Annotated in this window: 39 protein-coding genes (1 of these 39 running past the window's edge); 11 read left to right on the forward strand and 28 right to left on the reverse strand. The window is 63.8% G+C overall.

Features of this window, described 5'->3' with window-relative positions; genetic code table 11:
• The 9 genes from BW38_RS22190 to BW38_RS11535 form a co-directional block, all read right to left on the reverse strand.
• Positions 1–56, reverse strand: partial view of an amino acid ABC transporter permease/ATP-binding protein gene (locus BW38_RS22190; RefSeq protein ID WP_081323698.1) — the start only. It extends 1,684 nt beyond the left edge of the window; 56 of the gene's 1,740 nt are visible here — the first part of the coding sequence; it begins with the start codon at positions 54–56; its stop codon lies off the left edge, out of view.
• On the reverse strand, positions 53–619 hold the full coding sequence (locus BW38_RS11570; RefSeq protein ID WP_032976116.1) for a GNAT family N-acetyltransferase: 567 nt from the start codon (positions 617–619) through the stop codon (positions 53–55). The genes BW38_RS22190 and BW38_RS11570 overlap by 4 nt, the downstream gene beginning before the upstream one ends.
• Positions 616–1,773 (reverse strand): M20 aminoacylase family protein, encoded by a 1,158-nt coding sequence (locus tag BW38_RS11565; protein ID WP_051584987.1) that lies wholly within the window; start codon positions 1,771–1,773, stop codon positions 616–618. The genes BW38_RS11570 and BW38_RS11565 overlap by 4 nt, the downstream gene beginning before the upstream one ends.
• A gap of 103 nt (positions 1,774–1,876) precedes the next feature.
• Positions 1,877–3,220 (reverse strand): LLM class flavin-dependent oxidoreductase, encoded by a 1,344-nt coding sequence (locus BW38_RS11560; RefSeq protein WP_032976119.1) that lies wholly within the window; start codon positions 3,218–3,220, stop codon positions 1,877–1,879.
• 16 nt (positions 3,221–3,236) lie between these two features.
• On the reverse strand, positions 3,237–4,214 hold the full coding sequence (locus tag BW38_RS11555) for an MsnO8 family LLM class oxidoreductase (RefSeq protein WP_032976120.1): 978 nt from the start codon (positions 4,212–4,214) through the stop codon (positions 3,237–3,239).
• Between the two features lie 14 nt (positions 4,215–4,228).
• Positions 4,229–4,591, reverse strand: coding sequence for a DUF3088 family protein (locus BW38_RS11550; RefSeq protein WP_025874933.1), 363 nt, complete (start codon positions 4,589–4,591; stop codon positions 4,229–4,231).
• Between the two features lie 166 nt (positions 4,592–4,757).
• The gene (locus BW38_RS11545) at positions 4,758–5,777 is read right to left on the reverse strand and encodes an LLM class flavin-dependent oxidoreductase (RefSeq protein WP_051584989.1); all 1,020 of its coding nucleotides are present in this window, start codon (positions 5,775–5,777) and stop codon (positions 4,758–4,760) included.
• Between the two features lie 9 nt (positions 5,778–5,786).
• Positions 5,787–6,368 carry an FMN reductase gene (msuE, locus tag BW38_RS11540; RefSeq protein WP_032976122.1) on the reverse strand — a complete coding sequence of 194 codons (582 nt, stop codon included), beginning with the start codon at positions 6,366–6,368 and terminating at the stop codon, positions 5,787–5,789.
• A gap of 51 nt (positions 6,369–6,419) precedes the next feature.
• Entirely contained in the window at positions 6,420–8,996 is a 2,577-nt protein-coding gene (locus BW38_RS11535) for a TonB-dependent receptor (protein WP_032976125.1), read from the reverse strand.
• A 248-nt stretch (positions 8,997–9,244) separates the two neighbouring features.
• Here BW38_RS11535 and BW38_RS11530 point away from each other — a divergent pair, with 248 nt between their 5' ends.
• Positions 9,245–10,246: a helix-turn-helix domain-containing protein gene (locus BW38_RS11530; protein ID WP_032976126.1), complete on the forward strand. Its 1,002-nt coding sequence runs from the start codon at positions 9,245–9,247 to the stop codon at positions 10,244–10,246.
• 75 nt (positions 10,247–10,321) lie between these two features.
• Positions 10,322–11,563 (forward strand): hypothetical protein, encoded by a 1,242-nt coding sequence (locus BW38_RS11525; RefSeq protein ID WP_032976127.1) that lies wholly within the window; start codon positions 10,322–10,324, stop codon positions 11,561–11,563.
• A 24-nt stretch (positions 11,564–11,587) separates the two neighbouring features.
• Here the strand turns inward: BW38_RS11525 and BW38_RS11520 are convergent, their stop codons facing one another.
• The 3 genes from BW38_RS11520 to BW38_RS11510 all read right to left on the reverse strand — a co-directional run bounded on the left by BW38_RS11520 (position 11,588) and on the right by BW38_RS11510 (position 13,841).
• Positions 11,588–12,088, reverse strand: coding sequence for a hypothetical protein (locus BW38_RS11520; protein WP_032976128.1), 501 nt, complete (start codon positions 12,086–12,088; stop codon positions 11,588–11,590).
• Between the two features lie 91 nt (positions 12,089–12,179).
• Complete coding sequence (locus BW38_RS11515) at positions 12,180–12,767, reverse strand: TetR/AcrR family transcriptional regulator (RefSeq protein ID WP_032976129.1); 588 nt, start codon at positions 12,765–12,767, stop codon at positions 12,180–12,182.
• Positions 12,768–12,887: 120 nt separating this feature from the next.
• On the reverse strand, positions 12,888–13,841 hold the full coding sequence (locus BW38_RS11510) for an AraC family transcriptional regulator (protein ID WP_032976130.1): 954 nt from the start codon (positions 13,839–13,841) through the stop codon (positions 12,888–12,890).
• A gap of 101 nt (positions 13,842–13,942) precedes the next feature.
• On the opposite strand from BW38_RS11510, the gene BW38_RS11505 reads away from it, so the two are divergent.
• Complete coding sequence (locus tag BW38_RS11505) at positions 13,943–14,788, forward strand: oxidoreductase (RefSeq protein WP_032976131.1); 846 nt, start codon at positions 13,943–13,945, stop codon at positions 14,786–14,788.
• Positions 14,789–14,872: 84 nt separating this feature from the next.
• Here the strand turns inward: BW38_RS11505 and BW38_RS11500 are convergent, their stop codons facing one another.
• Together BW38_RS11500 and BW38_RS11495 are read right to left on the reverse strand one after the other, a co-directional pair.
• A complete protein-coding gene (locus BW38_RS11500) occupies positions 14,873–16,642 on the reverse strand; it encodes an oleate hydratase (RefSeq protein WP_032976132.1) in 1,770 nt (589 codons plus the stop codon).
• Positions 16,643–16,762: 120 nt separating this feature from the next.
• The gene (locus BW38_RS11495) at positions 16,763–17,857 is read right to left on the reverse strand and encodes an NAD(P)/FAD-dependent oxidoreductase (protein WP_032976133.1); all 1,095 of its coding nucleotides are present in this window, start codon (positions 17,855–17,857) and stop codon (positions 16,763–16,765) included.
• Between the two features lie 82 nt (positions 17,858–17,939).
• On the opposite strand from BW38_RS11495, the gene BW38_RS11490 reads away from it, so the two are divergent.
• The 5 genes from BW38_RS11490 (at position 17,940) to BW38_RS11470 (ending at position 20,766) form a co-directional block, all read left to right on the forward strand.
• Entirely contained in the window at positions 17,940–18,395 is a 456-nt protein-coding gene (locus BW38_RS11490; RefSeq protein ID WP_032976135.1) for a MarR family winged helix-turn-helix transcriptional regulator, read from the forward strand.
• A 516-nt stretch (positions 18,396–18,911) separates the two neighbouring features.
• Positions 18,912–19,367 carry an SRPBCC domain-containing protein gene (locus tag BW38_RS11485; RefSeq protein ID WP_032976137.1) on the forward strand — a complete coding sequence of 152 codons (456 nt, stop codon included), beginning with the start codon at positions 18,912–18,914 and terminating at the stop codon, positions 19,365–19,367.
• Between the two features lie 8 nt (positions 19,368–19,375).
• Positions 19,376–19,690, forward strand: coding sequence for a metalloregulator ArsR/SmtB family transcription factor (locus tag BW38_RS11480; protein WP_032976138.1), 315 nt, complete (start codon positions 19,376–19,378; stop codon positions 19,688–19,690).
• A 2-nt stretch (positions 19,691–19,692) separates the two neighbouring features.
• The gene (locus tag BW38_RS11475) at positions 19,693–20,151 is read left to right on the forward strand and encodes an SRPBCC family protein (RefSeq protein WP_032976139.1); all 459 of its coding nucleotides are present in this window, start codon (positions 19,693–19,695) and stop codon (positions 20,149–20,151) included.
• A gap of 75 nt (positions 20,152–20,226) precedes the next feature.
• Complete coding sequence (locus tag BW38_RS11470; RefSeq protein WP_081794555.1) at positions 20,227–20,766, forward strand: chemotaxis protein CheW; 540 nt, start codon at positions 20,227–20,229, stop codon at positions 20,764–20,766.
• A gap of 61 nt (positions 20,767–20,827) precedes the next feature.
• Here BW38_RS11470 and BW38_RS11465 read toward each other — a convergent pair whose 3' ends face one another.
• The 4 genes from BW38_RS11465 to BW38_RS11450 all read right to left on the reverse strand — a co-directional run bounded on the left by BW38_RS11465 (position 20,828) and on the right by BW38_RS11450 (position 23,352).
• Positions 20,828–21,610: a 3-hydroxybutyrate dehydrogenase gene (locus BW38_RS11465; protein WP_032976140.1), complete on the reverse strand. Its 783-nt coding sequence runs from the start codon at positions 21,608–21,610 to the stop codon at positions 20,828–20,830.
• Between the two features lie 86 nt (positions 21,611–21,696).
• Positions 21,697–22,008 carry a hypothetical protein gene (locus BW38_RS11460; RefSeq protein ID WP_032976142.1) on the reverse strand — a complete coding sequence of 104 codons (312 nt, stop codon included), beginning with the start codon at positions 22,006–22,008 and terminating at the stop codon, positions 21,697–21,699.
• A gap of 318 nt (positions 22,009–22,326) precedes the next feature.
• A complete protein-coding gene (locus BW38_RS21110; RefSeq protein WP_235189938.1) occupies positions 22,327–22,998 on the reverse strand; it encodes a hypothetical protein in 672 nt (223 codons plus the stop codon).
• 33 nt (positions 22,999–23,031) lie between these two features.
• Positions 23,032–23,352, reverse strand: a complete 321-nt coding sequence (locus BW38_RS11450; protein WP_032976143.1) for a DUF1963 domain-containing protein — start codon at positions 23,350–23,352, stop codon at positions 23,032–23,034.
• 548 nt (positions 23,353–23,900) lie between these two features.
• Between BW38_RS11450 and BW38_RS11445 the strand changes: the two genes are divergently transcribed.
• Positions 23,901–24,476 carry a hypothetical protein gene (locus tag BW38_RS11445; RefSeq protein WP_025874965.1) on the forward strand — a complete coding sequence of 192 codons (576 nt, stop codon included), beginning with the start codon at positions 23,901–23,903 and terminating at the stop codon, positions 24,474–24,476.
• A 95-nt stretch (positions 24,477–24,571) separates the two neighbouring features.
• Here the strand turns inward: BW38_RS11445 and BW38_RS11440 are convergent, their stop codons facing one another.
• Positions 24,572–25,411 (reverse strand): type 1 glutamine amidotransferase domain-containing protein, encoded by an 840-nt coding sequence (locus BW38_RS11440; RefSeq protein WP_032976145.1) that lies wholly within the window; start codon positions 25,409–25,411, stop codon positions 24,572–24,574.
• A 96-nt stretch (positions 25,412–25,507) separates the two neighbouring features.
• Between BW38_RS11440 and BW38_RS11435 the strand changes: the two genes are divergently transcribed.
• The gene (locus BW38_RS11435; protein ID WP_032976146.1) at positions 25,508–26,431 is read left to right on the forward strand and encodes a LysR family transcriptional regulator; all 924 of its coding nucleotides are present in this window, start codon (positions 25,508–25,510) and stop codon (positions 26,429–26,431) included.
• 551 nt (positions 26,432–26,982) lie between these two features.
• Positions 26,983–27,339, forward strand: a complete 357-nt coding sequence (locus BW38_RS0120640) for a hypothetical protein (protein ID WP_032976147.1) — start codon at positions 26,983–26,985, stop codon at positions 27,337–27,339.
• Positions 27,340–27,402: 63 nt separating this feature from the next.
• Here the strand turns inward: BW38_RS0120640 and BW38_RS11430 are convergent, their stop codons facing one another.
• The 9 genes from BW38_RS11430 to BW38_RS11395 all read right to left on the reverse strand — a co-directional run bounded on the left by BW38_RS11430 (position 27,403) and on the right by BW38_RS11395 (position 42,736).
• The gene (locus BW38_RS11430; RefSeq protein WP_235189940.1) at positions 27,403–30,579 is read right to left on the reverse strand and encodes a type I restriction endonuclease subunit R; all 3,177 of its coding nucleotides are present in this window, start codon (positions 30,577–30,579) and stop codon (positions 27,403–27,405) included.
• On the reverse strand, positions 30,576–31,736 hold the full coding sequence (locus tag BW38_RS11425; RefSeq protein ID WP_032976149.1) for an SIR2 family protein: 1,161 nt from the start codon (positions 31,734–31,736) through the stop codon (positions 30,576–30,578). Before BW38_RS11425 ends, BW38_RS11430 begins: the two co-directional genes overlap by 4 nt.
• Positions 31,736–33,172 (reverse strand): restriction endonuclease subunit S, encoded by a 1,437-nt coding sequence (locus tag BW38_RS21220; protein WP_051584986.1) that lies wholly within the window; start codon positions 33,170–33,172, stop codon positions 31,736–31,738. Before BW38_RS21220 ends, BW38_RS11425 begins: the two co-directional genes overlap by 1 nt.
• Positions 33,162–35,081, reverse strand: coding sequence for a class I SAM-dependent DNA methyltransferase (locus BW38_RS11420; RefSeq protein ID WP_327083156.1), 1,920 nt, complete (start codon positions 35,079–35,081; stop codon positions 33,162–33,164). Before BW38_RS11420 ends, BW38_RS21220 begins: the two co-directional genes overlap by 11 nt.
• 95 nt (positions 35,082–35,176) lie before the next feature.
• Positions 35,177–36,169 (reverse strand): restriction endonuclease, encoded by a 993-nt coding sequence (locus BW38_RS11415; RefSeq protein ID WP_032976152.1) that lies wholly within the window; start codon positions 36,167–36,169, stop codon positions 35,177–35,179.
• A 246-nt stretch (positions 36,170–36,415) separates the two neighbouring features.
• Complete coding sequence (gene guaA / locus BW38_RS11410) at positions 36,416–37,981, reverse strand: glutamine-hydrolyzing GMP synthase (RefSeq protein ID WP_012479957.1); 1,566 nt, start codon at positions 37,979–37,981, stop codon at positions 36,416–36,418.
• Between the two features lie 108 nt (positions 37,982–38,089).
• Positions 38,090–39,547, reverse strand: coding sequence for an IMP dehydrogenase (gene guaB, locus BW38_RS11405; protein WP_032976170.1), 1,458 nt, complete (start codon positions 39,545–39,547; stop codon positions 38,090–38,092).
• Positions 39,548–39,767: 220 nt separating this feature from the next.
• Positions 39,768–40,646 carry a bifunctional methylenetetrahydrofolate dehydrogenase/methenyltetrahydrofolate cyclohydrolase FolD gene (folD, locus tag BW38_RS11400; protein WP_032976153.1) on the reverse strand — a complete coding sequence of 293 codons (879 nt, stop codon included), beginning with the start codon at positions 40,644–40,646 and terminating at the stop codon, positions 39,768–39,770.
• A gap of 254 nt (positions 40,647–40,900) precedes the next feature.
• Positions 40,901–42,736 carry a monovalent cation:proton antiporter-2 (CPA2) family protein gene (locus tag BW38_RS11395; protein WP_032976154.1) on the reverse strand — a complete coding sequence of 612 codons (1,836 nt, stop codon included), beginning with the start codon at positions 42,734–42,736 and terminating at the stop codon, positions 40,901–40,903.
• Positions 42,737–42,974: the final 238 nt, after the last annotated feature.

Genomic DNA, 42,974 nt, shown 5'->3' on the forward strand with positions numbered 1-42,974 from the left:
AGCGCCGTGGCCGGCTGGCGGACAATGCCCTCGATGGCAGTGGAAGGCGTACTCATGCCGCCGCTCCATGCAGTGCGAGGGCGGCTGCGTCGCCCGCCTGTGGCTGTGGCTGTGGAACCAGGTGTTTCTCGAACGGCAGATGCGCGATGGTTTCCGGGTCCGCATGCAGATCGAACAACGCGGTGTAGCCGTGGCTGAGGTACAGGCCGACCGCCTCGGGCTGGCGGAAGCCGGTGGTCAGGAACACGCGCCGATAGCCCTGCCGTGCAGCCTGGTCTTCCAGTTCCTGCAGCACGCGCCGGGCGATGCCCTGCCGACGCAGGCCAGGCAGCGTCCAGATGCGTTTGAACTCTGCGGTGTCCTCATCGCGATGCGGCATGAACGCGCCGCCGGAAATCGCCACGCCGTCGCGCAGCAGCAGCACGAACGCACCGACCGGGGCAGCGAAGGCTTCGGCCGGATAGCGCTGCAGTTCCTCGCGCGCACTGCCACCGATACGCCGGCGCACGTCCGCATAGCGGTGGTCGTACTCCTGCTCCAGGCCGTCGAACAACGGGCGCGCCATCGGGTCGTCCACCGAGGTGTACAGGAAGCGATCGTTGTCGTACCGCACGCTCATGCCACGTCCTCCACCAGATAGTGCTCGGCCAGACGCGCCCACAGGCTGGCCGCCGGGGCGATGGCCGCGTCGTTGAACACATAGCGCGGGCTGTGCAGCGGCGCGCTGTCACCGTTGCCGACGAACACGAAACTGCCCGGCCGCGCCTGCAGCAGGAAGGCGAAGTCCTCGCTGGCGGTACGCGGTGCGAAGGCCTCCACCACCTGCCCTGCACCGAACCCCTGTACCGCCACCTCGCGGACGTAGGCCGTCTGCTCGGGGTGGTTGATCACGCTGGGGAAGCCGCGCGGGAATTCGATCTCGGCACGCGCACCGAAGGCAGCGGCGGTCTGCTCGGCAAGTTCGGTCACCCGCCGGCGCAGCGTATCGCGCACCGCCGGCAGGTAGGCGCGCACGGTCAGCTTCAGCTCCACCACATCGGGGATGACATTGGCCGCCTGCCCACCATGGATCGAGCCGACGGTGACCACGCCCATCTGCCGCGGATCGACATTGCGCGACACCACGCTCTGCAGCGCGGTGATGATGTGCGCGGCAGCCAGGATCGGATCGACGCTGCCCTGCGGCTCGGCGCCGTGGCCGCCCTTGCCGATCACCCGCAGACGCGCCCAGTCCACCGAGGCCATCGCCGGTCCGTCGACGAAGCCGAAGTGCCCCACCGGCACGCCCGGCCAGTTGTGCAGGCCATAGATGGCATCGACCGGAAAGCGCTCGAACAGGCCATCGGCGATCATCTTCGAAGCACCCGAGCCGGTTTCCTCGGCCGGCTGGAACACCAGCTGCAAGGTGCCATCGAAACGTCCGTGGTGCGCAAGGTAGTGGGCAGCCGAGAGCAGGATGGCGGTGTGGCCATCGTGGCCGCAGGCGTGCATCAGGCCTTCGCGCTGGCTGGCATAGGCCAGCCCGGATTCTTCATGGATCGGCAGCGCATCGATGTCGGCGCGCAGACCCAGCCGGCGACGGCCCTGCCCGCGCTGCAGCGTACCGACCACGCCGGTGCCACCGATGCCGGTGCTGACCGCGTAGCCCCATTGCTGCAGCAGCTCGGCCACGCGGGCGCTGGTGCGGTGCTCTTCGAAGGCCAGTTCCGGGTGCTGGTGCAGGTCGTGGCGGATCGCGATGGCCTGTTCGGCACGTGCCGCGATTTCGGGCAACACGCCCGCCACAGGCTCGCGCCGGGCTTCCGGGACCAGTAGCGCCGGGCCATGCCCGGCGGGGGTCCCATCCAACAACGGCCGATGCAGGACATTCATCGCCTTATCCCACCTTCCGCGCCGGCTCGGCGTCGGTGCTGTAACGGCTTGCCTTGCGTGGCAGGCCCAGGTGGTCGCGCAGGGTCTGTCCTTCCAGCGCACTGCGGTGGTAACCGCGTGCTTCCAGCAGGGGCAGCACCAGCGTTACGAAATCATCCAGGCCTTCGCGCTGCGCGGCGAAGCCGAGGATGAAGCCATCGCTGGCGCCGGCGTCGAACCAGCGGATCAGTTCGTCGGCCACATGTTCCGGCGTGCCGATGAAGTTCGGCCGCGGGCTCACCGCCTGCAGTGCCACCTGGCGCAGGCTCAGGCCCTGCTCGCGCGCGTCCTGCTTGATGCGGTCGGTGGTGGAGCGGAAGGAATTGGCGCCGATGTCACCCAGCTCCGGGAACGGTGCATCCGGGTCGTACTGGCTGAAATCATGGTGGTCGAAGAAGCGGCCGAGATACGCCAGGGCATCGTCCAGCCCGGCCAGCGCGGCAATCGCCTGGTACTTGGCCTCGGCGTCTTCCGCCGTACGGCCAACGATCGGGCCAATGCCCGGGAAGATCTTGACGTCACCGGCGCTGCGGCCATGGGCGATCGCCGAGTTCTTCACCTTTTGGGTAAACGCGCGGGTCTCCTCCAGCGACGGCGCGTGGGTGAATACTGCATCGGCGTACTTGCCGGCCAGCGCAATGCCATCGTCCGACGATCCGGCCTGGAAGATCACCGGCTGCCCCTGCGGCGAGCGCTGGATGTTGAGCGGGCCTTCCACCTGGAAGAAGCGGCCCTTGTGGTCGAGGCGGCGGAACTTCTCCGGCGCGAAGAACGTGCCGCTGTCGCGGTCACGCACGAACGCATCGTCATCCCACGAATCCCACAGGCCCTGCACCACCTCCAGGTACTCATCGGCAATCTGGTAACGCAGCGCGTGTTCCGGATGCGGACGCCCGTAGTTTCGTCCCGAGCCTTCCAGCGGCGAGGTCACCACGTTCCACCCTGCACGGCCACCGCTGAGCAGATCCAGCGAGGCGAACTGGCGCGCCACGGTGAACGGATCGCTGTACGAGGTGGAGAGCGTGCCGGCCAGGCCGATCTTCTTCGTCGCCGTCGCCAGCGCCGACAGCAGCGAGATCGGCTCGAAGCGGTTGAGGAAATGCGGGATCGACTTCTCGTTGATGTACAGCCCGTCGGCAACGAAGCCGAAGGCAATGCCGTTGTCCTCGGCGGTACGCGCGATGTCGATGTAGTAGCCCAGGTTGACGCTGGCATCGGGCACGTTGGACGGGTGCTTCCACGCATGCATGTGGCTGCCGGGGCCCTGCAGCATGATGCCGAAGGGGATGGGACGCGGGGTCGTGCTCATGGAGTGGCTCCAGCAGTCAGGCCACCGCCGCGCGGGGCGCGGGCGACAGCAGTTCAAGGGACGTCAGGCGTGCGTCGAGGTCGGCCACCGGCGCGTCGAGGATGAATTCACCGACGCCGAAGCGGCGGTGCAGCGCATCCAGCTCGCTGCGTACATGCTGCCCATCGCCAGAGAGCACGCTGGGGCGTGTCTCTTCGATGCGGAAATCAGCAACCCCCACCTGCCGCGCGTATTCGGCAGCGGCCTCGGGACTGGGCAGGTTCACCGTCTGCCCTGGGGCCAGGTGCAGCTTGTAGACACGCAACGCGCCAATGTGGCGGGCGGCGGCCTCGCTGGTGGGCGCGGCGAAGGCCACAGTCGCCAGCAGCGGTGCATGCGCGGACACCGCGCGATAAGCCTCGAAGGCGGCCTCGATGTGCTTCGGGTCACCATCGAAGTGCGCGGCATACACGAAGCGCCAGCCAAGTTCCGCAGCCTGCCGCGCGCTCTGCGGGCTTGCACCCAGAAGGAAGCGCTCCGGCGCCGTCTGCGGAATCGGCCGCGCCTTCGCATCAGCCTGCGTATCAGACAGATATCCTTCCAAGTCGCGCAGCTGCTGGTCGAAATCGGCGAACGGCGGGCGACCGGCGGCCAGTGCGGCAGTCGATGCCGGCAGACCACCCGGCGCCTTGCCCACGCCAAGATCCACGCGTCCGGGCGCAAGGGCGGCCAGCAGATTGAAATTCTCGGCCACCTTGTAGGGGGCGTAGTGGCGCAGCATCACCCCGCCACTGCCGATGCGGATGCGCCGGGTCTGCGCCAGCACCCACGCCGCCAGTACTTCCGGTGCCGGGCTCGCCAGCGCCGGCGCGGCATGGTGTTCGGCAAACCAGTAGCGGTGGTAACCCAGTTGCTCGGCGCGCTGCGCCAATTGCAGGCTGTTGCGCAGCGCCTGTTCGGGCGTGCTGCCGTCGGCCACTGGGCTCTTGTCCAACACGCTGGTGAGGTAGCTCATCGTCACGTCCTCGCTCAGGGATGGGCCACGGGAATGCCGAGCAGGCCATTCAGTGCCGCCAGGATCGGCTCGGCACCGGAGATGTACTGGCGTTGCTGGTACTCGCCACTGGCGTGCTCGTTGACCACGCCCTGCGGCAGCACCAGCTTCGGCAGCGACTGGTCCTGCTCACCGATCTCGGCGATCACCTCGCGGCGCGGCCGGCTGAAGCCGATGCGGCGCACATCCAGCTGTGCGTCCAGGCCCTCGATGCTCGACAGCGCACCTTCCAGCAGCAGGCTGTGCCGGCAGAAGAAGCGTTGGCCGGGCAGCTGGCCGTCCTCGAACTCGCGGTCCAGCAGGAACAGGATGGGTTTGTGGGTTGCGTCTACAGCCACGGGATCGTCCTCGTAGGGGCCGGCAATGCACTGCCGCTTCGATATCGATGCTAGAGAAGGACGGCCCGATGCCAGCGCCGGAACTCGACAATCCACGGTCGGATCCGGCCATGCAGATGCAGGTTGGCAATAAGCAGACTGCCGGCCGTTATGGGCGCGGGCGGCATCACGCCGCTTGCGCAGGTGCGCGCCAGCCCAGCGCCGGCGCGATGTCCTCGATCACCGTGGTGAGGATGCGCCGGTAGTCCTGCTCGGGCAGTTCATATGGCAGCTCCACCCGCAGCTCGTCCACCTGCTGCAGCAGCGGATCGGCCTGCAACCGCGCGATGATCTGCGCCGTGCTGCCGACCACGTCGGGTGCGAACATCGTGCGTCGCGGCCCTTGCGGGGCCAGGGTGCGCGCATGCCGCTGCGTACTGAAGGCCTCGATCCGCTGCCGCGTGGCCGCATCCACACCCTCGGTGGGCACCAGCACCCGCCCCACCGCCACCCGGCGCAGACTGCCCACTGGCAATGCCGCACGATAGGCCTGCAGGTGCTGCAGCTGGGCGCCAAAGAAGTCATCACTCAGCTCGGCACGGTTGACGTTGCCCAGCAGCAGATGCAGCCCCTGCTCACCCGCAGAACGCGCCGACTGCAGAGAGCCGGCGCCATACCAGACCCGGTCCACCAGCCCCGGCGCATGTGGCTGCAGACGCGGGCGATAGCGCGTGGCGGCGTTGCCGACTTCGGCATCGGCGGCGCCTAACGGTTCACCACGCAGCGCTTCCAGCAACCGCGCCACCCGGCCATGGGAAAAGTCGATGCGCGCAGGGTCGCTGTCGTACAGCAAAGGCCCTACCAGCTCCCCGTGCGGCGGCGCGCCAGTACTGACGCCTACCTGCAGCCGGCCACCGGCCAGCGCATCCAGCAATGACAGATCCTCGGCCAGGCGGAACGGTGTTTCGTAGCCCAGCTGGATGACCGCACTGCCCAGTTCGATGCGCGTTGTGTGCTGGCTGGCCGCCGCCAGGAACACCGCTGCCGAGCTGATGCCCGGTTCCAGGTGCCGATGGCGCACCCACGCGCCGTCATAGCCCAGCTGTTCGGCAAACGCGATCAGCGCCAACGTCGCGTCCAGGCCCGCGCGTGGTTGTTCCGGCAGATAGCTCCCGGGCGTGAGGAACGCCAGGTGCCGCAGCTGCACCGCCACGTCCTAGGCGATCCTGCGCAGCGGCGCAGGCAGCGCCGCCGCCACGTGCGCCACGTGTCCCGCCGCACGCTCGGCCGCCAATTGGATGCGTGCCTGCAGTGCAGCGCTGTTGATCCGGTCGCCGTCGAAGTCGGCCGGCGTGGCATACACCCCGATCGGCAACGTATGCGCCTGCAGGAAGCTGAAGAGTGGACGCAGCTGATGATCGATCACCAGCGCGTGGCGCTCACTGCCACCAGTAGCCGCCAGCAGCACTGGCGTATCCACCAGCGCGTCCAGCCCGATGAAGTCGATCAGGTGCTTGAACAGGCCCGGATAGGACCCGCGATACACCGGCGCGGCCGCCACCAGCAGCTGTGCAGATTCAATCGTGGCCAGCGCGCGCTCCACCTGCGGCTCCACTTCACTACGCTGCAGCGCCTGCCCCAGCGAGCGCGCGATCGGCGCCAGCTCGACCAGCTCCACGCTGATGTTGATCCGCTCACGCAGTTCTTCCAGCAGATGCCGCACCAGCAGCAACGTGCGCGACGTCGCCGAACTAGTCGGCGACCCCACCAATGCAACCACCTTCAATACAGAAGACATGACCCCTCCTCGGTAGCGCCGGGCCATGCCCGGCGACGTTTCACATGAACCTCAGAACCGGTAATTGACGCGCCCGTACCAGAACGTCCCGACGTTGCTCAGCACATCACCGCTGTCCCAGGTGGTCTCGATGCTTGCCACATCGGTGGCGCTGCGTGCGTACGCGGGCACCTTGCGGGTGCGCTTGTCGAACAGATTGTTGATGCCCAGCGCCGCGCTCCAGCCCGCGCCCAGCTCTACGCCACCGGACAGGTTGGTCACCAGCACCGGCGGCTGCTTGTACTCCACGCCGTTGTTCAGGCGCTTGATCGGGCCGTAGTAGGTGAAGTCCACGTTCGAACGCCAGCGCCCGTTCTGCCAGCCAAGCCCCGCCACCTGCGTGTACGACGGCGTGCGGAAGCGCAGCGCGTACTCACTGGATTTGGTCAGCAGGTTGATGTTCGGCAGTCCCTGCAACACCTGCGGAATCGCGCTCACCTTCTGGATGGTGGTGCGACCCACGTTGGCCGCGTAGCTCCAGCGCAGCTTGCCCCACTGCGTTTCCTGGTTGGCTTCCAGGGTCAGCTCCACGCCGCGCGTGCGGGTGTCGCCCACGTTGGTGAAGTAGCTGGCATAGAACGCATCACCGGGCAGGATGCTGATGCCGGCCGTGCCCAGCAGCGCGTCGATGGTGTTCTTCTGCGCGGCGGTCAGCACGGTGCCACTGTTGTCGGTCACCCGCGCCGGGTCCTGCGCGTTGTAGCCGATCTGGCTGGACTGGCCCAGCTGGCCACGGATGTCGATCTGGTACGCATCCACCGCCAGATGGAATGCCGGACTCGGGTCCCAGGTCACGCCGAGGCTGTAGTTGGTGGCCTTCTCCGGCTTCAGTGGCGTAGCGCCCAGCGCCACTGCTGCCGGCGAAGCGACCTGCGCCACCAGCGTGGTACCGCACGGGCAGCTGCCGGTGGCCTGGTAGAACTGCGCGCCCAGGCTCGGCGCGTGGAAGCCATTGCTGACCGTGGCACGTACGCCCAGCGCATCGGTGACGTCGAAGCGCGTGGTCAACCGACCGGTCGACACCGTGCCGAAGTCCGAGTGGTCTTCCCAGCGCGCGGCGGCGTCCAGGTACCAGCGCGACGTGATGTTGGTCGCTGCACCGGCGTACACCGCCTTGCTGTTGCGGGTGGCCTTCACCGCATCGGCAGTGGAGTAGCCAACAAAGGCAGCCGCACCAAAGCCAGTGTACGACTCCCACTGCCCTGCCCCGCGTTCGTACTGTTCGTGCTGGTACTCGGCACCGGCGCTCACTTCCAGTGGCGATGCGAAGGCCGCCACCTCGAAGCCGCGACGCAGATCAAGGTTGGCGATGCCCTGCTGGTAATCCAGCTTGCCGTCATAGAAGTCGGTCGGCGAGCCCGGGTACGGCAGCGAGTAGTTCACCGAATTGCGGGTGTAGGTGCGCACCGTGTTGCGGTTGCCGGTCAGGCTGAAGTCGTAGTCCCACCCCGCAACCTGGCCCTTCACCCCAGCCGTGCCGGTGTACTGCTTCTCCTTGGTTTCCAGCACCGGCAGGAAGCCATCGGGAAACACGCTCAGCACGCCCGGCGCCTTGTAGGTGGTGAAGATCGTTGCCGGCAGGCGGAAGTTCTGGATCGCCTGCGCGGTGCGGTCGCTGGCGGTCGCATTGGCGTAGAACTGGGCGTTCTCGCCCAGGCCATGGCCCACGTTCACCGCGAAGGCCTTCAGCGCATACGACGGCGAGCTGAGGATGATGTTGGCCTCGGCATCGCGCCCGGCCTCGGCCGGGTTCGGCGTCGCTCCAGCCGGCAAGCGGTTGTTTGGACGCAGCGCCACCAGGTTGCCGTTGCCATCCACGGCGGGATAACTCAGGTAGCCGTCGATGTAGCGTCGCGTACGGATCGCATGGTGCTGGCGCGTGCTCTCGCCGGACAGGTTGATGAAGCCGTCCTCACCCCACGGCAGGCCGATGTTGGCGCGCACGCTGGTGCGGCTGCCGTCGCCATCGGTGCTCTGCCCGCTCTCCACCGACACATCGCCACCGTGCGCCTGCGATTTCAGGATCACGTTGATCACTCCGGTGATCGCGTCCGAACCATAAATGGCCGAAGCGCCGTCGCGCAGCACCTCCACATGGTCGATGGCCGACACCGGAATCAGCGCCAGATCGGCCCAGGCGTGGCCGGGATAGCCGCCACCGTTGGCGCCACTGACATACGCGCTGGCGTTGCGGCGCTTGCCGTTCACCAGCACCAGCGTGTAACCCGGCGACAGGTTGCGCAGCTGGTAACCGCGGATCAGGCTTTCCTGGTCGCTCTGGTAACCGCCGATCTGGCTGAGCGATGGCAGGCTGCGCTGCAGCGCTTCCAGCAGGTTGGCCTGGCCGGTCGCGGCCAGGTCCTCGGCGGAAATCACGTCGATCGGTGTCGAGCTGTTCTTCACCGTGCGCGTGCTGGTGCGTGAACCGGTCACCACCACCGCATCCAGCGTGGACGCGGCAAGGTTGGCAGAAGTAGCAGTGGCCGCCGACGGTGCATCGGCCTCAGCCGCATACGCCGGGGCAGCGGCAAGAGTGGCGGCAATCAGCAGGGAGAGCGTGGACAGCGCAGGAATGTGGGCAGCAGGCATGGGGGCTCGTGGGGGTGGGCCGGAGACACGCCTCCATTCAAGAGCCCACGCCCAACACGCAACAGCGGATATCGCGTCATGTGACCGTCACATCGCGCCAGCCACATGACTGCTGGTAATGACCTTACGCAGCAACGTGCGCGCGTCCGGCGCCAACGGAAACCCGCCACCGGCCATATGCCGCACTGGCATCACCTCATGCCGCCACGACACGCTGGCGCAGGCACCTTCATCGGTAGCATCAAGCCATGCCCACCCTGCCTGCCGATCCGACCGCGCCCACCGTCGCCATCGTGGCCTGCCACGGCCAGGGCCTGTTCGAATTCGGCTGCGCGGTCGGCCTGTTCGCACCCATCCGCCCTGAACTGGGCGTGGCCTGGTACCGCACCCAGCTCTGCGCTGGCGAACCCGGTGCACTGCGCATGCTCGGCAGCGCGCAGGTGCAGCTGCCCTACGATCTGAGCGCCGTCGACGACGCCGACATCATCGTCATTCCCGGTTGGCGCGAACCCAGCGAGCGCCCGCCGCAGGCGTTGCTTGATGCCCTCACCCGCGCCCATGCGCGCGGCGCACGCATCACGTCCATCTGCTCCGGTGCATTCGTGCTCGCCTGGGCCGGTTTGCTCGATGGCCGCCAGGCCACCACCCACTGGCGCCTCACCGAAACGCTGGCGCGCGAATTTCCGCGCATCCACGTGCGCGACGATGTGCTGTACGTGGACGCCGGCAGCATCATCACCTCGGCCGGCTCGGCCACCGGCATGGACATGATGCTGCACATGGTGCGCAAGGATTACGGCGCGCGCGTGGCCAATCTGGTGGCCGAACGGCTGGTGCTGGCACCTTGGCGTGATGCCGAACGCAGCCAGCGGGTCAGCCGCGCGATTCCGCTGGGCGAGCCCACGCGGCTGGCGAAACTGATGGAATGGATGCGCCGCAACCTGCGCGAGCCGCATTCGCTGGGCAGCCTGGCCGAACAGGCAGCACTCAGCCAGCGCACCCTGCAGCGGCAGTTCCTGGAAGCCACCGGCCTGTCGCCCATCGATTGGCTCATCCGTGAACGCGTGGCCTATGCACGCGAACTGCTGGAAACCACCGACCGTCCGCTGCAATGGGTGGCCGAACAGGCGGGGTTCGGCTCGCAGGAATCGTTCCGCCGGCACTTCCGCGGCATGGTCGATGCCAGTCCCATCGAATACCGCAACCAGCACCGCAGTGGCCTCAGCGCCGACCGGCTGGTGGGCTGCTGACAGCACCTCCGTCTTTCCACACAGCCACCCAACCGGCAAGATGCAGGCACGCCCTGGCCTGCCGATGAAACGGTGATGACTGCTACCCCGTACAGGAACTACCGCTTCGGTATCGGCGTCTCGCTGGTCCTGGCCAGCCTGCTCGCCGCGCTTGGCCTGATCGCGGTCTGCACCCCGAATCTCGGCTGGGGCGTGGTGGCGTTGATCACCCTTGCGCTGTGGATCGGGGTGCCGCTGCTGGTGCTGCTCCTGCTGGCCTGGGGCCGCTACATGGTGCGCGAGCGCGGGCACGTGCCGGGCCGGGTGCATGCCCTGATGTTCGTGCCCACTGTCCTCGCCCTGCTCATCTATCCGCTGGGTGATTCACTGCGCGGGCGCTTGGATACCGCCACCGGTGGCTCACGTGCGGCCATCGCAGAAACGCACATCAACCTCAGTGGCCATGCACTGTGGCTGGACACCTCACCCTATGCCTCCACCTACTCCGGCGCGGGACCGGACCAGCCCATGCAAGGCGACACCCCCGAGCGCTTCGTTGCCTTCCACCGCTATCCGAACGCGCAATCCGATGCAGACAACGCCTTCCCCTACGACAACGCAAGGCTGAAGCCGGGCATCGACCGCTACCGCTATGGCGCGCCCTCCGAAGGCACTGCAAGCACCCTGCCACTGCGTCGCCAGTCCTATCCGGATACCACAGCGCTCACCCGCGTGTGGGGCACATCGGGCGGGCCAGGCATCGTGCACCTCTACTACCACTACGCAGACCACGTCGAGGTTGCCCCCGCGCTGGCGCGTCTGGCCGGCGCTACCGAATACGAGCTCGAGCGCAGCCGCGTGGAAGGGCTGGTGCAGTTCAAGACGCACAACTACGGCGCCGCGCCGATCGTGCGCCTGGAAATCAATGGCGCGACGCTGGACATCGGCGACGACGCCATCGCGCCCATTCCTGCGCCCCCCGCCGCGTGCACGGCGTCCAACCACACCACCGGCGTCGCGCTGTTGAATTTCGACCAGCCGCTGCAGGTTCGCTGGCAGACTGCCGCCGCACCGCAGGTATGGCATCGCGCACGCGTGCAGGTTCCTGCATTCCGCCAGCCACAGCCACTGGATGGCCAATCCACCCTGCAGCGTGTGCTGCTCTATGTTCTGCCCGACGGCACGATGGCAGCAGAGCGCTACGTGGAGGTGCTCGCGGGCGATTCCCGGCGTGGCATCAAGGCCACCGGCCTGCCTGCCAATGCGGCGGCACACGCGACGTGTGGCAGCGCCTACGCCACTTACGGCGAAGACGCGCCAGCGCCGCTGGCGGACTGATCATCCGGACTGTCCGTTGCAGCGTCAGACGCGTGCGCGTGCGTTGCCCGCATGTATCCGCCAGCACTGCGCCACAAACCCAACCGCAAACACCACCGCGCACCCCAGCAACGTCTGCAGGATCACCGGCGCCAACGGCGCAGCCGCGATCGGGTGCGCCACCGGCAAGCGTGTCAGCGTTTCATTCACACCCGGCACCAACGACAACAGGAAGCTGAAAGACAGCGCGAACGTGGACAGATAGGGCGCCAACCGCCCCAGGAACCGCAACCGGGCTGCCAACACCCCACCGAATGCAATCAGCAGAATCACCACACCAAACGCGTGGCCAGGATTGAGGCCCCCGGTGCTGGAGACGGTGAACGAGGTCACCACCGACAGCACCAACCCCAGCAGATAGAGCTTGCCAGCGCGCGTAGCCGGATCAATGGCCCGATACCGGATGAAACCGAACAGGCCGGCAGCGATGGGAACCAGGCTGATCGCGGTGTGCACGATGCCCAAGGAAGAAAGCGGATGACTCATGGCGACCTCTGCTGGAGTTTTTAACCTACTAGTAGGTAGGCTAAGTGGACAAAAAAGAAGGCCCGCTCCATGCAGGCCTTCGTCGAAACATTCAGACCGCCGGCACCAGCCGGGCAATCGACAACCGTGCGAGCGCCGCGAACGTCGCCGCATCACCAAACCCACGCGCGGCCAGCATCGCGCCGTGCACCGAGGCCATGAACGCCTTGGCCTCATCCGCAGGTGTGCCCTGCAGCCTCAGCCGCCCCTGCGCCGCACCCTTTTCCAGCGTGATCGTCAGCCAGCCGCTCAGATCCTCGAAATGCCCGCGCACTTCATCGGCAATCTCGTCGGGGATCATCGGCGCTTCGGCCGCCAGCATCGCGCAGATGCAGAACGACGAGGTGCCACCGGAAATGCAGCTGGACCAGTAATCCACGTAGGCGTTGAGCGCCAACAACGGATCGCCCAGCTGCCGGTCGAGCAGCGCCAGGCCTTCCCGTGCCTCTGCCCGGTACAGCTCCACCACCGTCCGCACCAGATCCGCCTTGCTGGGGAAATGGTGGTGGATGCTGGCCTTGCTGATGTTCACCCGCGCGGACACGTCGGCATAGCTGAAACCGTTGTAGCCACCGGCTTCCAGCAGCGAACGGGCGTGGGCCAGGATCTCGTGGGCCTTGGGGGACAGTGACTCTTTCATGGGTACAAACCTACTAGTAGGTAGACGCCCTGTCAACCGACTCGTTCGCCGGGCATGGCCCGCCGCTACCTGACACGGGCGTCTCTGGTAGCGCCAGGCCATGCCCGGCGAGCGCAGCGGTCAATGCGAAGACACATACAGCGCATCGGCTGGCGCCGGCGGCAGCGCAAAACTTCGCCGCATGCGCGCCACCTCGGCCGCCGGCGGCAACCCGAACAAGCGCTTGAACTCCCGATTGAACTGCGACGGGCTGGCGTACCCCACCGCCAACGATGCCGCCTCGGCCGTCATGCCCTGCCGCAGCATCAGCAGCCGCGCCTGGTGCAGCCGCGTCGACTTCACGTACTGCATCGGCGAGGTACCGGTAATGCTGCGGAAGTGATCATGGAACGTGGCCACGCTCATCTCCGCCTGCGCTGCCAGCGCATCCACATCCAGCGCCGTCGAGTAGGCCGCATGAATATGCCGCAGCACCTTGCCGATGCGGCCGAAGCGCCCGCGCATCGCCAACGCCTCGCGCAGCGCCCCACCCTGTGCGCCGGTCAGCACCCGGAAATACAGCTCGCGCACCAGCGAGGGCCCCAGCACGTCGGCCTCCAATGGATCGGCCAGCGCTTCCAGTAATCGCAGCACCGTGGCCTGCATCGCAGGCTGCATCGGGCTGGACATCATGCTTCTTGCCGGCGCTTCGGTGCTGGCAGTGCGCTCGCCCAGTTCTATCAGCAGATCTGCGGCCAGCTGCAGATCCAGATGCAGGTAGATCGCCAGCAGCGGCGCCTCGGCCGTGGCCTCGGTCTCCATGGTGAAGGGCACCGGCACCGACACTGCCAGGTAGTGCTGCGCGTCGTACTGGTAGACCTGCCCGCCCAGATAGCCGCGCTTGACGCCCTGGCAGACGATCACGATGCCGGGGTCGTACAGCACCGGCGTGCGCGCCAGTGGCCGGTTTGAGCGCAGCAGCCGCACCCCGGGCACTGCCGTCAGCGTGTAGCCCTCGTCCACGGCCAGCGCCTGCAGCAGGCCGACCATGCGTGCCTGTGCCGGATGTTGCAGCGGATCGTCAGCCGGCCTCATCAGGGGCTCCAGAGGAATAGGCAAGAAAGCCCGAAGCTTAGGCCTGGGCGGCCGCGCACTCAATCACTAACGTGCAACTCCCCAGCCACGAGCCCTCAGCCATGACCGCATCCCGCCTCCTCCTCATCACCGGCGTCAGCAGCGGCTTCGGCCGCGCCCTGGCCCAGCAGGCCCTGCTGGCCGGCCATCGCGTGGTCGGCACCGTGCGCAGCGAATCTGCCCGCCAGCAATTTGCGGCCCTCGCCCCCGGTCGCGCCTTCGGCCGCCTGCTGGATGTCACCGACGCCGCGGCCATCGATGCACTGGTGACCACCGTCGAAGCCGACATCGGCGCCATCGACGTGCTGGTCAACAACGCCGGCTACGGCCACGAAGGCATCCTCGAAGAATCCACGTTGGACGAACTGCGCCATCAGTTCGAAGTGAACGTGTTCGGTCCCGCCGCGCTGATCAAAGCCGTGCTGCCGCACATGCGCGCGCGCCGCCGCGGCCACATCCTCAACATCACCTCCATGGGCGGCTTCATCACCTTGCCGGGCATCGCCTGGTACTGCGGCAGCAAGTTTGCGCTGGAAGGCATCAGCGAGGTGCTGGGCAAGGAAGTGGCGCCGTTCGGCATCCATGTGACCGCGATCGCGCCGGGCTCGTTCCGCACCGATTGGGCCGGCCGTTCGATGGTGCGGGCCTCGCGCAGCATCGGCGACTACGACGCGCTGTTCGATCCGGTCCGCAGCGCACGCGAGGAAAAGAGCGGCCATCAGCTGGGCGACCCGATCAAGGCCGCGCAGGCCATGCTGCAGGTGATCGACACCCCCAACCCACCCACGCATCTGCTGTTGGGCAGCGACGCCCTCCACCTGGTACGCGGCAAGCTGGCCGCCATGACAGAACGCATCAATGCCTGGGAGAACCTCAGCCGCTCCACCGACAACGCGGCGTTGCGGTAGCGCCGGGCCATGCCCGGCGAGCGAAGCGGCCACTGCGGCGCGAGACGCCGGGCATGGCCCGGCGCCCCCCGACGCCCCGCTACCTCAGTCGTCCTGCACCAGCCCGAACTCGCGCAGCAGCCCACCAATCTGGGTCTTGTCCAGCTTGTTCATCAGCAGGTTGCGCAGGAACGCCGGCCCCGGAATGTCCAGTTCCTTGCCATCGCGAAGACGCCCGGTCGCGGCCAGCAGCGTGCGCACGTCGTAGGTGGAATTGAACACCTCCGGCACGCCGCGCTCGATGCCCAGCAGCGTGTACACCGCTTCCATCGGCGTGCGCACCGAATACTCGGTGGTGAAGATGCAGTCGCGCTGCTTCGATTCGGCGAACTGGCCGATGAAGGCGAAGTTCACCGCACCCTCCGGCACCACGTCCGGGCGGTCACCGGCCTGGCGCGGCATAAAGAACGCAGTGATGTACGGCATCATCACCGGCACCGTCTTCGCCCCGGTCGCCGCCAGCTCGTCGATCTCCTCCACCGGCACACCCAGGTGGTACAGCCATTCGCGGGTGATCTCCTCGCCGGTGCAGTCCTCCATCGGCTTGTTCACGTAATCGCCCGGCGTATCCACGAACAGCGAATACACCCACACCACGATCTGGTCCTTCGGCTGGTTCTTGAAGTGCGGCTGGCGGTTCACCGTCCAGCTCATCAGCCAGCGCGAGTCGCGCACGCTCACGATGCCGCCGGTCACCACCTTGCCGCTGAACGGATCGCGCTTGGCAATCTTCTCGATGTACGCCGGAATGCGCGCGTCCAACGTGGTTGCCGTCGCCGATTCCCACTTGGTTTCCGGTATATGCGCACCGAATACATCCGGGCGCCCGAACGCCGCATCCTTGGCCGCGATGCGCCGCCACAGGTCCCACGCCGGTGCCGGGCCTTCATTCAAGCGCGCAGCGGTGTGGTGGTCGCCGTTGTCGGAATTCTCGGTGAGCGAGCCGATCGTCATGAACACCAGATCGTCCGCGCCCAGGTCCACGCCACTGGCCAAGCCATCCCGTGTCCAGTGGATGCGCGTGGCCTGCTTGCGGCCCTCCTGCAGGTCGAAGTCAACATCGGTCACTTCAGTGCCGTACTGGAACCGCACGCCGCGCTCCTGCAGCCACTTCACCAGCGGCAGCACCAGCGATTCGTACTGGTTGTACTTGGTGAACTTCAGCGCCGAGAAATCCGGCAGCCCGCCGATATGGTGGATGAAACGATGCAGGTACAGCTTCATCTCCAGCGCCGAATGCCATTCCTCGAACGCGAACATCGTGCGCCAGTACAGCCAGAAATTGCTGTCCAGGAAATCGCGACCAAGCACTTCGTTGATGCGCTTGTTCTCCATCTCCTGCCGGGTGGCCAGGAACAGCGCGATGACGTCCTTCTGCGCCTGCTCGCTCAGGGTGAACAAGCCATCGGTATGCGCATCTTCGCCACGATTGATCGTGGCACGCTGCAGCGAATAGTTCGGGTCGTCCTTGTTCAACCAGTAGAACTCGTCCAGCACACTGGCATCGTCGATTTCCAACGACGGAATCGAACGGAACAGATCCCACAGGCACTCGAAGTGGTCTTCCATCTCGCGGCCGCCGCGGATCACGAAACCCTTCTCCGGCACCTTCAGGCCATCCAGCGCGCCACCGGCAATCTGCTGCTGTTCCAGGATGGTGATGCGCTCGCCGGGCATGCGCCCATCGCGCACCAGGAACGCCGCACCGGCCAGCGAGGCCAGGCCCGAACCCACGAACCAGGCCGTCTTGTTGTCCACGCCCGCTGGCTTGCGCGGGCGCGCGAAGGCCTCGTAGTTGCCACTGCTGTAGTACATGCGCGTCTCCTTCCTGGATGGGGTAGCCCCCACTCTAGCGCCGAACCGATGTACCGCATCCTGCAGAAAGGCTGCGACGCAGTGACGCAGGTGCTTCCCGTCCCCGCGTTGCAAGCGGCCTCAACCCCCGTCAGCCGTCGCCTCGGTAGTGAACCAGCGCTGGAACCCGTCGATGGCGTCCGGCATCAGCGCGCTGGCGCGCTCACGCACAATGGACTCGGCGTGGCGAATGGCACTCACTGCATCCGGCTGCGCGCACAACGCCATCGCCACATCCGACGCGTCCAGCATCGCCAGGTTCACGCCCACGCCCACCGGCGGCATCAAATGGGCAGCATCGCCGATCAGCGTCACGCCGTTGCGCGGTGTCCAACGGAAATCCGCCGGCAGGCTGTAGATCGGCCGCCGCACGAAGTCGGCGCACGCCTCCAGCAGCCGCCGCAGGTTCGGTGCCCAGCCGGTGTAGCTTCCGGTCACCAGCGCGCGCATGCCTTGCTGCGCGATCTGCGCATCAAGCCAATCGGAAGGCCGCTTCAGCGCCGCATACACGCAGAATCGATCGCCGCTGTTGCGCTGCACGAACAACGCCTCCTCACCGCCAAAGCAGAACAGGCTGCCCTGCCCCACCATGGCCGCGATATCCGCCGCAGGCTGCGCGATCCATCCTTCAAAGAAAGTAATGCCGGTCGGCAGCGGCTGGCACGCACTCAACGCAGCGCGGACTTTCGACCACGCACCATCGGCACCGATCACGATGTCCGCCTCGGCCTGCACACCATTGGCGAAGCGCAGGCTGTGGCGGTCCGCATCTGCAGGTTCCATTGCGCTCAGGCAGTGACCCCACTGCACCGCGTCGGCCGGCAACGCATCCAGCAGCAGCTGGCGCAGGTCGCCGCGGTCGATCTCCGGCTTGTCCATGCTGCCCTCCGGCCCGAACCCACCTGCGGTAATCGCCCCGGACCACGGATCACCCACCCGCGCCTCCTGGCCCTCATGCCGCGCCACCGCCCGGAACGCCTCCAGCAGACCAGCCCGCTGCAGCGCCACCTGGCCGGAGTCCTCGTGTAGGTCCAGCGTGCCGCCCTGGGTGCGCTGCTGCCCGGACGACTCGCCCTCGTACACGCTCACGCGGTGGCCACCGCGATGCAGGATGAGCGCAGCGGTCAGGCCGGCGGGGCCTCCACCGATGATGGCAATACGTGGAGAGTACGGCATGAGACGGCCTGCAGATTGGTTGATATATCAACCGTAAAGCGTTCGAGTTGACACGTCAACCAACCACAGGCAACGTGAGCGCATGACCCCACCTACCATCACCCCTGACGAGTGGGCCGCTTGGCGCGGCTTCCGGCGCATGGCCGAGATCACCTCCGGCCGCATCGTCCACGACATCACCCGCAGCACCGGGCTTTCCAGTGCCGACTTTGTCGTGCTGATGGAACTGAGCAAGGCCAAGGACCGCTGCCGCCGCCAGCGCGACCTGCAGGACTACCTGGAATGGGACAAGACCCGGCTCTCGCATCAGCTCACCCGCATGGCCGGCCGTGGCCTGATCGAGCGCGACACCGACAGTGACAACGTGGTGGTGATCCGCATGACCGCAGAAGGCCGCACGCAGCTAGGCGCAGCGCGGCCGGTACACGTCGCCAGCGTGCGCCGGAATTTCCTCGATCATCTTTCAGCCGATGACCTGGCCGCGCTGCAGCAGATCACCGACAAACTGCATGCAGCACTGCAGGACGCAGAGAACTGAGACGCCGCCAATCGCCCGCGGCGACCTGGTAGTGCCGGCCGCTGGCCGGCAACCGCAATCACCCCACACTCCCAGGCTGCCGGCCAGCGGCCGGCACTACCCAGACCGACAATCCACGCCGCGTCATTGACCGGTAGTGCCGGCCGCTGGCCGGCAGCTGCAATCCCCCACTTCCCCCAGGCTGCCGGCCAGCGGCCGGCACTACCCCAACCGACAATCCACGCCGCGTCATTGACCGGTAGTGCCGGCCGCTGGCCGGCAACTGCAATCACCCAACTCACCCAGGCTGCCGGCCAGCGGCCGGCACCACCACGATCGACAATCCACGCCGCTGCATTGACCGGTAGTGCCGGCCGCTGGCCGGCAACTGCAGTCCCCCAACTCGACCAGGTTGCCGGCCAGCGGCCGGCACTACCACGACCGTGCGTTCACGGCGGCGGAGTTGACATGCAGGCATTTACCTGCCTATTGTGATCCCAGGGACGGCACCCCGCCGCCCACCGTGGAGCCGCAGTCATGGTGGATATCGCACACAGAGTCGGCATCAACGCCCCATCAGCCCAGGTCTACCAGGCCCTGGCCACCCCCGAAGGCATCGCCGCCTGGTGGGCCGAGGACACCACCGGCGACCGCCACCCCGGCGGCACCGTCACCGCCCGCTTCACCGCCAACGGCCAGGAAATTGGCGCCATGCAGATGAAGCTGCTGCAGCTGCAGCCGAACGAGCGGGTGCTGTGGGAATTCATCGACGGCCCACCGGAATGGATCGGCACCACCGCGCGCTTCGCCCTGCACCAGGACGGCGACTACTGCATCGTGCTGTTCAGCCATGAAGGCTGGAAGGAGCGCGTGGAGTTCATGCACCACTGCAGCACCAAGTGGGCCATCTTCCTGATGAGCCTGAAATCCCTGCTGGAAACCGGGCGCGGTCAGCCCAGCCCACACGACGTCAAGATCGACAACTGGAACTGAAAGCCCCCATGGATGCAGACAAGGTGTTCAAGGCACTGGCCGACCCCACGCGCCGCACGTTGTTGGACCTGCTCTGCGAGCGCAACGGGCAGACGCTGGGACAGCTCTGCGAGCACCTGCAGATGGCCCGGCAATCGGTTACCCAGCACCTGGGCCTGCTGGAAGACGCCAACCTGATCAGCACCGTCAGGCGTGGCCGCGAGAAGCTGCACTTCATCAACCCGGTGCCACTGCACGACGTCTATACGCGCTGGGTAAGCAAGTTCGAGCAGCAGCGCCTGAGCTTGCTGCATGACCTCAAACAGGAACTGGAAGGACAATGACGATGAGCGCTGAATCCACCCGTTTCATCCACGTGATCTATATCGCCTCCACGCCGCAGAAGGTGTTCGAGGCCATCACCCGGCCGGAGATTGCCCGCACCTACTGGGGGCACGAAAACGTATCGGACTGGAAACCCGGCTCGCGCTGGCAGCACGTGCGCGCCAATGACGAGCGCAAGGTCGAACTGGTCGGCGAAGTGGTGGAAAACACCCCACCCTCGCGACTGGTGATCACCTGGGCCGCCGCCTCGCAGGCGGACAACCCGAACGCCTACAGCCGGGTGACGTTCGAGATCGTGCCGTATGAGGACATGGTCAAGCTGACGGTGACCCATGACGAGCTGGAACCGGGCAGCGGCATGGATACCGGCATCCGCCAGGGCTGGCCGATCGTGCTGTCGAGCCTGAAATCGCTTCTGGAAACCGGCAAAGGCCTGGACGTATTCGCCAAGCCACAGTAGTGCCAGCCCATGGCTGGCAATCCGCCCACGGCCCAAGCCAACCCGTGAAGGCGCCTTGATCCCGCTGAACGACGCATGCAACGCGTGCTGGCCGCTCATCCGCAAAGTACGCGTTACGTCACGTCAACACGGCATCATTGCGTTGCAGTTTCAATACCCTTCCACAGGTTCCTCTTGCAGCCCTCTTCCCCTTCGGCCGGTGAACCGGCCCCGTCGTCGCCGGCCTTCATTGAAGTTGTTGTTGTGCGGGCCGGTACCCACCTGTTTGCCATCGATGTCGAAGCCGCGATTGAAATCCGCGGCCCGGAAACCTTTGATCGCCCCGGCAGTGGCGCGCGCCCGCACCTCACCGTGCGCGGCCACGCACTGCCGGTGGTCGACCTGCGTCAGGCCATTGGGTTGTCCGCATTCGCCCACGGCTGCCCGGCCATGGTGCTGGTACAGAACGGCGCGGAGACCTTCGCCCTGGCCGTCGACGAGGTACGGGACATCGAAAGCGTGCCACGCCACAACGTGCGGCCCGCTGCGGACACCCCGTTCCGGTTCTGCAGTCATCGCGTCACGTTGAATGCGCTGGGCGAGATTCCCTTGATCGATCCCAGTCGGCTTCGATAACGCCGAACCACGCACCGACCTCCCGGTAGCGCCGGGCCATGCCCGGCGGGCAGCCGGCCAGCTAGCGCGCCGTCCAGCCGCCATCCACCGGAAGCGCCGTGCCCGTAATCTGAGCCGCAGCATCCGAGGCCAGAAAGACCACCATTTCCCCCAACTGCTCGGGCGTCACGAACTGCAACGACGGCTGTTTCTCGGCCAGCAGCGCGCGAGCGGCGGACTCCTGGTCCGTTCCCTCGCGCTCCGCCAATGCGGTGATCTGCTGCTCGACCAGCGCCGTTCGCACCCACCCCGGGCAGATGGCGTTGGCGGTGATGCCCGTGCCCGCGTTCTCCAGCGCCGTTACCTTGGTGAAACCCACCACGCCATGCTTGGCCGCCACATAGGCCGACTTGTTCACCGAGCCAACCAGTCCATGCACCGACGCGATGTTGATGACGCGACCGAATCCCTGCTGCTTCATGTGGGGCAAGGCTGCCGCGGTGGCATGGAATACCGCCGACAGATTCAGCGCCAGGATCGCATCCCACTTCTCGACGGGAAATTCCTCGATCGACGCGGTGTGCTGGATGCCCGCGTTGTTCACCAGGATGTCAATGCGCCCCATCGTGGCAACGGCGTGGGCGATCATCTCCCGCACCGCCTCACCATGGGAAAGGTCGGCGCCATCATGCGCCACACGCACACCGAACTCGGCTTCCAGGCCGGAGCGGATGCGTTCGATCTCCTGCGCATCGCCAAAGCCATTCAACACGATGTCGGCGCCCTGCCGCGCCAGCGCGGTGGCAATGCCAAGACCGATACCGCTGGTGGAGCCGGTAACTACCGCGACTTTTCCATTGAACATGGGCGAGCTTCCATCGGGCGTAGGCAGCCAGTGTAGCTTCACGGCCCCGCCCCTTTGAATGGCGCTGCCCGTGTCGCGGCCCACAGCTAGAAGAGGATGCCCGCTCGATCAACGGTCGCGAGCGGATTGGCTTTCCGCACCGCCTCCAGGAAGAGCAGGAAGTCGCGGTTGAACAGCGTCAGGTTGTTGGTGAACGTTACGCACCTTCTGCCCGCTGCTTTGCTGAAGCACACCTGCCAGACATAACGCTCGTAGATGACATCGGAGGTTCGGGTGACGGAGGTGATCTGCGTGAGCGGAACCGCCGTGGGCATTGGGCCCCGATGCAGATAGAAGGTATCTGTATCAAAGAAGTAGTGCTCTCGATCCTCTTTCCCATTAACCATCACCAAGGTCATGGACGTACCGGAAATCCGCCGAGGCGGGTTCAAGCGCAGCCCAGATTCCAACGCGGAACGGGCTCTCAGTGTCCTTCGCCGCTGAATGAACCAGATGGTCAACAACGGAAGCGCCGCAAGGACAATCAAGCCTACGGTCTTCAAAACAGTCTCCAATGTGCTTGGCACACAGATCTCCAGGGTGAACGTTCAGGCATTGGCGATGCCCAAGTAGATCCACGCCACGCGTGGATGCTCTGGCTTCAACGCCCCATCACTTCCAATGATCCGGCCCCAGGAACGGCAGGCTCAACACAAACACCGGAACCGCCACAGGTATCAACGCCGCGCCCAGCACCTTGCCGGCCGCCGTACCGCCCCTGGCTTATCCGCCTCCTCCGGCTGGATCCGCTCAGCCCGCGCGGTAATCGACTGCGGCAGCTTCGCCTTCGCGGCCAGCGCAGCAGCGTCCGGCAATTGCACCCGCTCGCCATCCCCCTCGAACAGCGCGCTGTAATAGCTGCCACCCTTCCTGGAAAGATTGCAGTCCGGGTTGGCCGCCAGTTCGTAGCGGCTCCGCGCTTCAAGGATGTACGGCCGGCGCGTCAACTCGTCGATGGCCTTGGCCACTCGTGGACTGATCTCCAACCGCTCCAGCTTGAACTGGGCAGCTTGCTCCGGCGTCACCTGCTCTGGCCGCAGCAGCAGCGCGTAGCTGCCATGCACCTTGGTGCGTTCAGCCGGAACGCGCCAGTCTTCACGGATGTACAGCTGCGCGCAGACCACGGCCTCGCGCAGCGGGCTGTCCATCAGCGCGCGGTAATCACGGAACGGCGCCGCATCAAAGCGCATCGGCTCGTCATAGACAGGCAACAGGTACAGCTTGCCGTCGTCGGCCACGAACGCGCTGGTGATCTCGCGACTGTAATGGCGATACTCCGGCCCACTGGCGCAGCCAGACAGCAGGGCGAAGCACAAGGCGGAGTGAATGAAGAGGACGAACGTTCGCATATCTGTTGAAGGGCTTCCCTGGGAAAACGGCTGTCAGTGTGACTCCACCACGCCAACGACGCGATCAAACCTGCAGTTGCGCAGATCCTCACGACTCAACCAGAACGTGGCCTGACCACTGTCGCCAAAGACCAGATCAATCGCCGGATCACACGCCAACTGCAGCAGACAGACCTCTCCGCCCTCGCCCTCCACCTCCGGCACGACGCCGTGCAAGCGTGGTACATGCCCCAGCATCTGGTGCACGCGCGATTCTGCACAGCGCTTGCGGCCGTCAGACAGCGTGCGCATGCTCTCATCAAACGGCAAATGCTCGTCCTGCAAATGGCGGTCGCGCTGGTCGGCGTGGTACATTGAATGAGCCTGAGCATCCATTTCAGTGACGTCCTTTTGAGTCTGGATCGAGCGCTACAGGTGTATCACCGTCCGGCCTTTATGTAGCGCAAGGCGATGACCCACTCACCAGCGAGCAAGAGTGCTCCTTGGTTGGCGAAATGAGCCAGTGGGTGCGGGCCGCGTCTTGGCCAGAGGCCAGAGCAGCCACTCGGCAGGCATTTGAAGAAGCGCCGCGATATAAACCGCAATTAAAGCGTGCCGATTACGGCACCAGCCGGTGGGCGACGCCGTGATGCGAGCTCCATCTCAGTTTCAATTCTGGCTGGTGGTGCTCGTATTGTGTGTTACGGCGCGGCGCACTGTCCCGCTGCAGCAGCGCCTGATGGACTCAAAAGACACTCTGGCGTTCCGCATTGGCGGGGGTTGCAGGCCACCCCCCTTTCGCCCCGGACCGACGCCGGCAGCATCGTGACTGCTGCCATGTTTGTCGCAATCGCCAAGCACTTTGCCCCGCTAGCGGGGAACGGATGAAGAAGAAAGTCCACTCTTGAGAGGAGAACTCTGTAATGAACGCAGATGATGTGAAGTCGATACCGATGATGGACCCGCTCGCGAAGCAGCACCCAGATGGATCGAGTGCACCCAGACGCACAATCTATGTGGATCTTGATGGTGTGATGGCTGACTTCGACGCGGCATTTCCTGCCCTTTTTGGCCTGGACCATCGTTTGCTCGCCGACGATGAAATGTGGGGGCACATCAACAACCACCCGTCATTCTTCCGCGACCTTCCGCCGATGCACGGTGCAGTGGAGTTCTTCCACAGCATCCATCACTTGAATCCGGTGATTCTCACTGCCTGTCCGAAATCGAACTATCCGCTCGCTGCGATGCAGAAGCGACAGTGGGTTCGCGAACACTTGTCAGCAACCTGCCTGGTGTTGCCTGTGCTCGGCGGCAGGCATAAGCCTCTCTTCATGCACCAGCCGGGCGATGTTCTGATCGATGATTTCAAAGAGAACTGTGATGCTTGGACAGCGGCGGGAGGCGTGGCGATCAGGCACGCCGGCGATTGGGCACTGACGCGTCACGCGCTTTCCGAAATAGAAGACCTGTCAGGAACAGCGCGCGTGGCGGGCTGATTCCTCCTGTAAGGGCCACGTCGATATCTCCATAGACAGGCCGAGGAACTGGCCCCTCGGCCCCCAAGGCGGGCAACCTGCTTTGTAGCCCCGCCTTACCTCAGCCGCTCAACCAACCGCTGCCCCACCTCCAACGCCGAAGCCGGGTTCTGCCCGGTAATCAGCTCCCGATCCACCACCACATGCCCAGTCCACGGCGTGGCATTGCTGCTGAACCGCGCCCCCGCCCGCTGCAGCGCAGTCTGCGGGTAGAACTTCATCTCGCCGCCGCCCAGCAGCGGCTTGGCCTGCTCTTCTTCCTGGTTGCTGATTACCGTCATCTGGTAGCCGCTGTAGATCCACTTCGGCGTGGCCGGCATCGCCCCAACTTCCAGCTTCGCCACAAAACCACCCGCATCCGGCAGCGTGGACAGCAGCGCGATCGGCCCATGGCAGACCAGCGCGGTGGTCTTGTTTCGCTGGTGGAAGTCGGCCAGCAGCCGGCCCAGCGCCGGGCTCTTCAGCAGGTCCTGCATCGGCGCGTGGCCACCGGGAATGTAGACCGCATCGAAGCGCGCGTAGCCCTGCTGCTCGATGCGCGCCAGGCTGACCACCGGCGAGGCGGTCGGCGAGGTCAGCGCCAGTTTCTCCAGCAGATCCTTGTGCAGCGTCAGCTGCGCGGCATCGTTGCCGAAGTACGCCGGCGTCACCGAAGACGCATCCACCGTCGGCGCCCGCCCCTGCGGCGTGGCGAAGGTCACCTCGTGGCCCGCGTCCAGCAACAGCTTGACCGGCTGCATCAGCTCGTTGAGATAGAAGCCGGTGGACAGCACCTTGCCGTCCTTCAGGTCCAGGTGGTTTTCGTCGGACAGCACCACCAGCACGTTGGCGGCATGCGCGCCGCTGGCGGCCAAGGTCAGGGCCAGCGCTGCGGCCAGCCGGGTCATCAGGTTCATGGGGAGCTCCTATCGGGGAATGGCCGCCACTTTATTCATCGCCCCAGCGGCGATAAATTGGCCTCATCGCAAAAGATCTGTTCCCCGGAGAGCCAAATGAGCCGCAAGTTCGACTACCTGGGCGATGTGGAGGTGTTCCTGGCGGTTGTCGAGCACGGCTCGTTCACGGCCGGCGCGGTGGCGCTGTCCACCACGCCCTCGGTGCTGAGCCGCGCGGTCACCCGTCTGGAAGCGCGGCTGGGCCGCCAGCTGCTGCAGCGGACCACCCGCTGCGTGGGCCTCACCGACGCCGGGCGGCTCTACCGGGAACAGGTGCGCACCGCCTTCGGCCTGCTGGACGACGCCGAGCGCGACGTACTGGCCCAGGACGGTGCGCTGGCCGGCCGCGTGCGCCTGAGCGTGCCCACCACCTATGGCCACTACCGGCTGCCGCCCGTGCTGGCGCGCTTTGCGCAGCAGTACCCGCAGGTGCAGGTGGAACTGAACATCACCAACCGCAACGTGGACCTGGTGGCCGAAGGCTTCGACCTGGCCATCCGCCTGGGCCAGCTGCCGGACAGCGGGCTGGTGGCGCGCAAACTGGAAGACGCGCCGCTGCTGCTGGTGGCCGCGCCGGACTACCTGCAGCGCCGCGGCACGCCGCAGACGCTGGACGACCTGCAGCAGCACCTGTGCCTGCCCTTCGTGATGCCACGCACCGGGCGGCTGGCGCCGTGGATCTTCCGCGACGGCGGGCGCGACGTGGACTGGCTGCCGCGTTCGTCCATCGAGACATCCGACGATGTGCTGGGCGTGGTGTCGCTGGCCGAACAGGGCATCGGCATCTGCCAGAGCTATGAGTTCATCGTGCGCGAGCGGTTGCAGCGTGGACAGTTGGTGGAAGTGTTGCCGCAACTGCGTGGACGGTCGCGGCCGTTCTCGGTGATCTATGCGCCGCATCGGCGGCAGTCGGCGGCGGCGCGGGCGATGATTGAGCTGCTGGTGGGGAATGCGGCGGTGGTTGAGGACGGCGTCGGCTAAGGATGCGATGCCTTCTTGCGGTGTCGGGTTTGAACCGATTTTCGGACCACGCGGCTGATCCGGCGCCGCTCCCTGCCGAGGCCGACTAAGAACTGTTGCAAAGAAGGCCATAGCACTATTCGCTTGCGGCACGGGCGATTGCGCCACTTTGATTCGCAATAAGCAGAGCATCTGCACGAATACGTCTGGTGGCGTCGCGTGCTGCACGAATGGCGCGTGCAACAATAGTTCTTCGCTCTCGAATCCCGCGATTTCTTCGCGAATTTCAATTTGCATTCGAAGCGGCTGCGTAAACACCATGGCGCGCCACCGACAACGGGTGGCCGGGTCTGCAAACCCGAAGAAAGCGACGTCTGTTGTTTACGCTTGCCCGTCGGCACCGTCCTTAACCGGTGCCGGCGGGCAATCCGTCGGCCTCTATGGCGGGCGGTGCGTGGGGGTCTTCGGGCCCGCCGGTTTATGACGTCGCTTCGTCCGGTTTGCAGCCACGCATCGTCCGCCACCCCGCCTACGCGGTGGCGCTGTTAAGCACAGCCAAGGAAACCGACGCCATGAGCGAATCCGCCACCTTCTCCTCGTACGCCGCTGTTGAGCCCATCAACGACGACACCCCACTGCCGGACCTGAGCACCTTCTTGGGCATTCTCAAGCGCATGCGCGGATGCGAGGGGGCTGATGGGCTGCCTTGGCCGGAGAACGATGTGTCACCCGGCCGCCGCGTGAGCCTGGCAAGAACCGAGCGCGCGTTGGTGGGGCTGCTGACAGTGCTGGAGGTGCTGCACTCGGCAGACCGCTGCCGGGTGGCAGCGGAGCCGGAGCGGCATTTGGATGAGGGGGTTGTCGATGGGTTGTTTCTGGCTTGCCGAGGGCTAGCTGAGTGGGCTTGTCGGGAGGTTAGGCCGGAGTAATCCAGCAGCCCCTCGCTAGATCACACGGGCGCCTATCGGCGCCCTAATTCTTCAAACGTGCGTCTACTTTGACCACGCGTCTGACAGTGATTCCGCCTGCTTAAGCACCAGTTCGATCGCGGCGTCCTCACCTACCGGCGGGTACTTCCATTTCTTCAGGGTACGTCGCACCAGAATCCGCAACTTAGCGCGGACGCTCTCACGCACCTGCCAATCCACCGTGGTGCTATGGCGCAGCTTCTCCGTGATCTCGATGGCAATGCTCTTTAGAGTGTCGTCACCCAACTCCCGAACCGCACCTTCGTTGTTGGCCAAGGCATCATAGAAGGCTATCTCATCCTGACTCAGCCCCAATGCCGCCTCGCGGTCTAGGGCCGCTTGGAAGTCCTTGGCCATCTGGATCAACTCCTCGATGACCTGCGCCGTCTCTACCGCCCGGTTGTGGTACTTGCGCAAGGTTTCCAGCAGTCGGTCGCCGTACTTCTTCTCCTGCACCACGTTGTTCCGCGCCCGCGCCTTGATCTCGTCGCGCAGCAGCTTTTCCAGCAGTTCCACCGCCAGATTGCGGCTCTTCATCTGCCGCACGTCTTCCAAGAACTCGTCTGAAAGCAGGCCGATATTGGGCTTGTCCAGGCCCGCCAACGCGAAGATATCCGCCACCCCGTCGGCCACGATGGCGTTATCAAGAATCTGCTTGAGCGCGCTGTTCTTGTCCGCATCGGAACGCTTGCGGTCCACCGTGGTGAACTTGACGATGGCGGCCTTGACGGCGGCAAAGAAGGCAATTTCCGTGCGCAAGGCTGCGGCTTCATCGAGCGTGCTGCATAGGGAAAACGCCTTGTTCACCGCCAGCATTGCATCCAGGAAGCGCTGCTTGCCGTCCTTCAGACCCAGGATATGGTTGGCCACTGGCACCAACAGTTGCAGCGCATCCGCTTCGAACCTGCTGTAATCAAAGCCGTGCATCAACCCGCGCACGATGTCCAGCTTCTCCAGCAACACGGCCAGGGCCTCCGCCGCGCTGTGCGCAGGGTCGCCCTTGCCCTTGGATTCGGTGTAGGTCTTAAGCGCCGCTTTCAGCTCGTTGGCAATGCCGATGTAATCTACGACCAATCCACCGGGCTTGTTGCGGAACACTCGGTTGACGCGGGCGATGGCCTGCATCAGGTTGTGGCCCTTCATGGGCTTGTCTACGTACATGGTGTGGCAGCAGGGGGCGTCGAAGCCAGTCAGCCACATGTCGCGCACAATCACCAGCTTCAACGGGTCTGCCGGGTCTTTGAAGCGCTTTTCCAGGCGTTTCTTCACCTGCTGGCTGTACAGGTGCGGCTGCAGCAAGGGCTTGTCCGCTGCCGAGCCGGTCATCACTACCTTGATTGCGCCCTTATCCGAGTCGACATCGTGCCAGTCGGGGCGCAGGGCCGCGATAGCGTCGTACAGCTCGGCGCAAATGTCACGGCTCATGCACACGATCATCGCCTTTCCTTCCAGCGTGGCCGTGCGCGTCTCGAAGTGCTGCACCAAGTCGGCAGCAACCTGTTCCAGACGCGGTCGCGCACCAACCAGCTTGGTCAGCGCCGCCCAATCGCTCTTGGCCTTCTCGCGGGCAGTGATGTCTTCCTCGTCCTCGATGACCTCATCTACCTGGGCATTGAGTGCGTCGATCTCGGACTGGTTCACGTCCAGCTTAGCTAGACGGCTTTCGTAAAAGATTGGGACCGTGGCGCCATCGTCTACCGCATCCTGAATGTCGTAGATGCTGACGTAGTCGCCGAACACTGCTCGAGTGTCTTTGTCTTCCAGGGCGATGGGCGTGCCGGTAAAGCCGATGAAGGTGGCATTGGCCAGTGCGTCGCGCATGTGCTTGGCATAGCCGAACACGTATTTGCCGGTCTTGGTATCCAGCCGCCCCTTCATGCCGTACTGGCTGCGGTGCGCCTCGTCGGAGATCACAACAATATTGCTGCGATCCGACAGCAACGGGTGAAGTGCCTCATCGTCCAGCAGGGCGAACTTCTGCACCGTGGTGAAGATGATGCCGCCGGCCTCACGCGAAGCCAGCATCTCGCGCAATTCCTCGCGGCTACCGGCCTGCTCCGGCGCCTGCCTAAGGAGGTCCCCGGCGGCGCAGAAAGTGCCGAAAAGCTGACCGTCGAGATCGTTTCGGTCGGTCACCACCACCAGCGTCGGATTCTTCATCTCTGGCTGCTGCAACAGCTTGCCCGCGTAGCAGGCCATGGTGATGCTTTTGCCCGAGCCCTGCGTATGCCAGACCACGCCGGCCTTGCGGCTCCCAGATTGCACTTCTTTGCCATAGGCGGCACGCGGCTCCTGCACTTCCAACAGCCCCTTGTTCAAGTTTCTGGCTGCGATCACTGTGGCCTTCACCGCTTCGCGTACTGCATGGAACTGGTGGTAACCGGCGATCTTCTTGATGATCTGATCGGCATCCTGTTCGAACAGCACGAAATGGCGAAGGTAATCGAGAAACAGCGCAGGTTCAAAGAAGCCGCGTACTAGCGTTTCCAACTCGAACTCCAACAACGGTCGGTCGTCTTCATTAGAAATCGCACGCCAGGGCTGCATGCGCTCCTGATTGGCCGTTAATGATCCTAGTCGCGCTGTGAATCCGTCGCTGACCACCACCGCCACATTGGTGTTGAACAGGTCGCCGATCTCTTCCTTGTAGGTCTGGATCTGGTTGAAGGCATCCCAGATGTCGGTCTGCTCGTTGGCGGGGCTTTTCAGCTCGATCACTGCCAGCGGCAGACCATTGACGAAGGCCACTAGATCGGGGCGACGCGGCTGCTTGGTGCCGGTGACGGTGAACTGACTAACCAATAGAAAGTCGTTGTTGCGTGGATTGGAGAAGTCGATCAGGCTGACCAGATCGGTGCGCTTTTCGTCGTCTATGGAGAACTCGACCGGAATGCCGGCCAGTAGTAGCCGATGCACGCGGTGGTTGCGGGCGATTAGCAACGGCTCGTTCACCGTCAGCACCTCATGCGCGGCCTGTTCCAGTGCGGAGGCGGGGATGTGCGGGTTGATGCGTGCCAGCGTCGCTAGGAGGCGTTCGCGCAGCACGACCTGGCGATAGTCACTGCGGGCTGGTTGGTTCCCATCCGGAGCGATATCGTGGCCTGGCTCAAAACGCCAGCCAATCGCTTGAAACCACTCCAAGCACAAATCTTCAAGCTGCTGTTCATTTGCCATAAAAAAACCCATCTTTGAGCGGCTCATTCAAATGTCACCTGCCGGCGCGACAGAGCAATAGCAAGCCTCAAAATTTGTTCTAACAGACCGTGATCATGGCTACCGTCATCAGTGAAAGGTGCTGAATACCATATAGGCCTAATCTTCAGCTGCAGTAATCGAGCCTCTTTTTGAGCTCGCTCTTGCGGTGTGCTAGGCTCATTGAGCAAGGCAAAGTGATCAGGTATTTCGAATGCAGCCTCATCAACGACCGACTTGAACAAATCGAGCGTCTTGTCTTGCTCCAAACTGCAGCCTAGGAACAGTAGAGAATTACTGATAAAAATCTGTCGCAGAGCACGCGGCAACTGATTTTGGAATGAAAGGGGCTCACCGTAGGCAGCCTGGTATTGCTCTTGTGTAAAAACATATGTATTGTCTTGGCGCGCATCCCCATGCAGCTTTAAGATGCAGCGCTCACCGCGTAGCAAACGCTGAACGAAAGCATTACCAGGTTGCATTCCATACATATACCCATCTAGCGCCTGACCACGTTGCTGGAAAAGATCTTCGATCATTGAGTCGAAGTTGGTCGTGACGATGCAACCCTGTGCCAACTCGGGCAATAAAAGAACTGGGCCTGCAATTGCTCCTGCACGTTGGCGGAACTCAGTTTTTATGAAGTGCTTTACTTGGTTTTCTGCCGCATCGTATAGCAATTGAGCAGCTTGTAGATAATCGTATTTCGCCATCAAAGGCTCAATGTCCTGCTTTTCTACGCCATTGAGCTTTTGCGCTATTTTGCGTAATGCCTCACCCCACATAGGATAGTCGCAGGCTCTGGATATCCCGGCGCCGACAAAGGGAGAGATTCGTCCTAAGCGAACGGCATCTACCAGATCGAGAAACACGGCCACTTGATCAGACTGCTTGATGAACTGGCTTGCATCTTCATGTTGACTGACCTGACAGCGACCTTCCCAATGGTCTAGCTCATCAAGATAAGCATCGCGATCTGCCCAGTACAGTATCTCACTGATCGGATAGGCGTACTGATGCTCGGAGTCTTTCAAGCTCCTGAATGCAAGCGGCTCCGCTTCATCCAACACGGCGTTGAAATCCCCGTTGGATGAATACGCCGCTTGCAAAGCCTCCTCGACCTTGTCGACGATCAGTTTGTTTTCGCGGAGCTTCTTGATGTCCATCAGGCAGCTCCGGCGGTATTAGCAAGCTTACCCACTTCACTGACAGACAACTCGCCGCAGAGGAATTTGGGGAGGATGGTATCGCGGATTTCCGCCAGATTTCGACCCTGAAATACGTTCGATCGAATACCCTTTAATAAAGGCCCCACGATCTCGTCAAACTGTTTCATGACTAAATTTTCAGGCCTGATACAAATAACGGTTTCAAATGTTGCCTGCGTGATGGTATCGAATACAGCGCCGTGCGTATTACGCTTGAGCGTTTCAACAGCAAATTTCAAGTTGAAATAATTGAAGAAATCGCCCAGACCTTCTGCACCCACTACGCCATAGCAGGATTGATTCATTGCCATTTCCTGCCCAACCATTGCAAGTTTCCCGACCGTGCCGCGCGCGGAAATGATCGTTGTTCCTTTGCGCAGTAGTTTCGTCGAACTTTTCTGCAATCCTATCTCGGTTATTTTCTCATCGGTATCAACAACCCAAACGTCTCCATCATTGGGAACATCTTTAACCGAAAACCAGGGAACAGTACCACCCCAGTAACTGGACTCTGATCGCTTGGGTGTACCACCGCCAATCAGTTGAATCATTTTTGATAGTGGCGAGGCCTCCCATCCTTTCGGAATTCCCCCCAATTCCGACTTTTCCATGGCATCGGGAAACAGCGCGGCGGTGGTGGCGAGTTGGTCGTGGTGCTCGCGGGGCATCTGGTCGAGTTCGGCGTCGGTTTTGCCGCTGATGGCGCGCATGGCGGCGCGCAGCGCGTCTTCGCCTTGTTCGATGGCGGCGATCTTAGCATTGACCGGGTCGAAATCGACAAACCAGGATTTGAAGATGGCTTGCGCCATGGCTTCGAGGGTTTGGTTTGTGCGGCGGTTGATGTAGATTTTTTCGTCAATACATTGAATTTGACGAACGATCGCTTCCTGTATTTTCAACGGAGGAAGCCGCAACACGTGCTTTTTCAACTGCCCAAGATTAAACCCTGGAACAGCAGCCCCAATTCCATTGGATATAATCTCTTTCTGCTTGTCTGGGCTTGAAAAAACATAGTATATATAGGTCGAATGTGCCTTAGCAGGATCGACGGTTAACTTCATCTGCTTGTTAGAGACAACGTACTCACGCCACCTCGAGTTTTCATCAATCAATCCAACTTGATTAATTGTCCCCCAGCAAGTGAAGACGATGTCACCTCGCTTAGCAAGCGATCTCGAAAATTCTTTAGCTTTATCTGGCGATATAAATACTATGTTCTCGTCGATGAGTCTAACACTGATATCCGTGCTGAGATTAGACCCCCTAATAACCGGAACACCTTCGTCCACGAAAAACTTGGAACTAATCGCGGATCCGAATGGACCTGTAGCAAGAGCACTGGGTTGATCCGCTGCAATATCTTCTACTCGAACTTTTTTCCACTCAAGCCCCATAGCCCAGCTCCGCAAGATTCTTATTGATCTCCGCTTCCAGCTTCGCGCTTTCCGCAAACTGCCCCGCCAGTTGCGCCGTCAACCGCTGCATCTTCTCGGCAAAGGGCTCACCGTCATCTTCCTGCCCCACCGCGCCCACATAGCGGCCCGGCGTCAGCACGTGCTCATGCTTGCGGATTTCGTCTAGCTTGGCGGAATAGCAAAAGCCTGGCACATCCTCGTATCCCTCGCCTTGCTGCCAAGCATGGAAGGCGTCGGCAATTGTCTGGATTTCGTCCGTAGTTTCATTCTGAATGAAGTCGCGCAGTACGCGATCCTTCATATAGCCCAACTGGCGGGCATCAATGAACAGAAATTCACCGCGACGGTCGCGCTTCTTCTTGTCCAGCGCGAAGCCGTTCTGCTTGTCCCGGGTCAGGAACCAGATGCAGGCCGGAATCTGGGTATTAGTGAACAACTGGCCGGGCAGCGCGACCATGCACTCCACGTAGTCGTCCTCGATCAGCCGCTTGCGGATTTCGCCCTCGTTGTTGGTGTTGGAACTCATGGAGCCGTTGGCCAGCAGCAGCGCCATGCTGCCGGTGGGAGCCAGGTGCCAGAGCATGTGCTGCAACCAGGCGAAGTTGGCGTTGCCCTGCGGCGGCGTACCGGCGATCCAGCGCGGATCGGCGGCCAGCTTTTCGTTCCACCATTCCTTCATGTTGAAGGGCGGGTTGGCCATGACGAAATCGGCGCGCAGGTCCGGGTGCAGATCGTTTAACAGGGTATCGGCCGGGCCGGTGCCGAAGTTGAAGTCAATGCCACGGATGGCCATATTCATCGCGGCCAATCGCCAAGTGGTAGGGTTGCTCTCCTGCCCGTAGACACTAATCTGCCCGCTCTTGCCGTTGGCTGCCTTGCCGCCGTGCTGTTCGATGAACTCCTCGCTTTGCACGAAGAAACCACCGGAGCCCATGGCCGGGTCGTAGACGCGGCCTTTGAACGGCTGGAGCATTTCCACGATCAGGGTGACGATGCTCTTTGGAGTGTAGTACTGGCCGCCCTTCTTGCCTTCGGCCAGGGCGAACTGGCCGAGGAAGTATTCGTAGACGTGGCCGAGGATGTCCTTGGATTTCAGGTCCAGCGGCTGGCCCTTGTACTCCTTGGCGCTGAAGTCGGTATCCGAGAAGTGGCTGATCAGCCCGGCCAGCTTGCTGGAATCGAGCTGCACGCGGGCGAAGTCTTTGTTGAGCACGTTCTTCAGGCGGGCGTTCTCGCGCTCGACAGCCTCCATGGCGTTGTCGATCAGCCAGCCGACCGAGCGCATTTCCTCCGGCTCGTCCTTGCCCGGCTTGTTCCACGGCAGCGCCGCTTTGGGCGGCAGTTGCGCGCAATCGCGGAGGGTTTGCCAACGCGCTTCCACCGGGACCCAGAACACGTTCTTCTCGGTGTAGTAGTCACGTACTTCCAGCTCTGCGGCGATGTTATCTTCGTACTCCTGGGTGCCTGCCCCGCCGTACTCGTCCGGATCCATGTAGTAGTCATGATCCGGGTTGGTGAACTGTTCGCGCAATTCGCGCTGCCGTTCCTCGAAAGTATCGGAGACGTATTTGAGGAAGATCAGCCCGAGCACGACGTGCTTGTACACGGCGGCGTCGAGGTTGGAGCGCAGCTTGTCTGCAGCAGTCCAGAGCTTCTTTTCCAGGTCGTTGAAGAACTGTTGTTCTATGGGTTTCATGTTTTTGTCCCGTGTTGCGTTGTGACTGTCTTCCTTGCCGGTCGCACTGGCCTCTCGCCTGTTGACCGTTGATTGCTTGGCGGTGGGTTTGTGCAAGGATAAATCGTTGTCGTTCAAGGCCGCCGAATCGTCGGAAGTAAATAGCGCATAGCATTGGAAGATACTGCCCTGCTGGCTCAGCGCTTCAAGCAACCCCTCATTTATTGGACTACCGCCAATGACACCGGATCTTCCAATGCACTGTTCAATATTCTGTTCTATGGGAATTACCTACTCTTTCCCCAGTGTCAGGCAGGCCAGTAAAGCCGCTTTAGCGGCACAATCCGTTTGGTTTCGGCGTCGGTAGCGTCGTAGTGCTCGATCAGGGCGCGCACCACATGGTCGAGCGTCCACATGGCTAGAGGGATGGATGCCCGATCTGCTTCGTACTGGGCGTCCTTGGTGAAGCCGCCGGTACTGACGTACAGACCGCGATCATCCTTGTGGCGGCCGCCGAGGAAGCTGCGGATTTCCTGACTTCCCATCTGGCCCCTACGGTGCTTGACCTCCACGACGATACGCGGATGTTCGAATCCGAACCCATCCGGCGAGGCAACAATATCTTTACCTCGATCTGAACCTGGCGGAGAAACCTGAGTCTTGTAGCCCATGGCGCGCAATATTCCCGCCACTAGCTGCTGCATGTCGTCCCAATCAAGCTCGTTGACGCGGTCTTTGATTCGCTCCACCGCTTGAGAGTCGATGTCAGCCAGAGGATCTGCTACTACCTCATCTGCCTCATCATCGGCCATCGGGGCCGACTGCCCCTGAAGAGCGGCTAGAACTTCGGCAGCAGCAACTCGCGGCACCTCGAACAACGTCAAGGTGGAACCAAGACTATTCTTTGTACCGGTGCCCAAACGATCGCGTGGCAATTCCTGCGCGCCCCAGTGAACATCTCGGGCTAAAGGCATGCCCTGCTCTGCCCAATCGGCATGATGCGTAGCGGGACCAGCAATCTTACCGATCGAGTAAATGCGGTTTGGAGGAGAATAGGTAACAACCCAATCGCCATCTCGAATGTCGTTGACGAAGCGCCACACCTGAGAAGCGCCTGACACTACCGTGCCATGCTTGGCCTGCGGCTCAGCTGCCTGATAGAGGGCGATCAGCTGTTTTCGACCAACGCCAGGTTTGGCATGAGCAGCGAGCTGACTCCAGCCCACAGCAACGACACCGCGCTCTCGAAAAGCGTCGTACAAGGTGCCGCCATCGCCGCGAACCATCCACATCCGTTCCATCGCGCCTCCTCCCGTTCTCGAAACCATTAATCCAGCCCGCCCAAGAACTCGGCTGTCAGCACGACGGACTTGATACTTCGCAAGCTGTGGCTCTGCGAGTCAAGATCTTGGCGAAGCGGTTTCCCGCGACATTGTATCAGCGCCCGATGGTCGTCAATGCCCCTGCTAGGCCCGCCCATTGGGCCCAGCTAAAGGGCTGCCCCCACAAACAACGAGGGCGCCTCTCGGCGCCCTCGTTCTTTCAACTCATTCCCACTCAATAGTAGCCGGCGGCTTCCCCGAGATGTCATAAACCACCCGCGACACCCCCCGCAACTCATTGATGATCCGGTTGCTCACCGTCCCCAGGAACTCATACGGCAGATGCGCCCAATGTGCCGTCATGAAATCAATCGTCTCCACCGCACGCAGCGCAATCACCCACTCATAAGCGCGCGCATCGCCCACCACGCCCACCGACTTCACCGGCAGGAACACGGCAAACGCCTGGCTGGTCTTGTCGTACAGGTCCGCCTTGCGCAGCTCATCAATGAAGATGGCATCGGCCTTGGCCAGCAGCTCGGCGTATTCGCGCTTCACTTCACCCAGAATACGCACGCCCAGGCCCGGGCCCGGGAACGGGTGGCGGTAGACCATGGTGCGCGGCAGACCCAGCTCAACACCCAGGCGGCGCACTTCGTCCTTGAACAGCTCGCGCAGCGGCTCCACTAGGCCCAGCTTCATGTGCTCCGGCAGGCCGCCCACGTTGTGGTGGCTCTTGATCACATGTGCCTTGCCGGTCTTGCTGCCGGCCGACTCGATCACGTCCGGGTAGATGGTCCCCTGCGCCAGCCACTTGGCGTTCTTCAGCTTGTTCGACTCTTCATCGAAGATCTCAACGAACAGGTTGCCGATGATCTTGCGCTTGGCTTCCGGGTCACTCACGCCTTCCAGCGCGGCGAAGTAACGATCGGCGGCATTCACGCGCACCACCTTTACGCCCATGTGCTCGGCGAACATCGCCATCACCTGGTCGCCTTCCTGCCAGCGCAGCAGGCCGGTATCCACGAACACACAGGTCAGCTTCTCGCCGATGGCCTTGTGCAGCAGCGCGGCCACCACGGACGAATCGACGCCGCCGGACAGGCCCAGGATCACTTCGTCATCGCCCACCTGTTCGCGCACGCGGGCGATCTGGTCGTCGATGATGTTGGCGGCGGTCCACAGGGTCTGGCAGCCGCACACGTCCACCACGAAGCGGCGCAGCAGCGCCTGGCCCTGCAGGGTGTGGGTCACTTCCGGGTGGAACTGCACGCCGTACCAGCGCTTTTCTTCGTTGGCCATGGCGGCCACCGGAATGCGGTCGGTAGTGGCAGTGATGGTGAAGCCCGGCGGCGCAACGGAGACGTGGTCGCCGTGGCTCATCCAGACATTCAACTTCGGCTCGCCGCCGTGGTCGCTCAGGCCCTTGAACAGCGCATCGGGGTTGATCACGTTCACTTCGGCGTGGCCGAATTCGCGCTGGTCAGCCGCTTCGGTAGCACCGCCCAGCTGCGCGGCCAGGGTCTGCATGCCGTAGCAGATGCCGAAGATCGGCAGGCCGCTGTCGAACACTTCCTGCGGCGCGGCGGGCGCGCCCGGCAGCGTAGTCGATTCCGGGCCACCGGACAGAATGATGCCCTTGGCGCCGAAGCCGGCAATCTCGGCCGGGTTGTGGTCCCACGCCCAGATTTCGCAGTAGACGCCCAGCTCGCGGATGCGGCGGGCAATCAGCTGCGTGTACTGCGCGCCGAAATCGAGGATGAGGATCTTGTCGTTATGGATGTTGGTCATGGCGCCCCGGCAATGCAGTAGGGAAAACGAAAACGTCAGATTTTTCAGCGGCAGATGGAGAAAGAGGAACGGGAATCAGCTTCCTCGTTCCTCTTTGCTCGTCCCGCATCAGGAGCGGTAGTTCGGCGGCTCTTTGGTGATCGTCACGTCGTGGACGTGGCTCTCGCGCTGGCCGGCGCCGCTGATCTTCACGAACTTGGGCTTGCTGCGCATGTCCTCGACGGTGGCGCAGCCCACGTAGCCCATGGTGGCGCGCAGGCCGCCCATCAGCTGGTGGATGATGCCGCCCACCGGGCCGCGGTACGGCACGCGGCCTTCAATGCCTTCGGGCACCAGCTTGTCGGCGGTGGCGGCGTCCTGGAAGTAGCGGTCCTTGGACCCCTTCTCCATCGCAGCCAGCGAGCCCATGCCGCGGTAGCTCTTGTACGAACGGCCCTGGAACAGCTCGGTTTCGCCCGGCGATTCCTCGGTACCGGCCAGCAGGCCACCAATCATGATGGTGGAGGCACCGGCGGCCAGCGCCTTGCCGATGTCGCCCGAGTAACGGATGCCACCGTCGGCGATCAGCGGGATGCGGTCCTGCAGCGCTTCGGCCACCAGGTCGATCGCGGTGATCTGCGGCACGCCCACGCCTGCCACCACGCGGGTGGTGCAGATCGAGCCCGGGCCGATGCCCACCTTCACTGCGTCCGCGCCGCTGTCCAGCAGCGCCAGCGCGGCTTCACCGGTGCAGATGTTGCCGCCGATGACCTGCACGTTCGGGAAGTTCTTCTTGACCCAGCTGACGCGGTCCAGCACGCCCTGCGAATGGCCGTGTGCGGTATCGACCACGATCACGTCCACGCCGGCAGCCACCAGCGCTTCCACGCGGCGGTCGGTATCGCCGCCCACGCCGACGGCCGCGCCGACCAACAGGCGGGTGGCGATGTCCTTGGCAGCATTCGGGAAGTCGGTGTTCTTCTGGATGTCCTTGACGGTGATCAGGCCACGCAGGGCGAAATCATCGTTGACCACCAGCACCTTTTCGATGCGGTTGCGGTGCAGCAGCTGCAGCACTTCATCCGACGCGGCGCCTTCCTTGACCGTGATCAGGCGATCCTTCTTGGTCATGATGTGGCGGACCGGATCGTCCAGCTCGGTCTCGAAGCGCATGTCGCGATGGGTCACGATGCCGGCCAGCAGGCCGTCGCTGCCCACCACCGGCACGCCGGAGATGTTGTGCGCCTGGGTCAGGGCCAGCACGTCGCGGATGGTGGTTTCCGGGCCGACGGTGATCGGGTCGCGGATGACGCCGGCCTCGAACTTCTTGACCTTGGCCACTTCCGCGGCCTGCTGCTCCACGCTCAGGTTCTTGTGGATGATGCCCATGCCACCCAGCTGTGCCATGGCGATGGCCAGGCGTGCTTCGGTGACGGTATCCATGGCGGCGGACAGGATCGGAAGCTTGAGCTTCAGGTCGCGCGTCAACCGCGTTTCGAGGTTGACGTCCTTGGGCAGGATGGTCGAATGAGCGGGGACGAGCGAGACGTCGTCGTAAGTGAGTGCTTCAGCCTGGATGCGCAGCATCGGCATACCCGAGATGTGGGGAAGCGCGACATTTTACCCTGTTTTGGCGACCAAGAACAGTAATTTTGGTAACCGGAAATAGGTAATCCTGCGACACAGTGTCGCGCGGGCGGGGATCTGTTCAGGGCACCCACCGAAGCGGGTAGTGCCGGCCGCTGGCCGGCAACCTCTGGACCTTCGGATGGCATACCGGGTTGCCGGCCAGCGGCCGGCACTACCGTCAAATCCCAGCTTCCGCCGCTTCCAACGTGTTCTGCATCAACGTGGCCACGGTCATCGGGCCTACGCCACCCGGCACCGGGGTGATCCAGCTCGCCCGCTGCGCTGCGGCCTCAAACCCGACATCGCCCACCAACCGGCCGTCATCCAAGCGGTTGATGCCAACGTCGATCACCACCGCGCCCGGCTTCACCCACTCGCCCGGCACGATGTCCGGCCGGCCCACCGCCACCACCAGGATGTCGGCGTTGCGCACGGCCTGTTCCAACACGTCCTTGGGGGTGAACTTGTGGCAGCTGGTCACGGTGCAACCGGCAATCAGCAGCTCCAGACCCATCGGCCGGCCGACGTGGTTGCTGACGCCGACGATGGTGGCGTTGCGGCCGCGCACCGGCTGGTCGGTGTGCCCCAGCAGCGTGGTGATGCCACGCGGGGTGCACGGGCGCAGGCCGAACTCGCGCAGGGCCAGGTGGCCGACGTTTTCCGGATGGAAACCATCCACGTCCTTGCGCGGGTCGATGCGCTGGATCAGCCGACGCGCATCGGGAATGCCCGGCAGCGGCAGCTGGATCAAAATGCCGTTGATCTTCGGGTCGGCGTTGAGCTGGTCGATCAGGTCGAGCAGCTCGGCCTCGGTGGTGCCGGCCGGCAGGTCGTAGTCATACGCTTCGATACCGACCTTCTCGGCCGCGCGGCGCTTGTTGCGCACGTACACGGTCGAAGCCGGGTCGCCCCCCACCAGCACCACGGCCAGGCCCGGGCGGCTGCCACCGGCGGCGACACGGGCGTCGACCCGCACCTTCAGGCTGTCGAGCAGGTCCTCGGCGATACGGCGGCCATCGAGGATGCGGGCAGGAAGCTGGGGGGCGGAGTCGGTCATCGGGTGCGGGCGTGGGGCGGCGGGGACGCTATTGTCCCCGATTCACGCCCCCTCGCCCACCGCTGCGCTCGCCGGGCATGGCCCGGCGCTACCGACTTGCTGCGCCCGCTGCGCTCGCCGGGCATGGCCCGGCGCTACCGGATTGCTGCGCCCGCTGCGCTCGCCGGGCATGGCCCGGCGCTACCCACGGAATCGCGCGACGCCCCGGTAGCGCCGGGCCATGCCCGGCGAGCGCGAAGCGCGGCGCGTGACGCTCATTCCTCTTCTTCTTCCGGCACTTCATCCGCATTGAGCGTGCGTGCCTTGCGCTTGGGCGCGGTAAACGGCGTCGGCGTCGGCACACCCGGCAGCGCGCTGCCAAACACCATGTGCGCGCCGGCCCTCAGGCTGCCACCGGCCATTTCCAGCTCGAAGCGCTCGGCATCGCGCTCGCGGATCTGCTCGGCAATCTCGCGCGCATCGTCTTCGTCCGCGCCCAGCTCCACCAGTGCCGCCTGCCCGAACAGCAGCGCCGACTCGAAGGTTTCGCGGATCTGGAAGTCCACGCCAGCATGGATCAACCGCAGCGAATGTTCGCGGTCGAACGAGCGCACCAGCAGCTTGGCCTGCGGGAACTGATGGGCAACCAGTTCGACGATGCGGTCGGCGTCCTCGGCATTGTTCACGCACACCGCAATCGCCCGCGCACTGCCCGCGCCGGAGGCATGCAGCACGTCCAGCCGGGTGCCGTCGCCGTAATAGATCTTGAAACCGAAGCGCTCGGCGTTGTGGATCATCTCCACATCGTTGTCGATGATGGTCACGTCCACGTCGCGGGCCAGCAGCGACTGGCTGGCCACCTGGCCGAAGCGGCCGAAGCCGATCAGCAGCACGCTGCCGGACAGGCCATCGGCGGTATCCACGCCTTCCAGGCTGACGGTCGGCGTCGGCGCCACGCGCTTGTAGACCAGCACCACCAGCGGCGTCAGCGCCATCGACAGCACCACCACGGCAGTGAAGTTGGCATTGATGTCCAGGCTGATCACCCCGGCACTGGCTGCGGCGGAGAACAGCACGAAGGCGAATTCGCCGCCCTGTGCCATCAGCACGCCACGGTCCAGTGCCTGCGCGTGGTCGCTGCCCATCAGGCGCGCCACCACGTAGATGCACGCCGCCTTGGCCGCCATCAGCGCCACTACCAGGCCAAGGATCATCGGCCAGTTGCCGGCCACCACGCCCAGGTCCAGCGCCATGCCCACGCTGAGGAAGAACAGGCCCAGCAGGATGCCGCGGAACGGTTCGATGTCTGCTTCAATCTGGTGGCGGAAGGTCGATTCGCTCAGCAGCACGCCGGCCAGGAACGCGCCCATCGCCATCGACAACCCGGACAGCTGCATCAGCAGCGCCGCGCCCAGCACCACCAGCAGTGCGGCAGCGGTCATCACTTCGCGCGCCTTCGATTCGGCCAGCACGCGGAACAGCGGATTGAGCAGGAAGCGGCCCACCAGCACCAGGCCGACGATGGCACCCACGCCGATCGCCACCGACATCCAGCGCGAGCCCTCGCCATCGGCACTGCCCGCAGCCGGTGCCATCCACGCGACCAGCGCCAGCAACGGCACGATCAGCAGGTCTTCGAACAACAGGATCGAGACGATCTTCTGCCCCGACGGCAGCGCGATGTCGCCGCGCTCGGCCAGCAGTTGCATCACCACCGCAGTGGAAGTCAGCACGAAACCGGTGGCGCCGATGAAAGCGATCTGCCACGGCAGCCCGAACAGCTTGGCGATGCTGGTCAGCACCAGCGCGCAGGTGACGATCTGCAGCGTGCCCAGCCCGAAGATTTCCTTGCGCAGGCTCCACAGGTGCGAGGGCCGCATTTCCAGGCCGATGACGAACAGGAACATGACCACGCCGAGTTCGGCGGTATGCAGGATCGCCTGCGGGTCGGAGAACCAGCCCAGCCCGAACGGGCCGATCGCCAGGCCGGCGGCGAAGTAGCCCAGCACCGAGCCCAGGCCGAGCCGACGGAACAGCGGCACCATCACCACCGCTGCGCCCAACAGGGCGACGACCTTGACCAGCTCGCTGGTCGCTGCTTCTACCGCCATGCGGTGGGTTCCCCGGAAATCGAAATCGGCCTCAACGATAGAGCAACACCGATGACGGCAATAGCACGTGTGTTGCGTTTTATTGTCTTGGAGATGGAACGATAGCGGGAGTGGCCCTGGGCATCATCCCGAAACCGTGAGCGCCCCTCGGTGGGCGCCAACCCGATTCGGTAGGCGCCAACCTTGGTTGGCACAAGCGCCGACCAAGGTCGGCACCTACCAGGGCCCCGCCCCCGCC

It is taken from the genome of Stenotrophomonas sp. RIT309 (assembly GCF_000632045.1).
GTDB lineage: Bacteria > Pseudomonadota > Gammaproteobacteria > Xanthomonadales > Xanthomonadaceae > Stenotrophomonas > Stenotrophomonas indicatrix.

Excerpts from the sequence above, each read along its gene's own strand:
- BW38_RS11570 (WP_032976116.1), bottom strand. The coding sequence starts at position 619 with ATGAGCGTGCGGTACGACAACGATCGCTTCCTGTACACCTCGGTGGAC.
- BW38_RS11560 (WP_032976119.1), bottom strand. The coding sequence starts at position 3,220 with ATGAGCACGACCCCGCGTCCCATCCCCTTCGGCATCATGCTGCAGGGC.
- BW38_RS11555 (WP_032976120.1), bottom strand. The coding sequence starts at position 4,214 with ATGAGCTACCTCACCAGCGTGTTGGACAAGAGCCCAGTGGCCGACGGC.
- msuE (WP_032976122.1), bottom strand. The coding sequence starts at position 6,368 with ATGTCTTCTGTATTGAAGGTGGTTGCATTGGTGGGGTCGCCGACTAGT.
- BW38_RS11535 (WP_032976125.1), bottom strand. The coding sequence starts at position 8,996 with ATGCCTGCTGCCCACATTCCTGCGCTGTCCACGCTCTCCCTGCTGATT.
- BW38_RS11530 (WP_032976126.1), top strand. The coding sequence starts at position 9,245 with ATGCCCACCCTGCCTGCCGATCCGACCGCGCCCACCGTCGCCATCGTG.
- BW38_RS11525 (WP_032976127.1), top strand. The coding sequence starts at position 10,322 with ATGACTGCTACCCCGTACAGGAACTACCGCTTCGGTATCGGCGTCTCG.
- BW38_RS11520 (WP_032976128.1), bottom strand. The coding sequence starts at position 12,088 with ATGAGTCATCCGCTTTCTTCCTTGGGCATCGTGCACACCGCGATCAGC.
- BW38_RS11515 (WP_032976129.1), bottom strand. The coding sequence starts at position 12,767 with ATGAAAGAGTCACTGTCCCCCAAGGCCCACGAGATCCTGGCCCACGCC.
- BW38_RS11510 (WP_032976130.1), bottom strand. The coding sequence starts at position 13,841 with ATGAGGCCGGCTGACGATCCGCTGCAACATCCGGCACAGGCACGCATG.
- BW38_RS11505 (WP_032976131.1), top strand. The coding sequence starts at position 13,943 with ATGACCGCATCCCGCCTCCTCCTCATCACCGGCGTCAGCAGCGGCTTC.
- BW38_RS11500 (WP_032976132.1), bottom strand. The coding sequence starts at position 16,642 with ATGTACTACAGCAGTGGCAACTACGAGGCCTTCGCGCGCCCGCGCAAG.
- BW38_RS11495 (WP_032976133.1), bottom strand. The coding sequence starts at position 17,857 with ATGCCGTACTCTCCACGTATTGCCATCATCGGTGGAGGCCCCGCCGGC.
- BW38_RS11490 (WP_032976135.1), top strand. The coding sequence starts at position 17,940 with ATGACCCCACCTACCATCACCCCTGACGAGTGGGCCGCTTGGCGCGGC.
- BW38_RS11485 (WP_032976137.1), top strand. The coding sequence starts at position 18,912 with ATGGTGGATATCGCACACAGAGTCGGCATCAACGCCCCATCAGCCCAG.
- BW38_RS11480 (WP_032976138.1), top strand. The coding sequence starts at position 19,376 with ATGGATGCAGACAAGGTGTTCAAGGCACTGGCCGACCCCACGCGCCGC.
- BW38_RS11475 (WP_032976139.1), top strand. The coding sequence starts at position 19,693 with ATGAGCGCTGAATCCACCCGTTTCATCCACGTGATCTATATCGCCTCC.
- BW38_RS11470 (WP_081794555.1), top strand. The coding sequence starts at position 20,227 with ATGCAACGCGTGCTGGCCGCTCATCCGCAAAGTACGCGTTACGTCACG.
- BW38_RS11465 (WP_032976140.1), bottom strand. The coding sequence starts at position 21,610 with ATGTTCAATGGAAAAGTCGCGGTAGTTACCGGCTCCACCAGCGGTATC.
- BW38_RS11460 (WP_032976142.1), bottom strand. The coding sequence starts at position 22,008 with ATGACCTTGGTGATGGTTAATGGGAAAGAGGATCGAGAGCACTACTTC.
- BW38_RS21110 (WP_235189938.1), bottom strand. The coding sequence starts at position 22,998 with ATGCGAACGTTCGTCCTCTTCATTCACTCCGCCTTGTGCTTCGCCCTG.
- BW38_RS11450 (WP_032976143.1), bottom strand. The coding sequence starts at position 23,352 with ATGTACCACGCCGACCAGCGCGACCGCCATTTGCAGGACGAGCATTTG.
- BW38_RS11445 (WP_025874965.1), top strand. The coding sequence starts at position 23,901 with ATGAACGCAGATGATGTGAAGTCGATACCGATGATGGACCCGCTCGCG.
- BW38_RS11440 (WP_032976145.1), bottom strand. The coding sequence starts at position 25,411 with ATGAACCTGATGACCCGGCTGGCCGCAGCGCTGGCCCTGACCTTGGCC.
- BW38_RS11435 (WP_032976146.1), top strand. The coding sequence starts at position 25,508 with ATGAGCCGCAAGTTCGACTACCTGGGCGATGTGGAGGTGTTCCTGGCG.
- BW38_RS0120640 (WP_032976147.1), top strand. The coding sequence starts at position 26,983 with ATGAGCGAATCCGCCACCTTCTCCTCGTACGCCGCTGTTGAGCCCATC.
- BW38_RS11430 (WP_235189940.1), bottom strand. The coding sequence starts at position 30,579 with ATGAGCCGCTCAAAGATGGGTTTTTTTATGGCAAATGAACAGCAGCTT.
- BW38_RS11425 (WP_032976149.1), bottom strand. The coding sequence starts at position 31,736 with ATGGACATCAAGAAGCTCCGCGAAAACAAACTGATCGTCGACAAGGTC.
- BW38_RS21220 (WP_051584986.1), bottom strand. The coding sequence starts at position 33,172 with ATGGGGCTTGAGTGGAAAAAAGTTCGAGTAGAAGATATTGCAGCGGAT.
- BW38_RS11415 (WP_032976152.1), bottom strand. The coding sequence starts at position 36,169 with ATGGAACGGATGTGGATGGTTCGCGGCGATGGCGGCACCTTGTACGAC.
- guaA (WP_012479957.1), bottom strand. The coding sequence starts at position 37,981 with ATGACCAACATCCATAACGACAAGATCCTCATCCTCGATTTCGGCGCG.
- guaB (WP_032976170.1), bottom strand. The coding sequence starts at position 39,547 with ATGCTGCGCATCCAGGCTGAAGCACTCACTTACGACGACGTCTCGCTC.
- folD (WP_032976153.1), bottom strand. The coding sequence starts at position 40,646 with ATGACCGACTCCGCCCCCCAGCTTCCTGCCCGCATCCTCGATGGCCGC.
- BW38_RS11395 (WP_032976154.1), bottom strand. The coding sequence starts at position 42,736 with ATGGCGGTAGAAGCAGCGACCAGCGAGCTGGTCAAGGTCGTCGCCCTG.